A 57,671-nucleotide genomic window follows, 5' to 3' on the forward strand; every position below is an offset into this window, starting at 1 on the left:
CCCCTCGGAGCCGCCGCTCCCCAGGGAGGATCCAGGGAGCGAGGAGGGCTCAGGGAGCGTCCAGGGAGCGAGAAATTCACAACTCAAGTGAAGTCACAGGAAGTGAAGGGGATTCAAAGTCAGCAGGTCAGAGCCCTGTTACGGCCATGGATCTTCAAAATCCCAGGTCCCAAAAAGTGCAGCAGGCAGTTCGAGAACATCTGGCTGCGCACCAAGCGGTACAACGCCTCCGGCAAGGTCGTCTCCGGCACCGGCGGCGTCTGCTACCTGTACTTCCCGGCCCGGCCGACCCCGCGGCAGCGGGCGGCGCTGGCGGCGGTGGGCGTGCGCTGAGGCTCCTCCGGCGGCCCCTGGGGAGCGCTGGGGGAGCGCTCGGGGCCGCCGCTGTGACCAACCTCTCCGCCACGGCGGGGCCCGAAGGTGGCATCGTGGACGGTCGGCGGGGGAAGCCACTTCACGGACGAATACAGCGAGACGACACCATGACCGCACACTCGGCATCCGCCCCCCGTATCGGCACCGGTGGCCCGAAGGACGACGGCCCCGCTCTCCTGGAGCACGTGATGGGCTGGGTGCTCGTCGCCGTCGTCGCGATGCTCGTCACCCAACTCGGCCTGCTCTGAGGCGAAAGCCCCCCCAACCCGGAGCGGCGTTCCGGCGTACGGACCACTGTGACGTGAGGCACGCCCGGCCTGCCATACTGCGGACGTCCCGCCGCCCGTAGGAACCAGGGTCGACCGTGAACCTCAGCCCCCAGCCCGCCGCCGTCGCCGCTGCCCGGCCCCGCGGCACGGAGCGCTCGCTGGCGCGTCGCGCCGAACTGCTCGCCATCGGGCGCCGGCTGTTCGCCGACACCTCGTACGACGCCCTGTCGATGGACGACATCGCCCGCCACGCGCACGTCGCCAAGGGGCTGATCTACTACTACTTCCGGTCCAAGCGCGGCTACTACCTGGCCATCGTCCAGGACTCCGTCGCCGACCTGGTCGCCTTCGCCGCGAGCGGCGCCGACCTGCCCGCCGTGGACCGCGTGCACCGCACGATCGACGGCTATCTGCGCTACGCCGAGCAGAACCAGGCCGCCTACCGCACCATCGTCAGCGGCGGCGTCGGCTTCGACACCGAGGTGCACGCGATCCGCGACTCGGTGCGCGAGGCGATCATCGCCACCATCGCCGAGGGCGCCTACGGCCACGGGGACATCGCACCGGTGGCCCGCATGGGCCTGCTGGCGTGGGTGTGCGGGGTCGAGGGCGCCACGCTCGACTGGGTGGACCGCCCGGAGCTGTCCCGCGACACCATGCGGGATCTGCTGGTCAAGACGCTCGGCGGGGCCCTGCGCGCCGTCGAGGAGCTGGACCCGGCCCATCCGGCGCCGCAGGCCGCCCGCCGGGACGGCTGACGCCACGAGCGGGACGACTGATGCCCGCGAGGGGGACGCCCGATGCCCGCGAGGGGGCGGCGGGCACCGGGCCCGCCGCCCCCTCGCGCCGCGCACCGGGCGCTAGTTGATCGCCTTGATCAGCTCACCGTTCGCGGTGTCGCCGCTCAGCTCCCAGAAGAAGGTGCCGCCCAGGCCCTGCTGGTTCTTGTACGTCATCTTCGTCGCGATGGTCGCCGGGGTGTCGTAACTCCACCAGTTGCTGCCGCACTTGGCGTACGCCGTGCCGCCGACGGTGCCGGTGGCCGGGCACTTGGTCTTGAGCACCTTGTAGTCGTCGATGCCCTGCTCGTACGTCCCGGCCGCCGGGCCGGTCGCCGTGCCGCCGGGTGCCGCCTGGGTGACGCCGGTCCAGCCGCGGCCGTAGAAGCCGATGCCGAGCAGCAGTTTGTTCGCCGGGATGCCGAGCCCCTTGAGCTTGGCGATGGTGGCCGAGGTCGTGTAGTTCGCCTTCGGGATGCCGGCGTAGGAGGTCAGCGGCGAGTGCGGGGCGGTGGGGCCGGTGGCGTCCCAGGCGCCGAAGTAGTCGTACGTCATCGGGTTGTACCAGTCGACGGAGGCGGCCGCCCCCGCGTAGTCCGCGGCGTCGATCTTGCCGCCCGAGGTGGCGTCCGCGGTGATCGCGGCGGTGACCAGCGAGGAGCCGCCGAACTTGGCGCGCAGCGCCGCCATCAGCTTGCGGAAGGCGTCCCGGCCGCTGGAGTCGCAGGTGTTGCCGCAGGCGTTGGGGTACTCCCAGTCGATGTCGATGCCGTCGAAGACGCCCGCCCACTTGGGGTTCTTCACCAGGTCGTAGCAGGACTGCGCGAAGGCGGCCGGGTTCTTCGCGGCCTCGCCGAAGCCGCCGGACCAGGTCCAGCCGCCGAAGGACCACAGCACCTTCAGGCCCGGGTGCTTCTTCTTCAGTTTCAGCAGCTGGTTCAAGTTCCCGCGCAGCGGCTGGTCCCAGGTGTCGGCGACGCCGTCCACGGACTCGGCGGCGGTGTAGGCGCGGTCGGTCGCGGCGTAGGCGTCGCCCATGGCGCACTTGCCGCCGGTGACGTTGCCGAAGGCGTAGTTGATGTGGGTGAGCCGGGCGGCGGAGCCGGAGGTCTCGATGTTCTTGACGTAGTACTTGCGGTCGTAGGTGCCCCATTCGGTGAAGTAGCCGACGACCTTGGAGCCGGCCGCCTCCCGCGCGGAGGGCGAGGCGGTCGCGGTGGTGGTGCCCGTGCCGGCCAGCAGCCCGGCGCCGAGCAGGGCGGTACACGCGGCCGAGACCAGCGCCCGCAGGGCGCGGCGGCGGTGGGGGGTGTGCATCGGGTGGTGCCTCCTCGTGGGGGAGAGGGGGAGCGCCGATTGGCATGAACGCGATGACGCGAGCGGTGCGGGAGAGCGTAGGAGGACTAGACCAGTGCGTCAATGGTGCGGACCAATCTCGGGTCCGCTCGGGGGTCCCGGATTTTTCTTGAAGTAAGCGGTCGTTAACTGGTGACGCGGCCCCTCGGATCGGGCATACTCACAGCGCAGCCGCTGGTCAGCCGCGCTCCGAGACCCGGAAAACGCCCGACCGGACCGGCATCAGGAAGACCCGGCGGAGCCGCCCCCAACCCCAGGCGCACGTCCGCCGATGTGCCCGACAGGGAGGAGAGCGTCGCCATGCCCGACCGCGCCCCGCAGCCGGTGGACCGTCTACTGCCCACGGACGAGGCCCGGGATCTGATCTCGCTCGTCCGTGACATCGCGCAGCGCGAGATCGCCCCTCGGGCGGCCGAGGAGGAGGACGCCGGGCACTTCCCGCGCGAGGTCTTCACCCTCCTGTCCGAGTCCGGGCTGCTCGGTCTGCCCTACGACTCCGAGTACGGCGGCGGCGACCAGCCGTACGAGGTCTACCTCCAGGTGCTGGAGGAGCTGGCCACGGCCCGCCTCACCGTGGGCCTCGGTGTCAGCGTGCACACCCTCGCCTCCCACGCGCTCGCCACCTTCGGCAGCAAGCAGCAGCAGGTCGAGCACCTGCCGGCGATGCTCGGCGGCGGGCTCCTCGGCGCGTACTGCCTGTCCGAGCCGGCCTCCGGGTCCGACGCCGCCTCCCTGCGCACGAAGGCCGTCCGGGACGGCGACGCCTGGGTGATCACCGGCACGAAGGCCTGGATCACGCACGGCGGCATCGCCGACTTCTACACGGTCATGGCCCGCACCGGCGAGGAGGGCCCCCGCGGGATCACCGCCTTCCTGGTGCCGGGGGACGCCGAGGGGCTGAGCGCCGCGGCACCCGAGAAGAAGATGGGCATGAAGGGCTCGCCCACCGCCCAGGTCCACTTCGACGGCGTCCGGGTCTTGGACGACCGGCGCATCGGCGAGGAGGGCCAGGGCTTCGCCATCGCCCTGTCCGCGCTGGACTCCGGGCGGCTCGGCATCGCGGCCTGCGCGATCGGCCTGGCCCAGGCGGCCCTGAACGAGGCGGTGGCGTACGCGACGGAGCGGCGCCAGTTCGGCAGACCGATCGCCGACTTCCAGGGGCTGCGCTTCATGCTCGCCGACATGGCGACCCAGGTGGAGGCGGGCCGGGCGCTGTACCTCGCGGCCGCCCGCCTGAAGGACGCCGGCCGGCCGTTCGCCCAGCAGGCGGCCATGGCCAAGCTGCTGTGCACCGACGCGGCGATGAAGGTCACCACCGACGCCGTCCAGATCCTCGGCGGCTACGGCTACACCGCCGACTTCCCGGCCGAGCGCTTCATGCGCGAGGCCAAGGTGCTGCAGATCGTCGAGGGCACCAACCAGATCCAGCGGATGGTCATCGCCCGTCATCTCGCGGGCCCCGAGTCCCGCTGAACCCCGGCTCACCGAGTCCCCGGCCGACACCGGTGAACCTGGTCTCGGCCGGGGGCCGGCTGCCGGCAGATGCGGCCCGGGCCGGGGCTCGGGTGCCGGCGGATGCGGCCTGGGCCGGGGCTCGGGTGCCGGCGGATGCGGCCTGGGCCGGGGCTCGGGTGCCGGCGGATGCGGCCTGGGCCGGGGCTCGGGTGCCGTCGTGCGCGGTCCCGGCCGGGGCGCGGCTGCCGCTACAGGCGGTCTCGCCCGCGCCTCGGGTGCCGTCGTACGCGGCCGCGCCCGCGGGCCGGATTCCGGTGTAGGCGGTCCCGGCCGTGGCCCGGGTGGTGCCGAACCGGGGCTCGGCCGGACCGCGTGCGCTGCCGAGGCCCGCGTCACCGGTGTACCCGGCCCCGCCGACCCCCGCCTCGCCGGTGTACCCGGCCCCGCCGAGGCTTGCCTCGCCGGTGTACCCGGCCTGACCGCGGTCCCGGGTCCCGCCGTACCCGGTTTCGCCGCGGTGCCGGACCCCGCCGCGCCCCGCTTCGCCGCGCTCGCGGGCCTCGCCGTACCCGTCCTCGCCCGGGCCGCGGAAGCCGCCGAACTGGCCCGGCCGGACCGGCGGGGCCGCGAGCCTGGTCCACTCCGGGTCGTGGCGTCCGGGCAGGGTCCGGCCACCCTCCGCCCACACGCGCAGCACCGCGCGGTAGATGGGCGGGTCGGGGTGCACCGGCGGCGGCAGGGGAACCGATCCTGCGGGCGGCGGCACGAAGAGACGGTGCTCCCGCCCGGTCGTCGCGTACGTACGGGTCATACCCGGGCAACGCGAAGGCGGTCCGTCAGGACACCGGCCCGCGGAATCGGGCGTGCGTTCGCGCGCCGGGTGCCGCTGCCCTCACACAGCCTGATGGGCCATCAAGTCGTATGCGGTGAACGGCGTTTCGACGCACGACGGCACGCTGATCCTGCACCACGGCGACCTCGGCCGCGGTGCAGGGCAGTTGCTCGTGCTTCAGGCGGCCTGCGCCCGGCGCATCGACGGCACGCGCATCGGGCGCGAGCCCGGGCCACCGACGTGCGAGAACGGCTGTGTCCGCCAGTCCAGCCCCTGAGGGAGCGTCAACAGCAGCGCGGTGTCCTGCTCTTGGGGCGTGAACGTCTCGTCCGCGGGCTTGGCGTCGGAGGCCTTGCGGCCCGTACCGGCACACACCGTCAGCCCGAACGGGTTCCACGGCGAGGCGCACAGCGCGTGCTCCGGCAGGACTTCCTCGTCCGCCAGCAGCGCGATGGGCTGCGCGCAGTCCGGGCAGATCACCCGGTACATCTCGAAGGTGTCGTAGGCGTCGAACTCCTCGCCGTCGTCGAAGGCGTCGGGTTCGACGCCCTCCGGCTCGGGCTCGACCACCGGCTGCTGCCTCTTGGGCAGGGTACGACCAGGGCGCTTAAGACTCTGCATGGGATTCTCCCCCTCGGGCTGGGCCGTGAAGGCGCTGCGGCCTCGACCACAGCAAGCACTTCCCGTCCGCCCTCGGGGGTAATCACGAGACCATCACGGAGACTGTTCGAAGGGTGTGGCGTTCGTCACAAGCCGTGCGCGGGTGCCCCTCGCGGGCCGTCCGTCCCCCGGACGGCGTACGGGCGGCTCCCGGTGAGGTCACGAACCGGGCATGACCTGGGCCGGGAGGTATCCGAGGAGATCACCCGCCCTGTAGGTTCTGCGGCATGGAGGAGCTGGACCGTCAGATCGTGCAGCTGCTCGTCAAGGACGGGCGGATGAGCTACACCGACCTGGGCAAGGCCACGGGCCTGTCCACGTCGGCCGTGCACCAGCGAGTGCGCCGGCTGGAGCAGCGTGGCGTCATCCGCGGCTACGCGGCCGTCGTGGACCCCGAGGCGGTCGGGCTGCCGATGACCGCGTTCATCTCGGTCAAACCGTTCGACCCCAGCGCGCCCGACGACATCGCCGACCGGCTCTCCGGCGTCCCCGAGATCGAGGCCTGCCACAGCGTCGCCGGCGACGAGAACTACATCCTCAAGGTGCGCGTGGCCACCCCGCACGAGCTGGAGGAGCTGCTCGCCCGGGTCCGGTCGCTGGCCGGCGTGTCCACCCGCACCACGGTGGTGCTGTCCACGCCGTACGAGGCACGGCCGCCGCGCATCTGACGCGGTCGCGTTTCACCGGTCCGCCCGCGCCTCCGGCCCGGTCGCTTCTCTGCCCGGCCGGGCATCCCGCGTTCCCGGCCCGCCCGGTCGCGTATCCGCCCACCTGCGTGCGAGGCGGTCCGGGCCAGGCGCGACACTGTTCCCCATGAGTGAGCGCACCCCCGAGCCGCAGACCGTCCTGCTCCGCCGTGGCGAGGTCCACAGCCCCGCCGACCCCTTCGCCACCGCCATGGTCGTCGAACGCGGCCAGGTCGCCTGGGTCGGCTCCGAGGGCGCGGCCGACGCCTTCGCGGACGGGGTCGACGAGGTGATCGACCTCGACGGCGCCCTGGTCACCCCCGCGTTCACCGACGCGCATGTGCACACCACCGCCACCGGTCTGGCCCTCACCGGCCTGGACCTGAGCGGCGCGCCCTCGCTGGAGGCCGCCCTGGCGGCCGTCCGGGAGTTCGCCGCCGCGCGGCCCCACGACCGGGTGCTGCTCGGGCACGGCTGGGACGCCGCCCGCTGGGCCGGCGGCCGCCCGCCCACGCGCGCGGAGCTGGACGAGGCGACCGGCGGCCGCCCGCTGTACCTGTCCCGGATCGACGTGCACTCCGCCGTCGTCACCACGGCCCTGCTGGAGATGACCCCCGGGCTCGGTCTCGTGGACGGCCCGCTGACCGCCGACGCCCACCACGCCGTGCGCGCCACCGCCCTCGGCGCGATCACGCCCGCGCAGCGCGCCGAGGCCCAGCGCGCGGCCCTCGCCCACGCGGCCTCCCTCGGCATCGGCTCGGTGCACGAGTGCGCCGGCCCGGAGATCTCCTCCGAGGACGACTTCACCGGCCTGCTGCGCCTCGCCGCCGAGGAGCCCGGGCCGCGGGTCGTCGGCTACTGGGCCGAGCAGGACGTCGCCAAGGCCCGCGAGCTGGGCGCGATCGGCGCCGCGGGCGACCTCTTCGTCGACGGCGCCCTCGGCTCGCACACCGCGTGCCTGCACGAGCCCTACGCCGACGCCGCCCACACCGGCACCGCCTACCTCGACGCCGGCGCGGTCGCCGCGCACGTCGTCGCATGCACCGAGGCCGGACTGCAGGCCGGCTTTCACGCCATCGGCGACGCCGCCGTCACCGCCGTGGTCGAGGGCGTGCGCGCCGCCGCCGAGAAGGTCGGCCTCGCCCGGGTGCGGGCCGCCCGCCACCGCGTCGAACACGCCGAGATGCTCACCCCCGAGACCGTCGCCGCCTTCGCCGAACTGGGCCTGACGGCCTCCGTGCAGCCGGCCTTCGACGCGCTGTGGGGCGGCGAGGACGGCATGTACGCCCGGCGCCTCGGCGCCGAGCGGGCCCGCGGCCTCAACCCCTTCGCGGCGCTGCTGCGCGCCGGTGTTCCGCTGGCCTTCGGCTCCGACAGCCCGGTCACCCCGCTCGACCCGTGGGGCACGGTCCGCGCCGCCGCCTTCCACCGCACCCCCGAGCACCGCGTCTCCGTCCGCGCCGCGTTCACCGCGCACACGCGCGGCGGCTGGCGGGCCGTCGGACGCGACGACGCGGGCGTCCTGGTGCCGGGTGCGCCCGCCGACTACGCCGTCTGGCGCACCGGCGCCCTCGTCGTCCAGGCCCCCGACGACCGGGTCGCCCGCTGGTCGACCGACCCGCGCTCCGGCACCCCCGGCCTGCCCGACCTCACCCCCGGCCGTGAGCTGCCGCTCTGCCTGCGCACGGTGGTCGGCGGCCGCACGGTGTACGTACGGCCGGGCGAGTGATCCATGACGGCCGGGCGGCGGACCGGGCCGGCCGGCCCGCCGCCGCGCGCGCCGGGGCTGACCTGCGCGTTGAGGTCGTCGTCGCAGGTCAAGCGGCTGTTGACAGCCGACGGTCCGGGGCCGATAGGTTCGGCCCAGTCCACCACCGGACGCCCGGTGCGAGGAACGTTCAGCGCCGTGGCGCCGCTGGGTCAGGGACGGGGCACCGGGAGCCGGGGCACCGCCACTGGGAGCCAGGCTCAGCGCAGCGCCGGCGAGGGAACGTTTTGGCCGCGCCGGGGAGGTGTGACCCGGGTGGGGCCCGGGCGCTCAGTAGACAACGGCTCTCGGTCGATCCGCAGCCAGCGGGTCCCAGGTCGGCCCGAAGGGCGCCGGGCCCCCATCCGCCGCACCCGCGCGTGCGCACAACCGCCGAAAACTGACCTCATACCCCGAGTTTCCTCTTTGGACACCACCATACGAACGTCCTGTCACGTCATCGCAGGCTGCGGCCACTATGGTGGACCTCTGCGTACGGACATGAAGGGGCAGCAGTGAACGACGGCGACGGGACTTTCGAGGCCAAGGCCCAGGGGAGGAAGTTCGGTCCGCTCGGCACGGCCTTGGTGATCATTCCGACCTACAACGAGGCGGAGAACATCAAGAGCATCGTCGGCCGGGTGCGGCAGGCGGTTCCCGAGGCGCACGTTCTCGTGGCCGACGACAACAGCCCGGACGGCACCGGCAAGCTGGCGGACGAGCTCGCCGCCGGCGACGACCACGTGCAGGTGCTGCACCGCAAGGGCAAGGAAGGGCTCGGCGCCGCCTACCTGGCCGGCTTCCGCTGGGGCCTGGAGCACGGCTACGGCGTGCTGGTCGAGATGGACGCCGACGGCTCCCACCAGCCGGAGGAACTGCCCCGGCTGCTCACCGCGCTCAAGACCGCCGATCTGGTCCTCGGCTCGCGCTGGGTCCCGGGCGGCCGCGTGGTGAACTGGCCGAAGTCGCGCGAGTTCATCTCCCGCGGCGGCAGCCTGTACTCGCGGCTCGCGCTCGACCTGCCGCTGCGGGACATCACCGGCGGCTACCGCGCCTTCCGCCGCGAGACCCTGGAGGGCCTGGGCCTGGACGAGGTGGCCTCCCAGGGCTACTGCTTCCAGGTCGACCTGGCCCGCCGCGCGATCAAGGCCGGGTACCACGTCGTCGAGGTGCCCATCACCTTCGTCGAACGCGAACTGGGCGACTCCAAGATGAGCCGCGACATCCTCGTCGAGGCGCTGTGGCGGGTCACGGCGTGGGGCGTGGGGGAGCGCGTGGAGAAGCTGACGGGCAAGGGCAAGCAGGGACAGCGGGGCGCCTGACCGCGGGCGGGCTCGTGGGGGCTCGGGCTCGGGGCCGGCGCGGACCGATCTCCGGGGAGCCGGCGCGGACCGACTTCCGGGGAGCCGGCTGGGCTCGTTCGGTTGCCGGGGGCCCGGCGATCCCCGGTCGGATCGGTCCCCGGTTGGGTCGGTCCCAGGTCGGATCGGTCCCCGGTCGGATCGGTCCCCGGCCCGGCTCGGCCCTCGGCCGGCTCGGTCCCTCCCTCAAGGCTCCGGTCTCCGGTCCGGCCCGGTCCCTCCCTCGTGCTCCGGCCTCGGCCCTGATCAGCTCTTGTCCGGTCAGCTCTTATCCGGAGCTGAGCCGGATCCAGGCACACTGGAGGCATGACGACAGGCGTTCCGACCTCTTCCTCCTCCGCTCGCCCCGCCGGCCGCCGGCGCTCGCGGCTGCGCACCGCCCTGCCGCTGGGGGTCGCCGCCTGGCTGGTGCTGGAGATCTGGCTGCTGACCGTGGTCGCCGGCGCGTCGAGCGGGTTCGTGGCCTTCCTGCTGCTGGTCGCCGGCTTCATCGGCGGCGCCGCGGTGGTGAAGAGGGCGGGGCGGCGGGCCTTCCGGAACCTCAACGAGGCGCTGCAGCGGGGCGACTCCCCGTCGGCGCAGCGCGGTGGCAACGGCTTTCTGATGCTGGCCGGCCTGCTGCTGATGATCCCGGGACTGATCTCGGACGCCGTCGGCCTGCTCCTGCTGCTCCCGCCGGTCCAGAAGGCCGCCGGCCGCCTGGCGGAACGCACCGTGGACCGCACGCTGCGCGCCGGCGCACCGGGCGGTTTCGGTGACGCGTTCCAGCAGGTCCGCATCCACCGCCCCGACGGCAAGGTCGTCCAGGGTGAGGTCGTCCACCACGACGAGCCCGCCGACACCCCCGACGACCGGCGCCCCCCGCTGACGCGCTGACCGCGCCGGCCCGCGAGGGAGCCACGCGCCCGCCTCGGACGCGTGGCTTTTCCGCGGGCCCGCCGACGCCGACGCCGGCGGACGGCGGGCGCCCAGGCAAAAGACCGCGGGTGCCTTGCGTACGCAAAAGACCGCGGGCGCCGTACGTGAGATACGTACGGCGCCCGCGGTCAGTTACGCGCGCTGTGTCCGGCCGAGCCCGCAGGGACTAAGCGGACTTGCGGCTGTCCCGAGGATGAACCGCGAGGTTCATCGCCCCGGACCGCAGAACGGCCAGCCGCTCCTCGAGGACCTCTTCGAGTTCCTCGCGGGTACGCCGCTCCATCAGCATGTCCCAATGCGTACGCGCGGGCTTGGCCTTCTTCTCCTCAGGGCCGTCGCCATCCACGAGGAGTGCCTGGGCTCCGCAGACCTTGCACTCCCACTCCGGCGGGATCTCCGCCTCGACCGAGAAGGGCATCTCGAACCGGTGCCCCTTCTCGCATGCGTACTCCACGGCCTGGCGCGGGGCCAGGTCGATGCCGCGGTCCGTCTCGTAGCTGGTCACCACGAGGCGCGTGCCGCGAAGAGCTCGCTCACTCATGAATCGTGCCTCCCGGGCTTGTCGCCCACAGGACAGGTGTCGCTGTCGTCGTCATCCGGTCAACGTCCGGTCGGCGGTAAAGATTCCCGTTCCGATGTGCCCGTTCCGGGTCATGCGTCGCCGTCGTGCCGCAGCCTTGTCAACCAGTGCAGTACCCACCGACGCCCGGTTTGTCACGTCTGCTCGGAGATGTCACCTAGCGCTTCGTCGCCTTTGACGCGCAGTAACGGTACGCCTGGCAGGCCAAACGCGTACACTACCGCCCTTTCACCCCGAGTGCTAAATCCTCTCCGGAACCGGGTTGCCCGCGTCGCCGATCGCCCGCCGCACCGGCACCCGCGCGAGGAGCACGAAACCGATCGCGAAGAACGCCACCAGCGAGATGATCGCGGAGCGATAGCTGCCGGTCAGCTGGTAGGTGACGCCGAACAGCAGCGGGCCCAGCCAGCTCATCCCGCGGTCGCTCAGCTCGTACGCCGAGAAGTACTCGGCCTCCTTGCCCGGCGGGACGAGATGGGAGAACAGGGAGCGCGACAGCGCCTGGCTGCCCCCGAGGACCAGCCCGATCCCGGCCGCCAGCACGAAGAACCACACCGGAGCCCCGGCGGGCAGGAAGTACCCGGCGCCGAGCGTGAGCGTCCACGCCACGAGCGAGCCGAGGATCGTCCGCTTCGCGCCGTACGTGCGGGCCAGCCGGCCCATCCCGAGCGCGCCGGCCACGGCCAGCACCTGCACCAGCAGCACCGCGCCGATGAGCGTGGACTGGCCGAGGCCCAGTTCCTCCGAGCCGTACACCGACGCCTGGGAGATCACCGTCTGGATGCCGTCGTTGTAGACGAGGTAGGCCAGCAGGAAGGCGAGGGTCAGCGGGTGGCGGCGCATGTCGCGGATCGTCGCCGCGAGCTGCCGCATCCCCGGCAGGGCGGCCTCGCGGTGCGTGGAGCGCCGGTCGCGCAACCGCCGCAGCGGGACGAGGGTGAAGGCCCCCCACCACAGCCCGGCCGAGGCCAGGCAGATGCGCACCGCCATGGTCTGCGACAGGCCGAAGCCGTCGTGGGCGAGATAGAGGACCAGATTGGCGATCAGCACCAGCGAGCCGGCCGCGTAGCCGAACGCCCAGCCGCGGGAGGAGACCGCGTCCCGCTCCTCGGGCGGGGCGATCTGTGGCAGATAGGAGTTGTAGAGCATCATCGCCACCGACTGGGCCGCGTTCGCGACCACCAGCAGCACCCCGCCGAGCAGATAGCGGTCGCCGGCCAGGAAGAACATCCCCGTCGTCGCCGCGGCCCCCAGGTACGCGGCGGCCGCGAGCAGCGGCTTCTTGCGGCCGGTGCGGTCGGCGGCGGCCCCCACCAGGGGCATCACCAGCACCGCCACGATCACCGACAGGGACACCGTGTAGGCGAAGAAGGAACCGGCGCGGACCGGGACGCCCAGGGGATGCACATATCCGTCGGCGTCGGCGGCGGCCTTCGCGACCGAGGTCAGGTAGGGGCCCAGGAACACGGTGAGCACGCTCGTCGAGTAGACGGAGCACGCCCAGTCGTAGAAATACCAGCCGCGCTGCTCGCGCCTGCGGCCGGCGGCGTCGTCCGCCTCGGCCGTGCGCACGGTGTCGATGTCCACCCGCGCCCTCGCTTCCCCGCTGAAGGAGCCGCGCGCGGGCCGGGCGGGCGCCGGGCGGTCAGACCCAGACGCCGCGTTCCTCCATCACCTTGCGCAGCGTGTCGATGTGATCGGTCATGATGCCATCGACGCCGAGGTCCAGGAGCCGGTGCATGCGCTCGGGTTCGTTGACCGTCCACACGTGCACCTGCAGCCCGTGCGCGTGGGCGAACCGCACGAAGCGCCGGTCCACCACCTGGATGCCCGACTGCACCTCGGGCACCTGTGCCGCGACGGCCGAGCGGCGCAGCGCCGCCGGCACACCCCAGGAGCGCAGTCGCAGGTTGAGCACGCCCCGGGTGCCGTAGGAGGTGGCGAGCTTGGGGCCCGCCAGCCGCTGGGCGCGCACCACGCGCGCCTCCGAGAACGAGCCCAGGCAGATCCGGTCCCAGGCGTTCGCCCGGGCGATCAGGTTGAGGAAGGGGTGCAGCGCCGCCTCGGCCTTCACGTCCACGTTCCAGCGCACGTCGGGGAAGACGTCGAGCAGGTCGTCGAAGAGCGGCACCGGCTCCGTGCCCGCCACGCGCGCGTCGCGCACCTGGCTCCACGGCAGGTCCGCGATCCTGCCCGCGCCGTCCGTCACCCGGTCCAGCGTGGCGTCGTGGAAGGCGACGAGCCGGCCGTCCTTGGTGGCGTGCACATCGGTCTCGATGTACCGGTAGCCGGCCTCCACCGCCCGCCGGAACTGCGCCATGGTGTTCTCCAGGCCCTCGGCGGCGCCGCCGCGGTGCGCGAAGGCGATCGGGCCCGGATGGTCGAGGTAGGGGTGGCGTAGGGGGGTGCTCACGGACGCAGTATCGCCCGAGCGGGTGACCCCGTGGCAACGACCGTGCTGCCCTCGGATGCCCGGGGAACGGCGAACACCCGCAGGAAGAACTGCGCGAGCGGGCCGATGGACACCGCATAGAGCACCGTCCCGGCGCCGACCGTGCCGCCCAGCGCGAACCCGGTGATCACCACCGCCACCTCCACCACCGTGCGCATCAGCCGGATCGAGCGGCCCGTGCGCCGGTGCAGCCCGGTCATCAGCCCGTCGCGCGGCCCCGGCCCGAAGGAGGCGGCGATGTACAGCCCGGTCGCGACGCCGTTCAGCGCGATCGCGCCGACCAGCAGCGGAACGCGCACGGCCAGGGCGTGCGCCGCCGGGACGGCCGCGAGGGTCGCGTCCATCGCGAGGCCGATGACGAAGACGTTGGACACCGTGCCCAGCCCGGGGCGCTGGCGCAGCGGGATCCACAGCAGCAGCACCGCCGCACCCACGATGATCGACACCACGCCGATGCTCAGCCCGGTCAGCTCGGCGAGCCCCTGATGGAGCACGCCCCACGGCTCCAGCCCGAGACCCGCGCGCACCAGGAGCGCGGAGCTGGCGCCGTACAGGACGAGCCCGACGTAGAGCTGGAGCAGCCGCCGGGGCAGGTGGCGTGGTGGTGTGGACACGAGAGTCCCCCCTGGGTGGTGGTAGTGGCCTGATACATGACACCCTGTGGCGTGGAAGCACTCGCTCTCCATGGCCAATTCGGGGAAGGTGGACTGATCGGCATGGCCCAGTGGACCTCTGCGGTGGGTGCCGCACAGCTCGCCCGGCTGCTGAAGTCGCAGCAGGACCGCCCGGCGGGCCCCGGCACCCGTCGGCCGCCGGCCTACCGCTCGCTCGCGGACGGCATCCGGCTGCTGGTCCTGGAGGGCCGCGTCCCGGTGGCCGCGCGTCTGCCCGCCGAACGCGAGCTGGCCCTCGCCCTGTCCGTCAGCCGTACGACGGTGGCGGCGGCCTACGAGGCCCTGCGCACCGAGGGCTTCCTGGAGTCCCGGCGCGGCGCCGGCAGCTGGACCGCCGTCCCGGCCGGGAACCCCGTTCCGGCCCGCGGCCTGGAGCCGCTGCCGCCGGAGGCGCTGGGCTCGATGATCGACCTGGGCTGCGCCGCGCTGCCCGCCCCCGAGCCGTGGCTGACCCGTGCCGTCCAGGGCGCCCTGGAGGAGCTGCCGCCGTACGCGCACACGCACGGCGACTATCCGGCCGGGCTGCCCGCGCTGCGGGCGATGATCGCCGAGCGGTACACCGCGCGCGGCATCCCGACGATGCCCGAGCAGATCATGGTGACGACCGGCGCGATGGGCGCCATCGACGCCATCTGCCACCTCTTCGGCGGGCGGGGCGAGCGCATCGCCGTGGAGTCCCCGTCGTACGCCAACATCCTGCAGCTGATGCGGGAGGCGGGCGCGCGGCTGGTGCCGGTCGCGATGGCCGAGGGGCTGTCCGGCTGGGACCTGGACCGCTGGCGGCAGGTGCTGCGGGAGGCCGCGCCGCGCATCGCCTACGTCGTCGCCGACTTCCACAACCCCACCGGGGCGCTCGCCGACGAGGACCAGCGGCGGCGGCTGGTGGAGGCGGCCCGCTCGGCGGGGACCGTGCTGGTGGCCGACGAGACGATGAGCGAGCTCTGGCTCGACGACGACCTCGAGGGCGCGATGCCGCGGCCCGTGTGCGGCTTCGACCCGGCGGGCTCGACCGTGATCACCGTCGGCTCGGCCAGCAAGGCGTTCTGGGCCGGCATGCGCATCGGCTGGGTGCGGGCCGCACCGGACGTGATCCGCAGCCTGGTCGCCGCCCGCGCCTACGCCGACCTCGGCACCCCGGTGCTGGAGCAGCTGGCGGTCAACTGGCTGTTCAGCACGGGCGGCTGGGAGGAGGCCGTGCGGCTGCGGCGGGCCCAGGCCCGGGACAACCGCGACGCGCTTGTGGCCGCGGTCCGGCGCGAGCTGCCGGACTGGGAGTTCGAAGTGCCCGAGGGCGGGCTGACGCTGTGGGTGCGGGCCGGCGGGCTGTCCGGTTCGCGGCTTGCCGAGGCGGGGGAGCGGGTCGGCGTGCGGGTGCCGTCGGGGCCGCGCTTCGGTGTCGACGGGGCCTTCGAGGGGTTCGTCCGGCTGCCGTTCACCGTGGGCGGTGCGGTCGCCGACGAGGCGGCGTCCCGGCTGGCGGCGGCGGCCCGCCTGGTGGCCGACGGCGGCACGGCGGGCACGGAGGCGCCGCGCACCTTCGTGGCGTGAGGCGCGGGCGACCGCATGGCGCGGCCTCGCACGCGCGCGTGGCGTGACGCGCGGTGGCCGAGCGGTGCCGCGCGGCGGTGAGGGCTCACGCATGCGTGGCGTGACGCGGGGCGGTGAGGGCTCACGCGTGCGTGGGGCGTGACGGGGGGCAGGCGCCAGGCGCCGACTGGGTGCCGTACGACGGAGGCGCCGCACACGCGTGGGGCGTGGGCGGCGCCTCGGTGAAGACGCGGGGGCGGAGGCTAGGCCTGTTCCACCACCGCGGCCTCCGTGGTGAGCGGCTCCCCGGGGACGTCCTTGTCCAGGGGGACCTTCTCACCGTCCGCGGGCGTCGTGCGCGGCGGCAGCAGCTCCAGGACGGCCTGCCGGTGCGCGTCGCTCGTCGCGTCGTCGTAGGGGTCGGGCGTCGCCGGGACCTGTAGCCGGTGCACCGGGCCGCTGCCCAGGCGGGCGTACCCGCGGCCGGGCGGGACATGGGCGACCGGGGTGCTGCACGGCGGCGCGCCCAGCACGGCCTCCAGCTGCGCGGGCGTCGCCGGTCCGAGGGCGACCCGCGCGCGGGTGTGCTGCCGTACCGGCTCCGTCAGGGCCTCCAGGCTGTCGAACTGCTCGGCGATCACCACGGTGACGTGCGCCGCGCGGCCGTGCCGGAGCGGCACCTGGAGCAGGGCCTGCGGGTCCTTGCGGCCGTCGGCGGCGGCCAGCGGGGCGAACGCGGTCGGCCGGTCGAGCAGGATCCACAGCGGGCGCCGGGTGTCGTCCGGCGGCGGATGGCCCTCCTGACGCGCCCGGTTCGCGGCGATCAGCCGGCGCTCGGTCTCGGTGGCCGCCCATTCCAGGCTGGCCAGCACCCCGCTCAGCCCGCACTCCACGGCCAGGACCCCGTCCCGGCCGGTCAGGCAGGCGTACTCGCCGGTGGCGCCGCCGTCGACGATCAGCACGTCGCCGTGTTGCAGGGCCTGGAGCGCGATCGAGCGCAGCAGGGTCGAGGTGCCGCTGCCGGGCTGGCCCATGACCAGCAGGTGCGGCTCGGTGGAGCGGATGCCGGTGCGCCACACGACGGGCGGCATGTCGCGCTCCTCCTCGCCGAAGGACAGCGGCAGGGTGCGCTGCACCTGGAGGGCGTCGGTGAAGCCGAGGACCGTCTCGCCGGGCGTGGTGACGAACCGCTGCGCGGCGATGTCGGTGGGCAGCGGGTCGAGGACGCTCACGGTCAGCTCGTTGCCCTCCTCGTCCCAGACGAAGTGGTACTCGCGGCCGCGGCCCGACTTGGCGGTCAGCAGCTGCTCGACCCGCGCGCGTGCCTCGGCCCGGCCGTCCGGGAAGTACGCCGGGTAGCGGATCTGCAGATGGGTGACGCGGCCCGAGTCGTCGAACTCGTGCGCGGGGAAGGCCTTCTCCCACTCACCGCCGTGCGCGTACAGCGGCGCCGGGTCCTCGGGGGTGGAGAAGTAGGGCACCAGCGCCTCGTAGAGCGCCTTGAGGCGTTGCGTCTGCGACTCGTCGGGACCTTCGGGCGCCGGGGGCGTGCGGTCGCGGCCCTGCCAGGCTGCCGCCGCCATCAGACTGATGACGGCGAGCAGCAGGCCATACGGCACCAGGGCCACGGCCAGGATCACCGCGGCGACCATGAACAGCACCTGGCCGCGCTTGTCCTTGGGGGTCTCGGACCATCTGCGCCGCCCGGCCGAGGCCAGCCGGCGCAGACCGCGGGTGATCGTGATCAGCGGATGGAGGACGTCGGTGGCGCTGTCCGCCGCCGTCCGGGCCAGCTCCCGGCTCCGGGCGATCTGCGCGCTGCCTGTGCTCAGGATGCGGGGGAGGGGGCGCCGGGCCACTGCTGCCTCCTTGCGGTGCGTACGGACGGGGAGGACGGCGTCAGAACCTGATGCCGCCGAGGAGACTCGCCAGGCTCTCGCCGCCGGCCTTGATGCTCGGCGCGATCGCCGTGCTGGCCAGGTAGAAGCCGAACAGCGCCGAGATCAGCGCGTGCGACGCCTTGAGGCCGTCCTTGCGGAAGAAGATGAACACGACGATGCCGAGCAGGACGACACCTGAGATGGACAGGATCATTTGGGCTCTCCTGGTGTTCGGTGGGGACAGTCACCATGAGTACTTCCAGGATCACAGGATGTATCCATACGATTAAAGGTGCAAATGGGGGAAATTCGCGCGATTTCCCCTGCTCGGCGCAGCGTCGGCTGCGCTGTCCGGGCAGGACAATTGGCGTCGAACGGGACTGTCAGTGATCTTTGCCGCCGACGACGCCCGACATGTGCCCGACGAGCCAGTACCCTGGCGATTCACTCGTACGGCCGCACCGCTCGCGGTCGTACGCTGCTCCCCGCGGCGGCGGGCGCACCGCCCCGCACGCACAGTCCCCAACGCAGTGAGAGGCGGTCCGGCCGATGACTGAAGCCCCCGACCCCGAGGTCGTGGAGCTGGCGACCAAGATCTTCGATCTGGCCCGGCAGGGGCAGACGGAGGCGCTCGTGGCCTATGTCGACGCGGGCGTTCCGGCCGACCTCACCAACGACCGCGGCGACACCCTCGTGATGCTCGCCGCCTACCACGGCCACGCCGAGACCGTGCGCGCGCTGCTCGCCCGCGGCGCCGAGGCCGACCGCGCCAACGACCGCGGGCAGACCCCGCTCGCCGGTGCCGTCTTCAAGGGCGAGGAAGCCGTGATCAGGGCCCTGCTGGAGGGCGGCGCCGACCCCGCCGCGGGGACCCCCTCGGCCGTCGACACGGCGCGCATGTTCGGCAAGAGCGAACTGCTCCAGCTGTTCGGCGCGGCCTGAGCGCACCCCGCTGCGACCAGCGGGAACACGGAATTTGACCAGATAAGCAACCGACCACGGGGGAGGCGGTGACAGGCCGCCGGAAATTTCGGTCGCGGTGGGCAGAACCGCCGGGTCATCATGACGTCGTGATTCACGGACGCGATGGCTGGGCAGGTGTTGCCGCACCGCGCGGGCCGTGATGCGGCCCGCATGGGCCACCGACGAGAGGCAGAGAGAGATGGTCTACAGCAAGCAGGAAACGGCGGGCGCCCCGACGTGTTGTCACGCGGCCAGGTAGTGCACGTCCCCGGTTGCGTCGACGCTTGATGTGAGGCTGTTTCCCATGTTCGATCCGGTCATAGCGCCCAGCGGTACGCTGCTCGGCCTGCTCCAGCGGGGCCGCGGCGACGGAACACTGCACGCGCTCACCGCCCCCCGCGCCGAGGCGCTCGCGGCACTCAACCACTGTGTCCTGCGCGACCCCCGCCACGACTGGCAGGTGGAGAACCGCTCCCTGTACTACGCCCGGCTCTTCCTCGACCTGAACGGCGAGCTGGACGCCATCGAGGCCCACCTCTTCGACGTCGAAGACGCCTTCGACAGCGACGAGTCCCGCACCGGCCTCGCCCTGGCCGTGCTCGGCCACCTCGCCTCCTACGGCAGGCGCGACGCCCTGCACCTGCTGCGGCGCTACGCCGCCACGGGCACCAACTGGGCCTGGGCGCTCGACGAGCTCGCCCTGCGCGACGACGACGCCGGGCTGCGCGCCCTGGCCGCCCCCGTCCTCGCCCGCTTCACCACCGACGCCGAGGGCGAGGCCGCCCTGGCCGCCGCCGTACGCGACGCCTTCGAGCCCCGGCCGTGGCGGCTGTGGGCCGAGGACCCCCGCGAGGACATCGCCGCACGCGTGCGTGCCGCCCACGAAACCGGTTGCTTCGACCGCTGGCAGCGGCAGATGCGCCCCACCGGCCCCCGCCCCGGGTGGAGTGTGCGCGCGGTGTTCGAATGGGCCCAGCAGGGCGTCGAACGCGGCGCCGCCCTCCACGTTCCCGCCGCCCGCTGCCTCACCGCCGTGGCCGGCCCCGAGGACCGTCCCGAGATCGTGCGGGCCGCGCAGGACGGCACCGAGGGAGCCCGGTGCACCGCCCTGCGCTACCTCGCCGACCGCGACGACCCCGACGCCCTCGACCTCATCGAGGCGGCCGTCGCCGACGGCACCACCCCCGTGGTCGAGGCCGCCGTCGACGCCTTCGAACGCATGCGCGGCCACGCCGCCGTCGACCGGGCCCGAGGCTGGGCCCGCCGGCCCGACGCCCTCGGCGCCGCCGCCGGACGCGTCCTGGCCTGCCGGGGCGAGGCCCAGGACAGCGACCTCGTCCTCGGCGCCCTGCGCGAGGCCGTCCGGGGTGAGGGCTGCGACGCGCCCACCCTGTGGACCCTCGTCGACGGCGCCGGACGCCTCGGCATCGCCTGCGCCGCACCCGTGCTGCGCCACGTCTACCGGGAGACGGCCTCCTCCCATCTGCGCGGCCGCTGCGCCCGTGCGCTCGCCGCCACCGACCCCTCCTTCGCCACCGGATTCGCCGTCGAATGCCTGTGGGACTGCGAGGAGACCACCCGCGAGATCGCCGCACGGCACGCCGAGACCGGCGACACCCGCGTGGTGGAACGACTGCGCCGGCTGGCCGCGGACCCCGCCGAGGAGGACGAGGTCCAGACGGCGGTACGCAGCCGCATCGGGCCGGACGCGTCGGCCGTGTGAGCCCGCACGCCCTGTGAGTCCTGCGGCGGGGCCGGCGCGGGCGTGACGGACGGGGTCCGGACCGCGCGCGCCGGCCGCGCGGACCCGACCGCCTGCCCCGGGACGGCGCAGGCATCCGCCGGCCTCCCCGGTGAACGCCGGATGACCCCGGCACCAGGAGGGCGTGGCCGGTCTTCGACCCGCGCGGGTGCGCAGCGCAACGCTCACAGGACGTTCCTCGGCCGGAAAGATCCACGTTGACGCGGCCACGTCCGGCGCGGCGACAACACCCGTATGCGTGTCGTCATCGTGACCGAATCCTTTCCCCCCGACGTGAACGGCGTGGCCCACTGCGCGCTCCAGACCGCCCAGCACCTCGTCGACCGCGGTCACGCCCCGCTCGTCGTCGCGCCCGCCCCCGCCCCGGGGAACAAGCCCGACGCGTCGGCCCCCTGCCCGGTCGTCCACGTCCCCTCCCTCCCGCTCCCCGGCTACCCCCAGGTCCGCGTCGCCCTCCCCAGCCGGCGCCTGGCCGCGGCGCTCGTCCAGCACCGCCCCGACCTGGTCCACCTCGCCAGCCCCTTCGTCCTCGGCGTGCGCGGCATGGCCGCCGCCGCCCGGCTCGGCCTCCCCGCCGTCGCCGTCTACCAGACCGACCTGGCCGGATACGCCCGCACCTACATGGGCGCCGGCGAGGCCGCCGCCTGGCGGCGCATCCGCTCCGTGCACGCCGCCGCAGACCTCACCCTCGCCCCGTCCACGGCCGCCCTGCGCGACCTGCAGGAGCACGGCGTGCCCCGCCTCAGGCTGTGGCCCCGCGGCGTGGACACCGCCCGCTTCCGCCCCGACCGCCGCGACGAGGCCCTGCGCCGCGAACTCGCCCCCGACGGCGAGGTGATCGTCGGCTACGTCGGCCGGCTCGCCCCCGAGAAGCAGGTCGAGCTCCTCGCCGGCGCGTGCGGCCTGGACGGCGTGCGCGTCGTCATCGTCGGCGACGGGCCCAGCCGTCCCGGCCTGGAGGAGGCGCTGCCCGGCGCCCGCTTCCTGGGCCGTCGCACCGGCGACGACCTCGCGCGGATCTTCGCCTCCTTCGACGTCTTCGCCCACACCGGGCCCTTCGAGACCTTCTGCCAGACCGTGCAGGAGGCCATGGCCAGCGGCGTGCCCGTGCTCGCGCCCGCCGCCGGCGGCCCGCTGGACCTCGTGGCCCACGGCCACACCGGACTGCTCTTCCCGGCCGGCGACGCCACCGCCGTGACGGAGGGCGTGCGTGCCCTGGCGGCCGATCCGGCGCTGCGCTCGGCCTTCGGCACCGCAGGGCGGGCCATGGTCGAGGACCGCACCTGGGCGGCCGTAGGCGACCGCCTGATAGGCCACTACGCCGAGGTGCTGACCGCGCGCAGGCCGGTGGTGGCGGCATGACGCGGATCGAGCGCGGCGAGGCGTCGCCGGAGGGACGCGGCATGACGGGGATCGAAGGCGACGCGGCGCCGGATGGACACGGCATGACGCGGGCCGGCGGTGGCGACGCGGCGGGCGATGGCCGTCCGGGCGGACTGCGCATCGTCCGCCTCGCCAACTTCGTCACCCCTGCCTCGGGAGGCCTGCGCACCGCCCTGCGCGAACTGGGCAAGGGCTACCGGGCCGCCGGCCACGACCCCGTCCTCGTCGTCCCCGGCGAGCACGAGAGCGACGAGGAGACCGAGCAGGGACGCGTCCTCACCCTGCCCGGGCCCGTGCTGCCCGGCAGCGGCGGCTACCGCGTCCTCACCGACAGGCGGCGCGTGGCCCGCCTGCTGGAGGAGCTGACCCCCGACCGCCTGGAGGTCTCCGACCGTACGACCCTGAGGTGGACCGGGAAATGGGCGCGCCGCGCGCGTGTGCCGGCCGTGATGGTCTCCCACGAGTCCGCCGACGGGGTGCTGCGCACCTGGGGCCTGCCCGAGGGCGCCGCCCGGCGCGCCGCGGACGCGCTCAACGTCCGTACCGCGCACACGTACGCGCGTGTGGTGTGCACCACCGAGTACGCCGAGCGGGAGTTCGTGCGGATCGGCGCCCGCAACGTTGTCCGCGCCCCGCTCGGAGTCGACCTGGCCGAACGCCACCCCGGGTTGCGGGACGCCGGCGTACGGGCCGTCCAGGCACGGCCGGACGAGACGCTGCTGCTGATGTGCTCCCGGCTGTCCGTCGAGAAGCGGCCCGGCACCGCCCTGGACGCCCTGGAGGCGCTGCTGGCGCGGGGACGCCGGGCGGTGCTCGTGGTGGCCGGGGACGGCCCGCTGCGGGCCCGGCTCGAACAGCGCGCGCGGGAGCGGCGGCTGCCGGTCGCCTTCCTCGGACACGTCGCCGACCGCCGCGACCTGGGCGCCCTGCAGGCGTCCGCGGACGTGTGCCTGGCGCCGGGGCCCGCGGAGACGTTCGGGCTGGCCGCCCTGGAGGCCATGGCCTGCGGCACCACCGTGGCGGTGAGCGCCTCCTCCGCGCTGCCCGAGGTCGTCGGAGCCGCCGGGGTGAGCGCGGCCGACCACGGCGACGCCTTCGCGGACGCCGTGGAGCTGCTGCTGGCCCGGCCCGAGCGGGAGCGGCGCGCGGCGGCACGCGCGCGTGCGGAGTGCTTCGGCTGGCAGCAGGCCGTCGACGCCTTCCTCGCCGCCCACGACGCCCCGACCGCCCCCCGTCCCAGCGTGCCGGAGGGTGTGGCATGAGACCCGTGCGGTTCGTCGCGCTCGGCGACTCGCTGACCGAGGGCGTGGGCGACCCGGTCGAGGGCGGCCGGCGCGGCTGGGCGGCGCTGCTCGCCCCCTCCCTGGCCGAGTCCGTGGACTTCACCAATCTCGCGGTCAGCGGGGCGCAGACGCGCGACGTGCTGGAGAAACAGCTGCCGGCGGCACTCGCCCTGCGCCCCGACCTGGTGTCCGTCGTGATCGGGGTGAACGACACCCTGCGCTGTACCTTCGACCTCCACGCCGTGGCCGCCCGCCTCGACACGGTGTACGGCGACCTCACCGGGCAGGGCGCGGCGGTGCTCACCGCCTGCCTGCCCGACCCGGGCGCCATGCTCGGCCTTCCGGGCCCACTGGCACGCCCCCTGGCCCGGCGGCAGCGGGCGGTCAACGACGTAGTGCACGCCCTGTCGGAGCGGTACGGCACGCTGCACCTGCACGCCGCCACCGGGGCGTGGATCACCGACCGCGCGATGTGGAGCGCGGACCGTCTGCACCCGGGCGAGCGCGGTCACCGGCAGCTCGCCGTCCGCTGCCACGCCCTGCTGGCCGAGGCGGGCCTGGCGACCGGACCCGCGCCCTCACCGCAGCCACGGTGTCCGGCACCCACCCGCACGGCGAGCCTGTGGTGGCTGGCGACGGCCGGCACCGGCTGGGTGGCCCGCCGCTGCACCGATCTGCTGCCCCAGCTGCTCAGCCTCGCCGCCGACGAACTGCACCACCGGGCCCGGGGCACGAGCGCCCGCCTCGACCTGCGCACCTCTGCGGCGGTCTCGGCGGCCCTGACGGCCCTGTCGGTGGGGGAGGCGGAGGCGGCGTAGACCCGGCGGCGGCGGGCTGAGCGCGGTGGACGCGGCGTGGACCACCGCCGCGCGCGGCGGCCCGACGGCGAGCGGCCCGGAACCGGCCACCGGCTCCGGGCCGCCGGCTGGGTGTCCGCGGTCCGCCGCCGGCGCGGGGTCGCCGGCTGGGTGTCCGCGGTCCGTCACTGGCTCTGGGCCGCCGGCTGGGTGTCTGCGGTCCGTCACTGGCTCTGGGCCGCCGGCCGGGTGTCCGCGGTCCGCCACCGGCTCCGGGCCGCCGGCCGGGTGTCCGCGGTCCGCCGCCGTGCCCGTGTCCTACCGGCGGCGCACCGCGACGAACCGCACCGGCGTGCCCGGCACCGCCTGCGCCGCGGCCGCGAGGTCCGCGGCGCGCACCACGCCGATCACCGGGTAACCCCCGGTGGTCGGGTGGTCGTTGAGGAAGACCACGGGGCGACCGTCGGGCGGCACCTGGACGGCGCCCAGCACCATGCCCTCGCTCGGCAGTTCACCCGGCCGGGCCCGCTCCAGCGCCGGCCCCTCGGTGCGCAGGCCGATGCGGTTGCTCGCGGCCGACACCCGGTACGCGCGCGTGGTGAGGACACCCACCGCACGCGGTGTGAACCAGTCGTCGCGCGGGCCGAGGACGACCCGCAGCACCAGTTCGTCCGGCGGGCACGGCTGCGGGGCCACGTCCACGCGCGCGTACGGCACCGTCTCCGGGCCGAGCGGAAGCACCGCGCCGTCGGCGAGCGGGGCCGGCCCGAGCCCCGAGAGCAGATCGGTGGAGCGGCTTCCGAGCACCGGATCGACGGCGATGCCACCGGAGACGGCGACATAAGCGCGCACGCCCCGCACCGCCGGGCCCACGTCCAGCACCGCCCCGGCGGGCACCCGCACGGGCGCTCCCCACGCGGCGGGCCGCCCGTCCACGGTGACCCGGCAGGGGGCGCCGCCCACGGCCACGGTGACCGCGGACCGCGGCCGCAGCGCGCACCCGGTCAGCGTCGTCTCCAGGACGGCCGCCTCCGGCGGATTGCCGGCCAGCCGGTTGACCAGGGCAGCGGCGGGCGCGTCGAGCGCCCCGGAGCGGGGCACCCCGAGATGCGCGTGCCCGGGCCGCCCCCGGTCCTGCACGGTGGTCAGCGCCCCGGCCCGCACGACGACGAGCGCACGATCAGTCATACGGCACCCGCCTCGCCGACGGGCACGAACCGCACGCGCGTGCCCGGCGCCAGCAGCGCGGCCGGTACGCGCGTGTGGTCCCACAGCACGGCGTCCGTGGTGCCGATCAGCTGCCAGCCGCCGGGGGAGGAGCGCGGATAGATCCCCGTGTACGGCCCGGCCAGCGCCACGGAACCGGCCGGCACGGCCGTGCGCGGCGTCGCCCGGCGCGGCACGTCGTAGCGGGCCGGCAGGCCCGTCAGATAGCCGAAGCCGGGGGCGAAGCCGCAGAACGCCACCCGGAACTCGGTCGCCGCGTGGATCCGGGCCGCCTCGGCGCTGCCGACGCCCCAGTGCGCCGCGACGTCGGCGAGGTCCGGGCCGTCGTAGCGCACCGGGATCTCCACCACGTCACGCGCGCGTGCGGGCGTGGGCGCGAGGTCGGCCCGGCTCAGCTCGGCGGCCACCCGCTCCGGCTCGGACAGCCCGTCGAGGAGGACCGTGCGGGCGGCGGGGACGATCTCCCGTACGGTGAGCAGTCCCTCGGCGCGGCGGCGGACCAGCTCGGCGTGCACCGCCTCGGCCTGCTCACCGGAGGCCACCTCGATCAGCAGGGCGTCGTCGCCCACGGGCAGCGCCCTCACGCGAAGGCCTCCACCCGCACGCCCGACTCCTCCAGCCGCCGGCGCACCCGGCGCGCGAGCTCCACCGCGCCCGGCGTGTCGCCATGCAGGCACAGCGAACGCGCGCGTACCTCGATGCGGGCTCCCGAGTGCGCGGCGACCGTGCCGGAGGCGGCCAGGCTCAGCGACCGCTCCACCACCGTCTCCGCGTCCGTGATCACGGCACCGTCCCGGCCGCGCGGCACGAGGGTGGCCTCGTCGGTGTACGCCCGGTCCGCGAACGCCTCCGTGACGACCGGCAGCCCGGCCTTCTCCGCGCGTTCCAGCAGCCGCGAGCCGGGCAGTCCCAGCACCGGCAGCGCGGGGTCGGCGAGGAGCACGCCGTCGACGACCGCCTGGGCCTGCTCCTCGTCGCCCACCACCCGGTTGTAGAGCGCGCCGTGCGGCTTGACGTAGGCCACGCGCGACCCGGCCGCCCGCGCGAACACCTCCAGCGCGCCGATCTGGTAGGCCACCTCGGCGGCCAGTTCGGCGGGCGGCACGTCCATCGCGCGCCGCCCGAAGCCGGCCAGGTCCCGGTAGGAGACCTGCGCGCCGATCCGCACCCCGCGCTCGGCCGCCAGTTCGCACACCCGGCGCATGGTGGCCGCGTCCCCGGCATGGAAGCCGCAGGCCACGTTGGCGCTGGTGACGACGGACAGCAGCCGTTCGTCGTCGGTCAGCTGCCAGCGGCCGAAGCCCTCGCCGAGGTCGGCGTTCAGATCGATGGCGGTCATGGATCCTTCCTGGCTGTTCAGGCCACGCGGTACTGCTCGTCGCGGGCGTCGGTGAGGAACATCTGTCCCGGTGCGTGGGTGAGGGCGAAGGGCGGCCGGGAGGCCGTCACCGCGGCCTGCGGGGTCACCCCGCACGCCCAGAACACCGGGATGTCGTCCGGTTCGAGGTCCACCGGATCGCCGAAGTCGGGCCGGCCGAGGTCGTCGATGCCGAGCGCCGAAGGATCGCCGCAGTGGACGGGGCCGCCGTGCACGGCCGGGAGCAGCCCGCTCTCCCGGATCGCCGCCGCCAGATGCCCCGGCGGGACCGGGCGCATCGACACCACCAGCGGGCCGTGCAGCCGGCCCGCCGGACGGCATTTCCAACTCGTCGTGTACATCGGCACGTTGCGTCCCTGCTCGATGTGACGCAGCGGCACCCCTGCGGCGGTCAGCGCCCATTCGAAGGTGAAGCTGCACCCGATGAGGAACGACACCAGGTCGTCGCGCCAGTACGCCCGTACGTCCGTCGGCTCGTCCACCAGCCGGCCGTGTTCCCACACCCGGTAGCGCGGCAGATCGGTGCGCAGGTCGGCGCCGTCGGCGAGCGCGGTCGTCCAGGAGCCCGCGTCGGTGACGTCGAGCACCGGGCAGGGCTTGGGATTGCGGGTGCAGAACAGCAGCGTCTCGTACGCCCAGTCGGCCGGGACCGAGATGAGGTTCACCTGGGTGTGACTCGCCGCGACGCCCGCGGTCGGCCCGGCCAGCCCCGCCCGGAAGCGGGCCCGCGCGGCGGCGGGGCTCCACGCGTGCGCGTGCGGGTCGACGAGGGTGACGGGACGGTCGCCGGTGACGGCGCGCACGGCCGCACCGCCGTCCGTACCCGAGGGCAGGACTTGGCCGCCGTCGGGACCGGCGCCGAGGATCGTGGTGTCGTCCATGCGGTTCACACCAGCTCCTTCCCACGCGTCTCGGGAAGCCCCAGCAGGGCGACGGCGGCCAGGCCGTAGCCGATCGCGCCGAAGACCAGCGCGCCGCCCACGCCCCAGCTGTCCGCCAGGAAGCCCACCGTGGTGGGGAAGACGGCGCCCACGGCCCGCCCGGTGTTGTACGTGAAGCCCTGGCCGGTGCCGCGCACGGCCGTCGGGTACAGCTCGCTCAGATAGGAGCCGAAGCCGCTGAAGATGGCCGACATGCAGAACCCGAGCGGGAAGCCGAGCACCAGCAGCAGGGAGTCGGCGCCGCTCGGGATGTTCGCGTACGCCGCGATGCAGATCGCCGACAGCAGGGCGAACAGCCAGATGTTGCGCCGGCGGCCCAGCCGGTCGGTCAGATAGCCGCCGGTGAGGTAGCCGAGGAACGCGCCCGAGATCAGGAAGGTGAGGTAGCCGCCGGTGCCGACGACGGACAGGCCGCGCTCGGACTTCAGGTACGTCGGCACCCAGGTCGCCAGCGTGTAGTACCCGCCCTGGACGCCGGTCGACAGCAGGCCGGCGAAGACGGTGGTGCGCAGCAGACCCGGCTTGAAGATGGCCGTGAACGAGCCCTTCTCCGCGCTGTGTTCCCGGGCGGCGGCGGCCTGCGGCGCGTCGTGCACCCGGCGCCGTACCCAGACCACGAGCAGGGCGGGCAGCGCGCCGGTCCAGAACATCACGCGCCAGGCGAGGGCGTCGTCGACGAACGAGAACACCAGCGTGTACACGACCACGGCCAGTGCCCAGCCGGCCGCCCAGGCGCTCTGCACGGCGCCGAGTGTGCGGCCGCGGTGCCGGGCGCCCGCGTACTCGGCGACCAGGATGGCGCCGACCGCCCACTCGCCGCCGAAGCCGAGGCCCTGCAGGGCCCGGAACACCAGCAGCGTCTCGAAGTTGGGCGCGAAGCCGCAGGCGACCGTGAAGACCGCGTAGGTGACGACGGTGAGGAGCAGGGCCCGCACCCGGCCCACGCGGTCCGCGAGGACGCCCGCGAGGGCGCCGCCGACCGCGGAGACGACCAGGGTGACGGTGGTGAACAGGCCGGTCTGGCCGCTGTTCAGGCCGAAGTACGCGGCCAGCGCGACCATGCTCAACGGGAGCGTGAAGTAGTCGTACGAGTCCAGCGCATAGCCGCCGAACGCGCCCGCGAAGGCGCGCCGGCCACGCGGACCGAGGTCGCGCAGCCAGCCGAACGCGCCGTCGGCGGCGTCGGGCCGGGCTGCGCCGGTGTGGGCGTCGGGAGTTGCTGCCTGCGGTGGAGGGGTCGTGCTCATGGACACCTCGCAGAGAGGGGGACGGGGGAGCGTCGGGAAGAGCCGTGCGCAGCACCGTAGAGGATCGTTCAACGATCCTTCAATACCCACGTTGTTTCGTCCTTGTATCTGCGATTGAATTCCGGGCATGGCAGACCAGCTGGCGTCACTCGCCGACGACCGCGCTCTCCTGGGCCGCACCAGCACGGCAGAGCGGGTCTCGGACATCCTCAGGAGCCGTATCGCCGACGGCTTCTTCCCGCCGGGCACCCGGCTGGCCGAGGACAGCATCGGCGGCGCGCTCGGTGTGTCCCGCAACACACTGCGCGAGGCGTTCCGGCTGCTCACCCACGAACGGCTGCTCGTCCACGAACTCAACCGGGGCGTGTTCGTCCGGGTCCTGACCGTCGAGGACGTGGAGGACATCTACCGCACGCGCGCGTTGGTGGAGTGCGCCGTCGTACGGGGCCTCGGAGAGCCGCCCTACGCCCTCGACGGACTCGCCGCGGCGGTGGCCGAGGGCGAGCGGGCGATGGCCGAGAACGACTGGAAATCGCTGGGCACCGCCAACATCCACTTCCACCGTGAACTCGTCGCCCTGGCCGGCAGCGAACGCACCAACGAGGTCATGCGCAGCGTCTTCGCCGAACTGCGCCTGGCCTTCCACGTGGTGGACGACCCCCGCCGGCTCCACGAGCCGTACCTGACCCGCAACCGGCAGCTCCTGCAGACCCTGCGCGACGGGAACCGCGACGGAGCGGAGCGGCTGCTGGCGGTGTACCTGAACGACTCCCTCGAAAGAGTGGTCGAGGTCTACCGGCGGCGAGTGGGGGACGAGGGGCCCCTTCCCGGCTGACGGGCGAGCACCGCACCCGCACGAGGCCCGCACCCGACAGGCGCCCCTCACCCCGGGGAACCCTCCCGGCCAAACCGGCGGAGCCGCCCGTTTGGGTCGTTGTCAGACCGAGGACCTACTCTGTGCACCGTGACTTCGCCTGCATCGACGGACACCGCTCCGCCCCAGCTCAGCGCCGCGCAGCGCCCCGCACCGGGCCCCGCCGCCGACGAGGGACTGGCGCGGCGGCTGCGTGCGCTCGCCTGCACCGCGCCGATCCACGACCTCGACGCGCGCAAGGCCAACCTCGCCGGTGAGTACTCGGTCTACGGCATGGCGGAGATCGCCCTCGCCGCCATCGACCTCGTCACGCTGAACATGGACTTCGACACGGGCGCCGACCACGACCAGATCGTCGCCCGCCTGATCCCGCGCATCGCCGCCCAGGCCCCCCGGCGGCCCACCGCCGAGCACGAGCGCGTCGCCCGCTGGGTCCTGGAGAACCTGATCAACGTGGGCAGCGTCGACCGGGGCTTCCGCGCCGTCTACGGCACGTTCGCCTCCGACGGCTCCTACGTCCGCCGCGACTACGACTTCAAGCTGATCGAGGAGGTCCCCGGCCCCGGCGGCACCGTCTACCTGCGCACCACCGACGAGGCCGTCAACGTCCTGGTCGGCGCCCTCGACACCGACGTCACCAGCGCCCAGATCGCCGCCGAGGTCAAGCTGGAGGTGCTGATCAGCCGCGGCCGGCTGGCCGACGCCCAGCTCGCCGCCGAGCAGGCCCGCTACCGCACCGTGCAGTACTCCGAGACCCTGCGCCGCGCCCTGGACGCCACCCGGCGCAACGTCCGCGCGGTCGACTGGCTCAACGCCGTCCCCGACATGATCGCCGAGGCCCTCGACCACGTCGCCGAGCGTTACCGCCACGAGAACGCGATCCTCACCAACATCCGCAAGGCCCGCGACGAGTCCGAGGACCCCGAGCACAAGCGGCGCGCCGCCGAACTCGTCGACATCGTCAAGGACTGCATCCGCCGCCACACCCAGCTGCAGTCCCGGCTGCTGGAGGCCGGCCCCCTCTTCCGCGCCGAGCAGGACCGGCAGGCGTTCGCCACACCGCTGACGACGTCCGGCCTCGACCTGTACGGCCACCTGCTCGCGCCGCTGCTGCCCCTGCCGCTGGAGCAGGCCACGCGCGTGACGGACGCCTTCTTCCGGCGCGGCACCGGTCTGCGCACCCCGGTGGCCGTGCGCGTCGGCGACCTCGTCGACATCCTGCTGACCCCGCCCGTGGAGCGCGAGCACCTCGGCGCCGAGATGCCCGAGCCCGACCTCGTCGCCACCCCGGACGACAGCCGGTTCAGCGAGGAGCAGATGGCCGCCGCGCAGGAGCTGCTCGACCTGCCCCACGACGCCCCGCGCCGGCTGTCCGGACTGCTCGCCGAGGCCCGCACCAAGGACCCCGACCTGCCCTACCTGGTCGCCCTGCTGGCCGTCCACGCGGCCAGCCCGCCCGTCGGCACCGCCTACCGGCAGGGCGAGCAGAAACTGCTGTTCGCCGTCGACGACGGCACCGAACTGGACGACCCGGAGTTCGGCGGCGCCGACCTCATCGTCGGCACCGCCCTGCTGGACGCGGCGGGCATGGCCGCGGACCGGACCGAAGCAGCATGAGTGACCACCAGCGCGACAAGGAGCGACAGCCGTGACCGAGCACGTCGAGTGGAGTGAGCCGGAAGCCGGACCCGCGCCGGCGACCGCCGCCGTCACCCCCGCCGACGCCGCCGACGCGGCCCGGCTCGTCGCCTTCGGGCTCCAGCCCAAACTGCAGCCCGCCCGCGACCAGGAGTACGCCGACCTGCTGCGCCGCTACCGCGAGGACCCGCCGTTCGCCCGGCTCGCGGACGCCGTCGCCGCCGGACTCGGCCTGGTCGTCCTGGAGGTGTCCCCGCGCGCCGGCATGGCCGTCACCGCCGCCGAGGACTCCGTCTTCGCCGTCCGCATGGGCGACTACGCGCGTCGCGCCTCCGCCGACTCCGGCGACCGCTTCCTGCACGGCCTCGCCCACCTCGCCGTCGCCGCCCTCGCCTTCCCGCGCCCCGAGGACCTCGCCGACGACGGCTACATCGGCCGCGTCACCGTCAACGGCGTCGACGCCTTCGTCCGCCAGGCCTGCCGCCGGCTGGAGGAGCGGGCCGCCGAACAGGGCGAGAACACCGACCCGGTCACCGACGCGCCCGGTCTGGAGGCCGCCTGGCGGATCTGGGCCAGACGCAGCGCCACCGGCGCCACCAAGGACGCCCGCCGGCTCGCCGGCTCCACCACCGGCATCGTCGCCAAGGCCGTCACCTTCCTCACCGACTCCGGGTTCCTGCAGCGCACCGGCGACGACAACGGCGGCACCTACCGCACCACGGCCCGCTACCAGCTCCAGGTCCGCGACATGGCCGGCAGCGCCGCCATGGCCGAACTGCTGGAACTGGGCGTCGTCCCGGTCACCGACGGATCGCCCACCCTGTTGCCCGCCGAGGACACCGACGACCTGGACCTGGTGGCCGACGCCGGGCTGCCCTTCCACTCCTGAGCCGCCCGGCCGCGCACCGCCGAACCACCGCACCTTTTCGAAGACTTAACGAGAGTCCGCCATGTACGAGCTGTCCCGGGTCCGCCTCTACTCCATCGGTCCCGCCGGTGCCCGCTACGCCGACACCGTGCTTGACCTGCGAGGCGTGGGCGAGCCGGTGCCCGACCCCGCCCCCACCCAGGCGGAGTTCTTCGAGGAGGAGCCCGTCGGGCCGCCGCGCCGCCCCGCACCCGCCGGCGTGCTCTTCCTGGAGAACGGCGGCGGCAAGTCCGTCCTGCTCAAGCTGATCTTCTCGGTGATGCTGCCGGGCCACCGCAACACCCTGGGCGGCGCCAGCTCCGGCGTGCTGCGCAAATTCCTGCTCGCCGACGACTGCGGGCACGTGGCGCTGGAGTGGCAGCACGTGCAGACCGGCGAGTGCGTCGTCGTCGGCAAGGTCAGCGAGTGGCGCGGCCGCCAGGTCTCCAACGACCCGCGCAAGTTCGCCGAGGCCTGGTACTCCTTCCGGCCCGGACCCGGCCTCACCCTGGACAACCTCCCCGTCGCCGAGTCCACCGCCGTACGCCCGCCCGTCGAGGGGCAGTCCGGCGCCCAGGGCCGCCGCCGCACCATGAAGGGCTTCCGCGACGCGATCACCGAGGCCGGCAAGGCCTACCCGCACCTCGAGGTGCACTGGGAGGAGATCCACGAGCGCTGGACCGAGCACCTCGGCGACCTCGGCCTCGACCCCGAACTCTTCCGCTACCAGCGGGAGATGAACGCCGACGAGGGCGAGGCCGCCGGCCTGTTCGCGGTGAAGAAGGACTCCGACTTCACCGACCTGCTGCTGCGCGCCGTCACCGACACCCGCGACACCGACGGGCTCGCCGACCTCGTCGGCGGCTTCGGCAACAAGCTCGGCCGGCGCGCCGAACTGATCGCCGAACGCGACTTCACCGCCGGCTCCGTCGACCTGCTCGGCCGGATCGTCGAGGCCGCCGACGCCCGCGCACGCGCGCGTGACATCCACGCCGGCGCCGAGCGCCGCACCCGCACCCTGGCCCGCCGGCTGTCCGCACGGGCCGTGCAGGAGCGCGCCCGCGCCACCGACCTCGCCCAGCGCGTCACCGCCGCCGCCTACGCCGTCACCCACGCCGAGAGCGCCCGCGAGCACAGCGCCCTCATCGCCGCCGAACTCGCCTACCGCCACGCCTCTCTGGCGCTCGCCGCCGCCGAGAAGGCCGCCGCCGCGCAGAAGCGGGAGCTGGCCGACGCCCGGACCCTGCACGCCGCCTGGCAGGCCGCCGAGGCCGTGCTGCGCCACCGCGCCGCCGCCGACCGGGTCGCCCGTGTCTCCGCCGCCATCCAGGAAGCCGAACGGGACGCCGCTCCCGCCCTCGCCGCCCGCACCAAGGCCGCCGTCGACCTCGTCCGCGCCCTGCACGCCGCCGCCGGGAGCGCCGAGGACCTCGCCAACGAGGAGGAGGAGCGCTCCGCCCGGCTCCAGGAGGTCAGCGACGCCGCCTACGGCGACTCCACGGCCGCCGCGACCGAGGCGCAGCGCGCCCGCAGCGAGGCCGGCCACCTGCGCCAGCGCCTCGCCGAGGTCGAGCAGGAGACCGCCGAGGCCGTCCGCGCCGGCTGGCTCGACGACAGCACGCCGGACGCCGACCCGGCCCGCGCCGCCCTCGCCGCCAGCGACGCCGAGAAGAGCGCGGTCGCCGCCTGGGACACCGCCCGCGAGGCGGCCCGCCGGGCCACCGAGCACGCGCGGGAGGCGGCCGCCGCCGAGACCCGCGCCGAACTCACCGCGGCCCGCGCCGCCGACGCCGCCACCGCCGCCGAGCGCTCCTACGACGGCGAGCGCCGCACCGCCGAGGCCCTCGCCCGCGAGGAACGCCTCGCCGAGCTGCTCGGCCTGACCGATGCGCGCTCCGCGATCCCGCAGCCCCGGCAGGGCGACGACGACGGCAGCCGCGGCATCCTCACCCCCGAGGAGCTGGACCGCTGCGCCGACGAGCTGCGCGAACTCCTCGACGACGCCGTCTCCTCCGCCGAACGCCAGCTGTTCGACCTGCGCACCGCCGCCGCCGACGACGCCCGTATCCTCGGCGCGCTCGGCGACGGGGGTCTGCTGCCGCCCGGCCCGGACGTGCTCGCCACCGTCGAGTTCCTCGGCGAGCACGGCATCCCCGCCCTGCCCGGCTGGCGCTACCTCGCCCAGGCCGTCGACCCCGCCGACCACGCGCGCGTGCTCGCCGCCCGCCCCGAGCTGGTCGACGGCGTGATCATCACCGACCCCGACTCGCACGCCCGCGCCCGCCAGGCCCTCGGCGACGCGGCCCTGCTGCCCCGCTCGGCCGTCGCCGTCGGCACGGCCGCCGCCCTGCTCGCCCCCACCCCGGCCGAAGGCGCCGACACGGGCGACGTGTTCCTCGTCCCGCCGAACCCGGCCATGCACGACGAGCACGCCGCCGACGAGGAACGGCAGGCCCTGCGCGCCCGGGCCACCGAGCGCGACGAGGAGATCCGCGCGCTCGCCGCCCGCCTCGGCAAGGACCGCGAGCTGGCCGCCCGGCTCGCCTCCTGGCGCACCGGCTGCCCGCCCGGCCGGCTGGTCGAACTCGCCGAAGCCGCCCGGGAGGCCCGCGCGTTCGCCGAGGAGAGCGAGGCGGAACTGGCCGAGGCCCGCACCGCCCGCGCCGAGGCCGAGGAAGCCGCCGCCGAGGCGGTCCGGGTCCGCGACGAACGGCAGGAGGCCGCACAGAAGGCCCGCCGGGCCGCCGACGCCCTCGCCGGACTCGCCTTCCGGCTGCGCGAACGCGCCGGCTGGCAGGCCCGCCTGCGGGAACTCGCCGACGAGGCCACCGAGTCCGAGGCCCGCGCCCAGGCCTGCCTGGAGCGGGCCCGCGCCGCCGACGAGGACCGCCGCGCCGCCCAGCGCGCCGCCGACGACGCCCGCCGCACCGCCCGTGCCCTGCGCGCCGAGCGCTCCGAGATCGCCGGCGCCCCCGACGACGTACCCGAGAGCGACGGGGACGCCCCGAAGGCGTCGCTGCCCGCCCTGCGCGAGGCCTACCGGGCCGCCTCCCAGGTGTACGAGAAGGTCGGCGTCGGCGCCGACCTGCGCGCCGAGCAGGCCCGCGCCGAGAGCGACGAGAGCGCCGCCCGCGCCGAACTGGACCGGCTCAGCAACAAGGTCCGCACCCGCGCCGAGCAGCTGCTCGAATCCCCCGACGGCTCCGACGGGCCGTCCCGGCAGGCCGCCGCCGCCCGCGCCGAGGAGCTGGTGCAGCTCCTGGAGACCCGCATGTCGCACGCCAGCGAACAGCTCGGCCGGCTGCGCGGCGAGGCCGAACGCCACGCCCCCGGGGACGGCGAGGCGCACACCGAGCTCCCCGAGGAGCTTCTCCCGCGCGACGCCGACCACGCGCAGGCCCTGCTGCGCACGGCCACCGCCGAACTCGCCTCCCGCACCGAGGCGCTGGCCCAGGCCCGCGACGCGCACGCCGAACTGCTCCAGGCCCACCGCGCCGCCGAGGACGCCGTCGGCGGCTTCGAGGAGCTCGCCGCGATGCTCCGCGACCTGCTGCGCGAGCACGCCGGCGAGGAGGAGCAGGAGGAGCCCGAGCCCTACCCCGGCACCCTGGAGGAGGCCCGCCAGGCCGCCGCCGAGACCCGCCGCTCCCTGCGCGGCTGCGCCGCCGACCTGTCCGCCGCAGAGTCCGCCGTGCGCGAGGCCTGCGACGTCCTCGTCCGGCACGCCAACTCCACCCGCTACGAGCAGGTCCGCACCCCGGCCCGGCAGCAGATCCGCGAGCTGCCCGCCTCCGCCCTGCCGGAGCACGCCCAGAAGTGGGCCGACGCCTTCGCGCCCCGCCTGCGCGTCCTCACCGACGAGCTGGCCCAGCTGGAACGCAACCGCGACTCGATCGTGGACCGGCTGCGCGGCCTGGTGGAGTCCGCGCTGGCCACCCTCCGCTCCGCCCAGCGGCTGTCCCGGCTGCCCGAGGGACTCGGCGAGTGGTCGGGCCAGGAGTTCCTGCGCATCCGCTTCGAGGAACCCGACCAGGCCACCCTCACCGAGCGCCTCGGCGAGGTCATCGACGAGGCCACCCGCGCGGCCGTGAAGAAGAACTCCGACCTGCGCCGCGACGGCATGTCCCTGCTGCTGCGCGGCGTGGCGGCCGCACTGCAGCCCAAGGGCGTCGCCGTGGAGATCCTCAAGCCGGACGCCGTCCTGCGCGCCGAGCGGGTGCCCGTCGGGCAGATGGGCGACGTGTTCTCCGGCGGTCAGCTGCTCACCGCCGCCATCGCGCTGTACTGCACGATGGCCGCGCTGCGGTCCAACGACCGGGGCCGCGACAAGCACCGGCACGCCGGCACGCTGTTCCTCGACAACCCCATCGGCCGCGCCAACGCGACCTACCTGTTGGAGCTCCAGCGGGCCGTGTCGGATGCGCTCGGGGTGCAGCTGCTGTACACCACCGGCCTGTTCGACACCACCGCTCTCGCGGAGTTCCCCCTGGTCATCCGGCTGCGCAACGACGCCGACCTCAGGGCGGGCCTGAAGTACATCAGCGTCGAGGAACACCTGCGGCCGGGGCTTCCCCAGCAGATCCCCGCGGGGGAGGCGGCGCACAGCGAGATCACCGCGACCCGGATGTACAAGCGGCCGGCCCCGACCGCGTCGTAGCGGCCACGGGGGTGGGTGCCGGCGTCAGGGAGGCGTCAGGGGTGGGTCAGCTGCCCGGCGCCACCGCGGCGCCGTATTCGCCCCCGGCCCCGCTCGGCCGCCCGGGCCTCACGGCGGGCCCGGCGCCGCTCCCGGCGCAGCGCCCGCGCGGTGCTGCTCGGCGCCGACACCACGCCGTTGCGCTGGTTCCACACCTGACGGGTCACCCACACGTCCAGGACGCCCCACGTGGCCACCACCGTGCTCGCGACGCTGCTGAGCACCATGGGAAAGGCCAGCCAGGACCCGGCCATCGTGCACAGGAACGCCACCACCGCCTGTATCAGCGTCACGGCGATGATCAGAACCGCCCGTACGGCCGCGGTGCGCACCGGGTCGGGCAGCCGCCGCCGGCGTGCGGGCTCCTCGACCCACAACGGCCGGTACGCCGCCCTCGCTTGGGCCACCGGGTCCATGGCCGGTGCCTCGGCGGCCGATTCCTCCCGAGCCGGGATGCCGAGCACCGGCTTCCGCGCTCCCCGCTCTGCCGTCGAGTCTGCCGTCGAGCGTTCCGCCGCGCCGCCACCGGGCGCCTGGCGCCGCTCCGCCGTCCCCATCAACGTGCCCCTCCCCACCGCCGGTCGGCTCCCCGATACCGGAAGACTCCGGCTCTCCACTGGCTGCCCGGCTTGCTCTGCTTTATGCCCCCCGGAGACGGGATGTGGCTCCTGTGGCCCGTTCCGCCCCCCATGTCCTGTAGAGAAGGACGATCAGAACCGCCGGAAGATTCCCGCGCAGCGAAAAGAACAAGCCAGTTCGTGAACTTCGGTTCGCCGGTCCACGGCGGCCGCTCCCACCGTAGCCCGGAGACAATCTCCCGCAATGCCCGGACACCTCCCCATGTCCCGCGACCGGTACGGAAGTTCAGGTTCCGGACGGCTCTTCGAGATACCTGTGCGTCGGTAGTAGGCTCGCGCCGTTTGTTGACGCACATGTGTACCCCCGGCCGGTGGGGGTCGAGCTGGGGGAGGCCATGCGCTTTCGCGGGAAGTCGATCCGCCGGAAGATCGTGGCGCTGCTCCTCGTGCCGCTGGTGGCCCTGACCGCGATCTGGGCCTTCGCCACCGTGCTCACGGGACGGGAGGCCGGCCGCCTGTTCAGCGTGTCCTCCGTCATGGAGCACATCGGCTACCCCGTCGAGGACACCGTCCGCGTCCTGCAACAGGAGCGCCGCCAGACCCTCGTCTACCTCGCCGACCCGCGGGCCGCCGACGCGCTGTCCGCGCTCCAGCGCACCCGCGGCGCCACCGACCGGGCCGTCGCCGAGGTCCGCCGCAACGCCGCCGACCCCGATGTACGCGAGGACCTCGACCAGGACGACACCGAGGGCGTCACCGCGATCCTGGACGCCTTCGACGGCATCGGCTCGCTGCGCCACGGCGTCGAGCAGGGCACCCTCACCCGCGCCCAGGCCCTCGACCTCTACAACCGGCTGGTCGACCCGTGCTTCACCCTGCTGTCGAAGCTCGACGTCGTCGACAGCGTGGAGATGGACAAGGAGTACCGGGCCCTGGTCAACACCGCCCGGGCCCGCGAGCTGCTCTCCCGCGAGGACGCGCTCCTCGGGTCCGCCCTGGTGGTCGGGGAGCTCAGCCGCGAGGAGATGCGGGAGGTCTCCGACCTCGTCGCCCAGCGGGAGGCGCTGTACGAGGTCAGCCTGCCGCAGCTGCCCGCCTCGGAGCGCGAACGCTACGAAGGCTTCTGGAAGAACGCCACCAGCGCCCCGCTGCGCAGCGCGGAAGAGGACGTCGTCTCCGCGGCCCCCGGCGGCATGCCCCGTGAGGTGACCGCCCGGAACTGGGACGCCACCGCCGGGACCGTGCTGCGTGAACTCGGTGCCCTCGACGACCAGGCGAGCGACCGCTACCAGGACCGGGTCCGCCCCGTCGCGATGAACGTCATCGTCAAGGCGGTCTTCGCCGCCGCGCTCGGCCTGGTCGCCCTGCTGCTGTCCCTGCTGCTGTCCGTGCGCATCGGCCGCGGCCTCGTCCGCGATCTGCGCCAGCTGCGCCTGGAGGCGCACGAGGCGTCCGGCGTCCGGCTGCCCAGCGTGATGCGGCGCCTGTCCGCGGGCGAACAGGTCGACGTGGAGACCGAGGTTCCGCGCCTGGAGTACGACAAGAACGAGATCGGCGAGGTCGGCCAGGCCCTCAACACCCTCCAGCGCGCCGCCGTCGAGGCCGCCGTCAAACAGGCCGAACTGCGCGCCGGCGTCTCCGAGGTGTTCGTCAACCTCGCCCGCCGCAGCCAGGTCCTGCTGCACAAGCAGCTGACCCTGCTCGACACCATGGAGCGCAGGACCGAGGACACCGAGGAACTCGCCGACCTCTTCCGCCTCGACCACCTGACGACCCGTATGCGCCGGCACGCCGAGGGCCTGGTGATCCTCTCCGGCGCCGCCCCCTCCCGGCAGTGGCGCAAACCCGTCCAGCTGATGGACGTGGTCCGGGCCGCCGTCGCCGAGGTGGAGGACTACGAACGCATCGAGGTGCGCCGCCTGCCGCGGGTCGCCGTCACCGGCCCCGCCGTCGCCGACATCACCCACCTCGTCGCCGAACTCCTCGAGAACGCCACCGTCTTCTCACCGCCCCACACCGCCGTGCAGGTCATCGGCGAGCGGGTCGCCAACGGCTTCACCCTGGAGATCCACGACCGCGGCCTGGGCATGACCGCCGAAGCCCTGCTGGACGCCAACCTGCGCCTCGCCGAGACACCGGAGTTCGAGCTGTCGGACACCGACCGGCTCGGCCTGTTCGTGGTCAGCCGCCTCGCCCAGCGCCAGAACGTCCGGGTCTCCCTGCAGCCGTCCCCCTACGGCGGCACCACCGCGGTCGTCTTCCTCCCCGACGCACTGCTGAGCGACGACGTCCCCGACACCAACGGCATCGGCTTCCGTCTCGACCGGCCGCACACCGCCAAGGAGGTCAAGGCGGCCGGCCGGCGCCGGGCCACCCTCACCAAGAGCCCCGTCCAGCTGTCCGGCCTGCCCCCGTCCCTGCTGGACGGGCCGGTCGAGCTCGACGCCCCCGTCGACCTGGGCGCCCTCGGCGATCTGCCCGACGTCCTCGACGACGACACCGACAGCGGCGGCCTGTTCCGGCCGCGCCGCTCCCTCACCGGGCCGGTCGAGGCAGCCGGCGGCGAGCCGCGCGGTTCGCTCCGCGACGCCCTCGGCCCCCACGGCGACCCGGACGCCTCCGAGGAGAAGGACCGGACCGGAGTCCCCGGCGGCCCCGTTCCGCTGCCGCGGCGCCACACCCCGAAGCTCGTCAGCTCCCACGGCCGCCCCGTGGGCGAGCGACGGGCCCGGCGCGACGACACCGACGCGGAACCCACGGCCCGGTGGGAGCGGCGCACGCCGTCCGACACCGAGAACCTGGCACCCCTTCCCACCCGGCGCCGCGGCGGTCCGGCACCGCACCATCGCGGCACGGCCGACCGCCGCGCCGTCGAACCGCTGACCGCCGAGGCCGGCGCCGGCGCCGACGACCCGGCGGACCCGCCCGCCCTGCCCCGGCGGGTGCGCGGCGACGCCTCGCCGTCGGACCCACGGGACCTCACGCCCCTGGACCCGAGCGCCGCAGCGTCGCGCCGGGCAGAGCCGGGGCACACCACCGGGCCCGACGAGGACGCGCCCGACGGAGGGGAAGCCGACTCGAGGGACACGACCTCCGGCGCCCGCGACGGGGCCCCGCTTCCCGCCCTCGGCCCGGGCGCCACCCGCTCCCGGCTCGCTCCGTCGAGCGGCCCGGACGACCCGCACGCCACCCCGCCCGCCGCACCCGGAGCGGGCGGTCCCGGCCGGGGAGCGCTGCCCCGCAGGGTCCGCCAGGCCAGCCTGGCCCCGCAGCTCAAGCAGGCACCCACCCGCGATTCCCGGCCCACGGCGGCCGGCTCCGCGGAGCGGGACGCCGACGAAGTACGCAGCCGTATGGCTTCGCTCCAGCGCGGCTGGCAGCGCGGCCGCGAGGAGAACGCCGCGGGCGACGACGCCGAGCGCGGCACAGCACCACAGGGAACGACTAAGGGGGACGGTCGATGACCGCACCGAAGGCGACCGGCCGCACGACCACCAACGGGGAGCTCAACTGGCTGCTCGACGACCTGGTGGACCGCGTCGGGAGCATCCGCAAGGCCGTCGTCCTGTCCGGCGACGGCCTGCCGACCGGCGTGTCCAAGGACCTGTCCCGGGAGGACAGCGAGCACCTCGCCGCCGTCGCCTCGGGCTTCCACAGCCTCGCCAAGGGCGTCGGCCGCCACTTCGAGGCGGGCAGCGTCCGCCAGACGGTCGTCGAGCTCGACGACGCCTTCCTCTTCGTGACCGCCGCCGGCGACGGCAGCTGTCTCGCCGTGCTCTCGGACGCCGACTCGGACGTCGGCCAGGTGGCCTACGAGATGACCCTCCTCGTCAAGCGCGTCGGGGTGCATCTGGGCACCGCTCCGCGCACCGATCTGCCCTCCGGCGGGTAGTGAGAGGTCATGAGCGCAGACGGTCAGGCAAGCAGCCGCTGGTTCGACGAGGACGCCGGACCCGTCGTCCGCCCGTACGCCATGACGCGGGGCCGCACCACCAGTGCGGCCCAGCACCGCCTCGACCTGATCGCGGTGGTCGTCACGGAGCCCGGCGTGGACGACCCGGAAGCCGATCCCACGCTCTCCCCGGAGCACGTGGACATCGTCGAGCTGTGCCGCACCACCGGGCAGTCGGTGGCCGAGCTCGCCGCGGAACTCGACCTGCCCATCGGCGTGGTCCGGGTCCTGGTCGGTGATCTCGTGGACGCCGAGCTCGTCCACGTGAACCGGCCCATCCCTCCGGCCGAACTGCCGGACGAGAGCATTCTGCGCGATGTGATCAACGGCCTGCGTGCGCTGTGAACGGCGCGGAAGCGGGGTGAGGACGTGACCGGCTGGCAGTTCTGGGTGGACCGGGGCGGCACCTTCACCGACATCGTCGCGCGCCGCCCGGACGGCCGCCTGCTCACGCACAAGCTGCTCTCCGACACCCCCGCGGATCACGGGGACGCGGCTGTCGCCGGTGTCCAGGCGCTGCTCGCCGGCTCCACCGAGCCGGTGGACGCCGTGCGCATGGGCACCACGGTCGCCACCAACGCCCTGCTGGAACGCAAGGGCGAGCGGACCCTGCTCGTGATCACCCGCGGCTTCCGCGACGCCCTGCGCATCGCCTACCAGAACCGCCCCCGGATCTTCGCCCGCCGCATCGAGCTGCCCGAACTGCTCTACGAGCGGGTGCTGGAGGTGGACGAACGCATCACCGCCGACGGCACCGTGCTGCGCGCGCCCGACCTGGACGCCCTCGCCGGACCCCTGCGGCAGGCCCACGACGACGGTATCCGCGCCGTCGCGGTGGTCTGCATGCACAGCCACCTGCACCCCGCGCACGAGCGGGCCGTCGGAGAGCTGGCCGAACGCATCGGCTTCCCGCAGATCTCGCTGTCCAGCGAGGTCAGTCCCCTGATGAAGCTCGTCCCGCGCGGGGACACCGCCGTCGTCGACGCCTACCTCTCGCCCGTGCTGCGCCGCTACGTCCAGCAGGTCGCCGGCGAGCTGACGGGTGTGCGCCTGATGTTCATGCAGTCCAACGGCGGCCTCACCGAGGCCGGGCAGTTCCGCGGCAAGGACGCCATCCTGTCCGGCCCCGCCGGCGGCATCGTCGGCATGGCCCGGATGTCGCAGCTGGCCGGGTTCGACCGCGTCATCGGCTTCGACATGGGCGGCACCTCCACCGACGTCTCCCACTTCGCCGGCGCCTACGAGCGCGTCTTCACCACACAGATCGCCGGTGTGCGGCTGCGCGCCCCCATGCTCGACATCCACACGGTCGCGGCCGGCGGCGGCTCGGTGCTGCACTTCGACGGATCCCGCTACCGCGTGGGGCCTGACTCCGCGGGCGCGGACCCCGGCCCCGCCTGCTACCGCGCCGGGGGACCGCTCGCGGTGACCGACGCCAACGTCATGCTCGGCCGCATCCAGCCCGCGCACTTCCCCGCGGTCTTCGGCCCGGACGGCGACCAGCCCCTGGACGCCGATGTCGTCCGGGACCGCTTCACCGCGCTCGCCCGGGAGATCCGCGACCACACCGGCGACGACCGCACCCCCGAGCAGGTCGCCGAGGGCTATCTGCAGATCGCCGTCGCCAACATCGCCAACGCGGTGAAGCGGATCTCCGTGCAGAAGGGCCACGACGTCACTCGCTACACCCTCACCACGTTCGGCGGCGCGGGCGGTCAGCACGCGTGCATGGTCGCCGACTCCCTCGGCATCCGCACCGTCCTCGTCCCCCCGATGGCGGGCGTCCTGTCCGCCCTCGGCATCGGCCTCGCCGACACCACGGCCATGCGGGAGCAGTCCGTCGAGGCCCCGCTGGACCCCTCCGCCCTGCCCGGCGTGCACCGCACGGCCGACGAACTGGAGGCCGCCGCCCGCGCCGAACTCCTCGCCGAGGACGTGCCCGAGGACCGCATCCGCGTCAGCCGCCGCGCCCAGCTGCGCTACGACGGCACCGACACCACCCTCACCGTCGAGCTGACCGAGCCGGACGCCATGCGGCAGGCGTTCGAGGAACGTCATCGCGCCACGTACTCCTTCACCCTCGACCGCCCGATCGTCGTCGAAGCCCTCTCCGTCGAAGCCACCGGCCTCACCGAACCCCCCGATCTGTCGGCCCTCGCCCCGTACGAAGGCCGCCCCGCCGCGCCCGGGTCCGCCCGCCTCCACACGGGCGGCGCCTGGCGCGACGTACCCCTGCACCGCCGCGAGACCCTGCCCCCCGGCCGTACCGTCACCGGCCCCGCGATCATCACCGAGGCCAGTGCCACCACCGTCGTCGACGACGGCTGGCAGGCCGTCGCCCGCGACGACGGGCATCTGGTCATGGAACGCGTCGCGGTCACGCAGAGTTCCCAGACGGACACGGAAGCGGATCCCGTCCTGCTGGAGATCTTCAACAACCTCTTCATGTCGATCGCCGAGCAGATGGGCGCCCGCCTGGAGTCAACGGCCCAGTCGGTCAACATCAAGGAGCGCCTGGACTTCTCCTGCGCCCTGTTCGACCCCGACGGGAACCTGGTGGCCAACGCCCCGCACATCCCCGTGCACCTGGGCTCGATGGGCACCAGCGTCAAGGAGGTCATCCGCCGCCGCGGTGCCCGGATGAGGCCGGGGGACACTTACGCCGTCAACGACCCGTACCACGGCGGCACCCACCTGCCCGACGTCACCGTCATCACCCCCGTCTTCGACACGGAGGGTGAGCGCGTCCTGTTCCACGTCGCCTCCCGGGGCCACCACGCGGAGATCGGCGGCATCGCCCCGGGCTCCATGCCCGCGCACAGCCGGACCATCGAGGAGGAAGGGGTCCTCTTCGACAACTGGCTGCTCGTCGACGGCGGCCGCTTCCGCGAACAGGAGACGCTCCGACTGCTCACCGAGGCGCCCCACCCCTCCCGCAACCCCCGCACCAACCTCGCCGACCTGCGGGCGCAGATCGCCGCCAACCACAAAGGCGTCGAGGAGGTCGGCCGCATGATCGACACCTTCGGCCTCGACGTCGTCCAGGCGTACATGCGCCACGTGCAGGACAACGCGGAAGAAGCCGTCCGCCGGGTCGTCGACGCCCTGGACGACGGGGAGTACGCCTACGAGACCGATGCCGGCGCCGTCATCCGGGTACGCGTGCGCGTGGACCGCGCGCAGCGCTCCGCCACCATCGACTTCACCGGCACCTCCGCCCAGCTCGGCTCCAACTTCAACGCGCCCTACTCGGTCGTCAACGCCGCCGTGCTGTACGTCTTCCGCACCCTGGTCGCCGACGACATCCCGCTCAACGACGGCTGCCTGCGCCCCCTGCGCATCGTCGTGCCGCCCGGCTCGATGCTCGCGCCCGAGCCCCCCGCCGCCGTCGTCGCGGGCAACGTGGAGACCTCCCAGGCCATCACGGGCGCGCTGTACGCGGCGCTCGGCGTGCAGGCCGAGGGCTCGGGGACCATGAACAACGTCACCTTCGGCAACGACCGGCACCAGTACTACGAGACCGTGGCCTCGGGTTCCGGCGCCGGGGACGGCTTCCCCGGGGCGAGCGTCGTGCAGACCCACATGACCAACTCCCGCCTCACCGACCCCGAGGTGCTGGAGTGGCGCCTGCCCGTCCTGCTCGAGGAGTTCGCCGTCCGCCGCGGCAGCGGGGGCGCCGGAAGGTGGCCCGGCGGCGACGGGGCGGTGCGGCGCATCCGCTTCCGGGCGCCCATGACGGTCTCCACCCTCTCCCAGCACCGCCGGGTGCCCCCGTACGGCATGGCGGGAGGCGACCCCGGAGCCCTGGGCGCGAACCGGGTCGAGCGGGCGGACGGCACCGTCACCGCGCTCGGCGGCAGCGACTCCACCGACGTCGCACCCGGCGACGTCCTCGTCATCGAAACCCCCGGCGGAGGAGGCTACGGCCCCCCGCCGGCCGACCCCAGCGAGCAGGAGAAGGAAACCGATGATCTTCGGGCGCTCTGAACGCGGCAAGCCCCCGGTCGAGCCCGTCACGCTCAAGATCCTCGTGGCCGGCGGCTTCGGCGTGGGCAAGACCACCCTCGTCGGCGCGGTCAGCGAGATCAGACCGCTGCGCACCGAGGAACTGCTCACCGAGGCGGGGCGACCCGTCGACGACACGCGCGGGGTGGAGACCAAGCACACCACCACCGTCGCGATGGACTTCGGGCGCATCACCCTGCGCGAGGACCTGGTGCTCTACCTGTTCGGCACGCCCGGCCAGGAACGCTTCTGGTTCATGTGGGACGAGCTGTCGGAGGGCGCGCTCGGCGCGGTCGTCCTCGCCGACACCCGCCGCCTGGAGGACTCCTTCGCCGCCATCGACTACTTCGAGCGGCGTGCGATCCCGTTCGTGGTCGGGGTGAACTGCTTCGAGGGCGCCGCGCGCTATCCCGCCGAGGACGTTCGCGGGGCCCTCGACCTGGACGACGACGTCCCGCTCGTGATGTGCGACGCGCGGGACCGCGCGTCGGTCAAGGACGTGCTGATCGGCGTGGTCCAGCACGCCATGGCCTACGCGGCCGAACACCGCCCGGCCGTCACCACCTGACGCGCCGGCACGGGTGCGGTTCGTACCCCGGACGCGCCGGCACGGGTGCGGCTCGTACCCCCGCCGACCGGGGTACGAGCCGCGGCCCGCGCACACGCACGCGTGCCCGCGTGTGCCTCACGCGCCGGTTGCGCGTGGCCGTCGTGTGCCGGTGCCTCCCCGCGCCTGCCCCCGATCGGCGCGCGTACGCGCGTGCCTAGGCGTCACCGTCCTCCAGCCAGCCGAAGCTCTTCTCCACCGCCTTGCGCCAGTTGCGGTACTCGCGCTCGCGCACCGGCTCGTCCATGGACGGCGTCCACTGGGCGTCCTCCTTCCAGTGCGCCTTCAGCTCGTCGAGGTCGTTCCACACCCCGGTGGCCAGTCCGGCGGCGTAGGCGGCGCCCAGGCAGGTGGTCTCGGAGACCTTGGGCCGGATCACCGGGACCCCGAGGACGTCGGCCTGGTGCTGCATGAGCAGGTTGTTCTTGGTCATGCCGCCGTCGACCTTCAGGCTGGTGATCTCCACGCCCGAGTCCTGGTACATGGCGTCCACGACCTCACGCGTCTGCCAGCTCGTGGCCTCCAGCACGGCCCGCGCGAGGTGTGCCTTGGTGACGTACCGGGTGAGCCCGGTGACCACACCGCGGGCGTCGGAGCGCCAGTACGGCGCGAACAGGCCCGAGAAGGCGGGCACGATGTACGCGCCGCCGTTGTCCTCGACGCTCGCCGCGAGCGGCTCGATGTCGTCGGCCGTGCGGATGATGCCGAGCTGGTCGCGGAACCACTGCACCAGCGCTCCCGTGATGGCGATGGCGCCCTCCAGGCAGTAGACCGGCGCCTCTTCGCCGATCTTGTAGCCCATCGTCGTCAGCAGTCCGCTCTTGGACGGCACCGGCCGGGTGCCGGTGTTGAGCAGCAGGAAGCTGCCCGTGCCGTAGGTGTTCTTCGCGGTGCCCACGTCGTAGCAGCACTGCCCGAACACGGCCGCCTGCTGGTCTCCCAGCGCCGAGGCCACCGGCACCCCGGCGAGCTGGCCGACGGCCGTGCCGTAGACCTCCGAGGAGGAGCGGATCTCGGGCAGCACGGCTTCCGGCACGTTCATCGCGGACAGGATGGAGGAGTCCCACTGGAGGGTCTCGAGGTTCATCAGCATGGTGCGTCCGGCGTTGGTCACGTCGGTGACGTGCCGTCCGCCGTCGGTGCCGCCGGTGAGGTTCCAGATCAGCCAGGAGTCGATGGTGCCGAAGGCGATCTCGCCCCGCTCGGCGCGGGCCCTGAGGTCGGGCACGTTGTCGAGCAGCCAGGCGGCCTTCGGCCCGGAGAAGTAGCTGGCGAGCGGCAGTCCGGTCTGCTCCCGGAAGCGGTCCTGGCCGTCGGAGCCGCCGAGTTCCCGGCAGAGCGCGGCGGTGCGCGTGTCCTGCCAGACGATGGCGTTGTGCACCGGCTTGCCGGTGGCGCGATCCCACAGGACGGTCGTCTCGCGCTGGTTGGTGATGCCGAGGGCACTCAGCTGGTCGGCGCGCAGCCCGGCCTTGGCGACCGCGCCGGCGACCACCGCCTGCACCTTGGACCAGATCTCGGTGGCGTCGTGCTCGACCCATCCGGGCTTGGGGAAGATCTGGCGGTGCTCGCGCTGGTCGACGGCGACGATCTCACCGGCGTGGTTGAAGATGATGCAGCGGCTCGACGTGGTGCCCTGGTCGATGGCGGCGACGTACTTCTCGGCGTTGTCCGTCATGGCTACCCCTTGGGCTTCGGCTCAGCAGGCTGGGTGGTGGGACAGGGGCCCGCGCGCGGGAGCGCGTCAGCGGGCCGGCAGCCGGGTTCCCGGTGACGATCCGATCGGAGAGGCGATGCTTGTGGTGCTCATGGCGGCTCCCGGGGTCCGGCCGATGATCAACCTCGGTGCTCCGTGCAGGGTGCGCTTTCCATGGCGGCTGGGGCCGGCGGGGAACCCGCGGCGCCCCGGCGGCGTCCGCCCGTGACGAGCGTGCCGTCGCAGCCGACCCGCCCCGAGACAGGCCATGTACGCAGAGAGCCCACGCGGCACGGTGCGTGATACGCCGAGAATGTCGGCGATGTCGGCTGACATGGGAAGTCTTCCCCGGCGCCCAGGGGCCGTCAAGGCGAGCGACTGTACGGGTTGGAAGGCTCACGCACCGCGATCACTCACCTGTTCGAAAGTCCGCCGATGACCGTGGGATTCCGAGCCTCCCCGCCGCCCGACGCCTTTCCGGCGCATGCGCCCGCATCCAACTCGGCCGCGAGAGGGTGACGTTCCTCCGGACCCTCCTTCGAGGACCGGCCGCCGGAGGTCCTCTGCGGCGCTCTGCGGGCCGTGGAGCGGTCAGCGGGCGGGGAACCCTCAGTCTCGCCTCATGGCGTCTCAGGAGGCCACCGGAGCCCCTTCCGAGCCGCGCAGGATCTCATGCCCCGGCAGTCCCGCCCGGCCCAGCACCCAGCTGGCGCCCCGCAGCGCCTTCGCGGCCTTCTTCAGCGGTGCCAGCACCGCGGCTGCCTGCCGGTGGTCGCCGACGCTCCCCGGCGCGCACACCACGGTGGCGAGCGACAGCGTGACCGGCCGGCCGCCCGCGGCCCACGGCGCGTCCAGTACGGCCGCCGCCAGCGGGTCGAGCCCGTCCGGATCGGTGAGCACCAGGAAGTCGTCCCCGCCGATGTGCCCCACGCGCGTGGCGCCGCTCGCCGCGCGCTGCAGCGCCTGTCCCACCGAGCGGATCAGCTCGTCGCCCGCGGCGAAACCCGCCCCGTCGTTGACCTGCTTGAAGTGGTCCACGTCCAGCCAGCTCAGCGCGAACGCCCGCCCGGCCGCGATGCGGCGGTCCACCTCACCGGTGATGGCGTCCGACCCCGGCAGCCGGGTCAGCGGATTGAGCCCGGCGGCCTCCTCCACCCGGCTCTCGGCGAGCGCCCGCACCAGGTCGGCGAGGCGTACGACCCCCACGCAGCGCCCGCGGCCGTCGACCACCGCGACGTCGTCCGAGGTCCGGTCGCGCCCTCCGACAGCTACCACGTCCAGCACCTCCCAGGCGGTGGCGTCGATCCCCACCGTCCGCGGCGGATCGCCGAGCTTGGCCGCGGGACGGTCGGCGTACAGCGCGTGGCCGTACCGCCCGGACATGGTCAGCAGGAACCGCGAGCGGTGCACCGAGCGCACCGGCACCCCGGCCGGGTCCACCAGCAGCACGCCGGACACGTCGGGCGACCCGGTCAGCAGCGCCCGCACCTGGCCCGCGGAGGCGTGGGCGGGCAGCAGCGCGGCCGGCCGCACGAACTGCCGCACCGGCGGGCCCGAGCGGGGTGCCGGGACGATGCCGGGGGAGCGGGGCGGGACGTACACGTCCGCCGCGGGCAGCCGGGCCGGCGGCGCGAACAGCTCACCCTGGGCCAGCTGGGCCCCGGCCGTCAGCGCGGCCGTGCACTGGGACTCGGTCTCCACCCCCTCGACGGCCAGCAGCGCGCCAAGTTCGTCGCACAGGGTCCGCATCGCCCGTACCGCGGCGGGCCGGACCAGCAGGGACGCGTCCAGCTTGACCAGCTCCGGCGAGAGGTCCGTCAGGAGCCGCAGCGGCACGTCCCCGTCGCCGACGCCGTCGGCGCTGATGCGGAAGCCCTGGCGGCGCAGCGCGGCCACGGCCTCCAGCAGGGCGCGCTGCGGCACGTGCGTGTACGGCGGGCCGATGTCGACGGTGATCTCCCAGGGCAGCCGTCCCGCCTCGCGCACCGCGTCGTGCAGTGCGGCCAGCCCGCCGAGGTCGGCCAGGGTGCCGGCGAAGACGTTCACGTGCAGCGGCAGCAACGTCTCCTTGCGCACCGCCGCGCGGAAGGCCAGCACCGCGAGGTCGCCGTCCAGTTCGGGATCGCGGCGGGCCTCGGCCAGGATGTCGCCGGCCTCCGGTCGGGCGAGGATCTCCAGTGCCGCGACCCCGCCCGTGGTGAGGTTGACCACCGGTTGGAAGGCGAAGCGGAGAGTATCCGTCCAGGAGTGCACGGGAGCATGATGGCGCCGCCGAAGCGTGCCCGGGCCCGGTTCATGCACCGTTCACGCAGGATTCCCACGCGATCACACAGCGTAGGAACCCGCGTTCGGGTATTCGCCGTCGGCGTGCGATGCGGGTGTTCGGTTCCCTTCGGCCCTCACCACCTGGTAGATGCAAGGGACATGACACGACTGCCCCGTCTGGCGCGAGCGCTGATCACCGCGCTCACCGCCCTGCTGACCGTGCCCCTCGCCTCCGCCACCGCCCGGGCGTCCACGGACCCGAAGGCGCCCGCGGACTTCGTGGCCCTCAGAGCCGTGGACCCCACGATCCTCCAGGAGATCCGCTACTTCACCCCGCACAACTTCGTCGGCGAGCGCATCGACGGCTACGAGCAGCCGATGTGCATCCTCACCCGGCCCGCCGCCGAAGCCCTCCACACCGCACAGCAGAGGCTGCTGCGCGAGGGCTACAGCCTCAAGGTGTACGACTGCTACCGGCCGCAGCGCGCCGTCGACCACTTCGTCCGCTGGGCGAAGGACCTCGACGACCAGCGCATGAAGGCCGAGTTCTACCCGGACGTCGACAAGACCCGGCTGTTCGCCGACGGGTACATCGCCGAGAAGTCCGGTCACAGCCGCGGCTCCACCATGGACCTCACGATCGTCCGGCTGCCCGCCCGGCCGACCCACCCGTACGTCCCGGGGCAACCGCTCGTGCCCTGTTACGCCCCCAAGAAGGATCGCTTTCCGGACAACTCCCTCGACATGGGGACCGGGTTCGACTGTTTCGACACCCTCTCGCACACCCTCGATCCGCGCATCCAGGGCGAACAGCGCGCCAACCGGCTGCTCCTGAAGAGCACCCTGGAGCGCCTCGGCTTCGTGAACCTCGCCGAGGAGTGGTGGCACTACACCTACAAGCCGGAGCCCTACCCGGACACCTACTTCGACTTCCCCGTCTCCGCCAAGTCGCTCACGAAGCAACGGCCGACGGACTGAAGTCGACGCCCTCTCCGATCGGATACAGTCCGCGCGTGTCCGAAATCCAGCACTCCACTTCCAACTCCGGTCCCGGCTCCCACTGTTCGAGCTGTGGCACGCCCTATGGAGAGGGCATCACCGGCTGGCCGCGCACCTGCCCCGGCTGCGGCGCCGTCGCCTACCGCAACCCGCTGCCGGTGGCGATCGCCCTCCAGCCCGTGTACGACACCGAAGGCACCGCCCTGGTCGTCATCACGCGGGCCGTCGACCCCGCGCGCGGGGGCATCGCCCTGCCGGGCGGCTACGTCGACGACCGCGAGGACTGGCGGCAGGCCGTCGTCCGCGAGCTCAAGGAGGAGACCGGCATCGACGCGGCGAGCCGCGACGTCCGCCTCGTCGACGCCATGAGCTCCCCCGACGGCCACCTGCTGCTCTTCGGACTGCTGCCGGAACGCCCCGCCGACGGTCTGCCCCCGTCGGCGGCCACGGACGAGACAGAGGGCCGGCAGCTGCTGCGCCGCCCCGAGCAGCTCGCCTTCCCGCTGCACACGGCGGCCGTGCGGGCGTGGTTCGAGGGCCGCTACATCTGACCCCGTCCCGCCCGCCGAGCCCCCTCGCGGGTCATGGTCCTCAGCGCTCGTCGAGCCCCCGCACCCTGACCGGCAGGGAGGGCTCGCGCAGGCCGTCCGGGCCCTCCAGCCCGACGACCAGGCGCGAGCCCTCCCAGCGGGTGACATAGCGCTCGATCTCCGGCTCCTCCCCGCCCTCGCCCGGGTCCGCCACCACCAGACCGCCCCCGGTGCGGCCCGGGGCCGGCGCCCACACCTCCAGCGCCCGCCCGCCGTCGTCCCCCCGCACGGCCATTACCGCACCCGCGCGTGCCAGCACCGGGATCCGGGACAGGGGCGCGTCGAGCAGCACCTGCCCGGGCCCGTCGTACGTGCGGCCCGTGGCCGTGTCGTACCAGCGGCCGCGGGGCAGCCGCACCGTCCGCTGCACCGCCCCGGGTTCGAGCACCGGCGCCACCAGCAGACAGTCACCCAGCAGGAAGGCGTCCTCGCCGGCGCGCAGCGCCCGGTCCTCCGGGGCGCCCCACCACAGGGGCCGCACATAGGGGGCTCCGGTGCGCCGGGCCAGATGCGCCAGCGTCATGAAGTACGGCAGCAGCCGCCGGCGTTCGCCGAGTGCCACGCGCGCGTGCGCGAGCACGTCGGCGCCGAACTCCCACGGCTCCCTGCGCCCGGCGTCCTTGCTCGCGTGCGTGCGGAACAACGGCAGGTAGGCGCCCAGCTGGAACCACCGCAGAAACAGCTCGGGCGACGGGCTGCCGTCGAACCCGCCGATGTCCGGACCCGAGTACGGCACCCCGCACAGCCCCAGGCCGATCACCAGCGACAGCGACGCCCGCAGCCCCGGCCAGCCGGTGGCGACGTCCCCGGACCAGGTGCCCCCGTACCGCTGCATGCCCGCCCACCCGGAGCGGGAGAACAGGAAGGGGCACTCCCGCGGCGACAGCTCGCGCAGGCCCTCGTAGGCGGCGCGCGTCATGCACAGGCCGTAGACGTTGTGCGCCTCCCGGTGGTCGCCGCCGCGCCCCTCCAGGCAGTGCCGGGCCGAGCGGGGCAGGGTCGACTCACCGAACGCGGTGAACGAGGTCGGCTCGTTCATGTCGTGCCAGAAGCCGGAGAAGCCCTGGGCCAGCCGCTCCGCGTACAGGCCGCCCCACCACTTGCGCACGCGCGCGTGCGTGAAGTCGGGGAACACCGCGTCCCCCGGCCACACCACCCCCTCCACCAGCCGGCCGGAGGAGTCCCGCACGAACGCGTCCAGGGCCGCGCCGTCGTCGTACACGGCGTTGCCCGGCACGGCCTTGACCGCCGGGTCCACGATCGACACCAGCCGGATCCCGTCCCGGCGCAGTTCCTCGGCGAGCCTCGGCAGCGCCGGGAAGCGCTCCCTGTCGACGGTGAACACCTGGTGCGCGTCGTAGTGGTCGATGTCGAGGTGGACGGCGTCGAGCGGCAGGCCGCGCCGCCGGTAGCCCGCCACGATCCGCCGTACCTCCTCCTCGCTGCCGAAGCCCCAGCGCGCGTGCTGGTGGCCCAGCGCCCAGGCCGGCGGCAGCGCGGGCGCACCCGTCAGCGACGCCCACGCGAGCAGCACGCGCGCGGGGGTGCCCACCATCACCCAGCAGCGCAGCGGACCGCCCTGCATGCGCAGCTCGCAGGTGCCGGGCCGGTCGTGTCCCGAGCCGGCGCCCTCCTCGCCCTCCCGCAGGGTGACCGTGCCGTCCCAGGAGTTGTCGTGGAACAGCAGATGCGTGCCCGCGTCGGCCACCACCATCTGCACCGGCATGGTGATGTACAGCGGGTCGTCGCCGGGGGAGAAGGCGTGGCCGGGGTCGGTGTTCCACAGCCGGTACGCGCCGTCGCGCAGACGGGGACCGCCCGCCCGTCCGCCGAGGCCGAAGAACCGCGCGTCCGGTGCCACCTCGGAGCGCACCGTCCAGCGTCCCGGGCCGCCGTCGGCCGGCTCCCACCACCGAGGCGGCAGCTCCCGGCGCAGCGTCACCCCGCCGGGCGTGCGGATCTCCACGGCGCCGTGCCGGGAGACGGCGACCGTCACCCGCTCGGCCACCACCCGCCAGCCGCCGTCCTTGTCCGGCTCCAGCGAGGCCCGCGGGTCCGGCTCCGGTCCGTGCCCGGCCACGGCGTACGACGGTTCCACGCCGGCCCCGTCCCAGCCCCAGAAGGCCGCGCCGTTGCCCGCGACGAGAATGCGCAGCTCCGAGCGGCTGAACCGGATCACACCGCCGCCGGGACCGGGCTCCACCTCCCGGATGACGCCGGGCACCCGCGCCCGCTCGGCACCCCGCCGCGGCAGCCCGGTGGCGTCGGTCCGGCGCCGGCGCCACGCCGCCCGCACACTGCGCACGCCCTGGGCCGTCCCCACCGAGCCGAGCAGCTTCACCGAACGCACCAGGTCACGACCGTCCATGCTGCTCAGCCTGCCATCGACCGGCCCCCGCGCGGGTGTCGTTCAACTGCCGTTCACCCGTGACCGGACCACATCTTCACGACACGAACTATGTGCGGTGAACCCTGGTGCGGAAGACGATCACGTGGCATCGTCCGTTTCAGCCGCGTCACGCGCACACCCCAGCCCGTGCGCGGACGACGCACACGACGCGCACAGCCCGGGAGCCGCCCCAATGACGACCGTGAACCCGCAACCGCTCTGGCAGCCGGATCCGGAGCGCATCGCACAGGCCCAGGTGACCAGGTTCCAGGCCTGGGCGGCCGAGCACCACGGCGCACCGGCCGAGGGAGGCTACCCGGCGCTGCAGCGCTGGTCCGTCGAGGACCTGGAGGCCTTCTGGAAGGCCGTCACCGAGTGGTTCGACGTGCGCTTCACGACGCCCTACGCGCGCGTGCTCGGCGACCGCGCGATGCCGGGCGCCCAGTGGTTCCCCGGTGCGACCCTCAACTACGCCGAGCACGCCCTGCGCGCCGCCGCCGACCGCCCCGACGCGCCGGCCCTGCTGTGCGTCGACGAGACGCACGAGGCGCGCCCGGTCACCTGGGCCGAGCTGCGCCGCCAGGTCGGCTCGCTCGCCGCCGAACTGCGCGCCCTCGGCGTGCGGCCGGGCGACCGCGTCAGCGGCTACCTGCCGAACATCCCGCAGGCCGTGGTCGCCCTCCTCGCCACCGCCGCCGTCGGCGCGGTGTGGACCTCCTGCGCCCCCGACTTCGGCGCCCGCAGCGTCCTCGACCGATTCCAGCAGGTCGAACCGGTCGTCCTGTTCACGGTCGACGGCTACCGCTACGGCGGCAAGGAGCACGACCGCCGCGAGGTCGTCGCCGAACTGCGCCGCGAGCTGCCCACGCTGCGCGCGGTGGTGCACATCCCGCTGCTGGGCACCGACGCCCCCGAGGGCGCCCTTGAGTGGTCCGCCCTGACCGCGGCCGACACGGAGCCGGTCTTCGAGCAGGTGCCCTTCGACTACCCGCTGTGGGTGCTGTACTCCTCCGGCACGACCGGCCTGCCCAAGGCCATCGTCCAGTCCCAGGGCGGCATCCTGGTCGAGCACCTCAAGCAGCTCGGCCTGCACTGCGACCTCGGCCCCGAGGACCGTTTCTTCTGGTACACCTCGACCGGCTGGATGATGTGGAACTTCCTCGTCTCCGGTCTGCTGACCGGCACCACGATCGTCCTGTACGACGGCAGCCCCGGCTATCCCGACACCGGCGCCCAGTGGCGGGTCGCCGAACGCACCGGCGCCACTCTCTACGGCACCTCCGCCGCCTACGTCATGGCCTGCCGCAAGGCGGGCGTGCACCCCGGTCGCGACCACGACCTGTCGGCGGTGCGCTGCGTCGCCACCACCGGCTCGCCGCTGCCGCCGGACGGCTTCCGCTGGCTGCACGACGAGGTGCGCGAGGACCTGTGGATCGCCTCCGTCAGCGGCGGCACGGACGTGTGCTCCTGCTTCGCGGGCGCCGTCCCCACCCTGCCGGTGTACATCGGCGAGCTCCAGGCGCCCTGCCTCGGCACCGACCTGCAGTCCTGGGACCCCAGCGGCAAGCCCCTGACGGACGAGGTCGGCGAACTCGTCGTCACCAACCCCATGCCCTCGATGCCGATCCGCTTCTGGAACGACCCCGACGGCAGCCGCTACCACGACAGCTACTTCGACACCTATCCCGGCGTGTGGCGTCACGGCGACTGGATCACCGTCACCTCCCGCGGCTCGGTGATCATCCACGGCCGCTCGGACTCCACCCTGAACCGCCAGGGCGTGCGCATGGGGTCGGCCGACATCTACGAGGCCGTCGAGCGCCTGCCGGAGATCCGGGAGTCCCTCGTCATCGGCATCGAGCAGCCCGACGGCGGCTACTGGATGCCGCTGTTCGTCCACCTGGCGCCGGGGGCGGTGCTCGACGACGCCCTCGTCGACCGGATCCGGCGGACCATCCGCGAACAGCTCTCCCCGCGCCACCTCCCGGACGAGATCATCGAGGTGCCGGGCGTCCCGCACACCCTCACCGGCAAGCGCATCGAGGTCCCGGTCAAGCGCCTCCTGCAGGGCACCCCCCTGGAGAAGGCCGTCAACCCCGGCTCCATCGACAACCTCGACCTGCTGCACTTCTACGAGGACCTCGCCCGCAAGCGCGCCTGACCCGGGGCGTCAGCCCCCGTAGGTGGCCTCGGACTCGCCCAGGACGGCGGCGAAGTCCGAGGCCAGCCGCACCGCGTCGGCGCTCTCCAGCTCGGCCACGGAGATCCGCACCCCCGGCGGCGCCGCCAGCCGGAACCGTGCGCCGGCCGCGACCCACCAGCCGTGCGAACGCAGCCCGTTCACCACCGCGGACTCGTCCCGCACGGGCACCCACAGGTTGAGCCCGCTCGCGCCGTGCGCGGCGACGCCCCGCTCCGCGAGCGCGTCCCGCAGGGCCCGCCGGCGCTGTGCGTACGCCTCACGCGCGCGTGCCACCAACGCGCGCGTGCCGTCGTCGGTCATCAGGCCGTGAACGGTGTCCTGCAGCAGGTGGCTCACCCACCCCGAGGTCAGCAGCAGCCGCCCGTCGTGCCGGCCCAGCGTGACCGGATCGCAGGCCGCCGCCGCCCAGCGCAGATCCGTCCCCAGGAACTTGCTCACCGTGCGCACATGCACCCAGCGCGCGAGCCCCGAGGCGCTGAGCGTCCACAGCGGAGCGTCGGCCACGGCGGAGGCGTGGTCGTTCTCCACCACCAGCACCTCACCGGCCCCGCGCAGCACCTCCGCGAGCGCGTCCCGGCGCGCCGCCGAGAAGCAGCCGCCATATGGATTCTGCGCCCGCGGGCTGTACACCACGGCCCGCACACCCGCCCGCAGCGCCTCGCGCAGGGCGTCGGGGCGCATCCCCTCGTCGTCCACCGCCACCGGCACGATCCGCAGCCCCAGCGCGGCGACCAGGTCCAGCAGGTGGTGATAGCCGGGGTCCTCCATCGCCACGGCGTCCCCCGGGCGCAGCTCCACCGACAGCAGCCGGCCGATCAGATCCAGCGCCCCGTGCGCGAACGTCACGTGCTCCACGGGCACCCCGTCGGGCCGCAGCCAGTCCCGCACCGCCTCCTCCAGGTGCGCCAGCCGAGGCGTCGAGCGGTGCGAACGGGCGCCGGGGGAGAGCCGGGACGGCGGCACGAGAGCCGGCAGCAGCCGGGGATCGGGGTGCCCGCCCGCCAGGTCACGCAGGCCCTCCGGCACCTTCGGGGGCCGGCGTGAGGCGACCGCGGGAGCCGGCGCGATCACCGTGCCGCCCCGGCCGCGCGTGACCACGATGCCCCGCTGCCGCAGCTCCTTGTACGCCGTCGCGACGGTCCCCGGGCTCACCCCGAGGTCGTCCGCCAGCCGGCGCACCGGCGGCAGCGCCGCGCCCGGAGCCAACGCCCCCTCGGCGACGCCGCGTTCGACCGACGCGGCAATTCCCTTGGCCGTCGTCCCACTGAAGCCGTATTGTGTTGCCACGTTGGCAATTATGTACCAATACATAATTTCATGCAAGGGGGAACCGTGCGACGGACGCAGCGGACAGACACGAGGAAGACCACGAGGAAGACCCGCATACCCGGAGGACGGGCCGGGCGGACCATGCTCCTCATCGCCCTCGTCGACCGCATAGGCAGCGGACTGTGGGCCTCCGTCTCCGTCCTGTACTTCACCTACGTCACCCACCTCTCCGTCGCCCAGATCGGCACCCTCGCCGCGGCCGCCGGAGCCGTCGGCATCGCCGGCTCACCCCTCGGCGGACGCCTCGCCGACCGGTTCCCGGTCACCCGCATCCTCGTCACCGTCCAGCTCCTGCGCGCCGCGGCCTCCCTCGCCCTGCTCACCACCGACCGCTTCGCGCTCCTGCTCCTCTTCTCCGCCGTCGGCAGCCTCGGCGACCGCGCCTCCAGCGTCCTCACCAAGCTCTACGCC

Annotated in this window: 44 protein-coding genes and 1 pseudogene (1 of these 45 only partly in view); 27 read left to right on the top strand and 18 right to left on the bottom strand. The window is 74.0% G+C overall.

Features of this window, described 5'->3' with window-relative positions; genetic code table 11:
* Positions 1 to 183 precede the first annotated feature (183 nt).
* From ACF1AL_RS15035 to ACF1AL_RS15045, 3 genes and pseudogenes are all read left to right on the top strand, one after another.
* Positions 184 to 333: pseudogene (locus ACF1AL_RS15035) on the top strand (peptidase C39 family protein); the annotation flags it as partial.
* A gap of 149 nt (positions 334 to 482) precedes the next feature.
* Positions 483 to 623, top strand: a complete 141-nt coding sequence (locus ACF1AL_RS15040; RefSeq protein WP_384213229.1) for an SCO1431 family membrane protein — start codon at positions 483 to 485, stop codon at positions 621 to 623.
* Between the two features lie 116 nt (positions 624 to 739).
* Positions 740 to 1,402 carry a TetR/AcrR family transcriptional regulator gene (locus ACF1AL_RS15045; RefSeq protein WP_391705143.1) on the top strand — a complete coding sequence of 221 codons (663 nt, stop codon included), beginning with the start codon at positions 740 to 742 and terminating at the stop codon, positions 1,400 to 1,402.
* A gap of 102 nt (positions 1,403 to 1,504) precedes the next feature.
* Here ACF1AL_RS15045 and ACF1AL_RS15050 read toward each other — a convergent pair whose 3' ends face one another.
* Complete coding sequence (locus tag ACF1AL_RS15050; RefSeq protein ID WP_391705140.1) at positions 1,505 to 2,740, bottom strand: glycoside hydrolase family 18 protein; 1,236 nt, start codon at positions 2,738 to 2,740, stop codon at positions 1,505 to 1,507.
* A gap of 339 nt (positions 2,741 to 3,079) precedes the next feature.
* On the opposite strand from ACF1AL_RS15050, the gene ACF1AL_RS15055 reads away from it, so the two are divergent.
* A complete protein-coding gene (locus ACF1AL_RS15055) occupies positions 3,080 to 4,252 on the top strand; it encodes an acyl-CoA dehydrogenase family protein (RefSeq protein ID WP_384213236.1) in 1,173 nt (390 codons plus the stop codon).
* Positions 4,253 to 5,243: 991 nt separating this feature from the next.
* Here the strand turns inward: ACF1AL_RS15055 and ACF1AL_RS15060 are convergent.
* On the bottom strand, positions 5,244 to 5,687 hold the full coding sequence (locus ACF1AL_RS15060; protein ID WP_366838252.1) for a hypothetical protein: 444 nt from the start codon (positions 5,685 to 5,687) through the stop codon (positions 5,244 to 5,246).
* A 266-nt stretch (positions 5,688 to 5,953) separates the two neighbouring features.
* Here ACF1AL_RS15060 and ACF1AL_RS15065 point away from each other — a divergent pair, with 266 nt between their 5' ends.
* The 4 genes from ACF1AL_RS15065 (at position 5,954) to fxsA (ending at position 10,396) form a co-directional block, all read left to right on the top strand.
* Positions 5,954 to 6,394, top strand: coding sequence for an Lrp/AsnC family transcriptional regulator (locus ACF1AL_RS15065; RefSeq protein ID WP_366838251.1), 441 nt, complete (start codon positions 5,954 to 5,956; stop codon positions 6,392 to 6,394).
* Positions 6,395 to 6,539: 145 nt separating this feature from the next.
* Complete coding sequence (locus ACF1AL_RS15070; RefSeq protein ID WP_391780195.1) at positions 6,540 to 8,141, top strand: amidohydrolase; 1,602 nt, start codon at positions 6,540 to 6,542, stop codon at positions 8,139 to 8,141.
* A gap of 533 nt (positions 8,142 to 8,674) precedes the next feature.
* Positions 8,675 to 9,481 carry a polyprenol monophosphomannose synthase gene (locus ACF1AL_RS15075; protein WP_384213245.1) on the top strand — a complete coding sequence of 269 codons (807 nt, stop codon included), beginning with the start codon at positions 8,675 to 8,677 and terminating at the stop codon, positions 9,479 to 9,481.
* Positions 9,482 to 9,826: 345 nt separating this feature from the next.
* Entirely contained in the window at positions 9,827 to 10,396 is a 570-nt protein-coding gene (fxsA, locus tag ACF1AL_RS15080) for an FxsA family membrane protein (protein ID WP_391780194.1), read from the top strand.
* 208 nt (positions 10,397 to 10,604) lie between these two features.
* Here the strand turns inward: fxsA and ACF1AL_RS15085 are convergent, their stop codons facing one another.
* From ACF1AL_RS15085 to ACF1AL_RS15100, 4 genes are all read right to left on the bottom strand, one after another.
* Entirely contained in the window at positions 10,605 to 10,979 is a 375-nt protein-coding gene (locus tag ACF1AL_RS15085; protein ID WP_010357981.1) for an RNA polymerase-binding protein RbpA, read from the bottom strand.
* 279 nt (positions 10,980 to 11,258) lie between these two features.
* Positions 11,259 to 12,605 carry an MFS transporter gene (locus ACF1AL_RS15090; protein WP_391780193.1) on the bottom strand — a complete coding sequence of 449 codons (1,347 nt, stop codon included), beginning with the start codon at positions 12,603 to 12,605 and terminating at the stop codon, positions 11,259 to 11,261.
* Between the two features lie 58 nt (positions 12,606 to 12,663).
* Entirely contained in the window at positions 12,664 to 13,431 is a 768-nt protein-coding gene (locus tag ACF1AL_RS15095; protein ID WP_391705122.1) for a glycerophosphodiester phosphodiesterase, read from the bottom strand.
* Positions 13,428 to 14,084: a YitT family protein gene (locus ACF1AL_RS15100; protein WP_391780192.1), complete on the bottom strand. Its 657-nt coding sequence runs from the start codon at positions 14,082 to 14,084 to the stop codon at positions 13,428 to 13,430. The genes ACF1AL_RS15095 and ACF1AL_RS15100 overlap by 4 nt, the downstream gene beginning before the upstream one ends.
* Before the next feature lie 102 nt (positions 14,085 to 14,186).
* Between ACF1AL_RS15100 and ACF1AL_RS15105 the strand changes: the two genes are divergently transcribed.
* Positions 14,187 to 15,692 carry a PLP-dependent aminotransferase family protein gene (locus tag ACF1AL_RS15105; protein WP_391780191.1) on the top strand — a complete coding sequence of 502 codons (1,506 nt, stop codon included), beginning with the start codon at positions 14,187 to 14,189 and terminating at the stop codon, positions 15,690 to 15,692.
* Positions 15,693 to 15,934: 242 nt separating this feature from the next.
* Here the strand turns inward: ACF1AL_RS15105 and ACF1AL_RS15110 are convergent, their stop codons facing one another.
* Together ACF1AL_RS15110 and ACF1AL_RS15115 are read right to left on the bottom strand one after the other, a co-directional pair.
* Entirely contained in the window at positions 15,935 to 17,530 is a 1,596-nt protein-coding gene (locus tag ACF1AL_RS15110; RefSeq protein WP_366838243.1) for a hypothetical protein, read from the bottom strand.
* Between the two features lie 40 nt (positions 17,531 to 17,570).
* Complete coding sequence (locus tag ACF1AL_RS15115; protein WP_123759446.1) at positions 17,571 to 17,765, bottom strand: hypothetical protein; 195 nt, start codon at positions 17,763 to 17,765, stop codon at positions 17,571 to 17,573.
* Positions 17,766 to 18,100: 335 nt separating this feature from the next.
* On the opposite strand from ACF1AL_RS15115, the gene ACF1AL_RS15120 reads away from it, so the two are divergent.
* From ACF1AL_RS15120 to ACF1AL_RS15140, 5 genes are all read left to right on the top strand, one after another.
* Complete coding sequence (locus ACF1AL_RS15120) at positions 18,101 to 18,493, top strand: ankyrin repeat domain-containing protein (RefSeq protein WP_391780190.1); 393 nt, start codon at positions 18,101 to 18,103, stop codon at positions 18,491 to 18,493.
* 325 nt (positions 18,494 to 18,818) lie between these two features.
* A complete protein-coding gene (locus ACF1AL_RS15125) occupies positions 18,819 to 20,237 on the top strand; it encodes a HEAT repeat domain-containing protein (protein WP_391780189.1) in 1,419 nt (472 codons plus the stop codon).
* 273 nt (positions 20,238 to 20,510) lie between these two features.
* Positions 20,511 to 21,638 carry a glycosyltransferase family 4 protein gene (locus tag ACF1AL_RS15130; protein WP_391780188.1) on the top strand — a complete coding sequence of 376 codons (1,128 nt, stop codon included), beginning with the start codon at positions 20,511 to 20,513 and terminating at the stop codon, positions 21,636 to 21,638.
* Positions 21,639 to 21,721: 83 nt separating this feature from the next.
* Positions 21,722 to 22,921 carry a glycosyltransferase gene (locus ACF1AL_RS15135; protein ID WP_391780271.1) on the top strand — a complete coding sequence of 400 codons (1,200 nt, stop codon included), beginning with the start codon at positions 21,722 to 21,724 and terminating at the stop codon, positions 22,919 to 22,921.
* On the top strand, positions 22,918 to 23,760 hold the full coding sequence (locus tag ACF1AL_RS15140) for an SGNH/GDSL hydrolase family protein (protein WP_391780187.1): 843 nt from the start codon (positions 22,918 to 22,920) through the stop codon (positions 23,758 to 23,760). Before ACF1AL_RS15135 ends, ACF1AL_RS15140 begins: the two co-directional genes overlap by 4 nt.
* Positions 23,761 to 24,057: 297 nt before the next feature.
* On the opposite strand, the gene ACF1AL_RS15145 is transcribed toward ACF1AL_RS15140, so the two are convergent.
* From ACF1AL_RS15145 to ACF1AL_RS15165, 5 genes are all read right to left on the bottom strand, one after another.
* Entirely contained in the window at positions 24,058 to 24,927 is an 870-nt protein-coding gene (locus ACF1AL_RS15145; RefSeq protein ID WP_391705103.1) for a biotin-dependent carboxyltransferase family protein, read from the bottom strand.
* Positions 24,924 to 25,550 carry an allophanate hydrolase subunit 1 gene (locus tag ACF1AL_RS15150; RefSeq protein WP_391780186.1) on the bottom strand — a complete coding sequence of 209 codons (627 nt, stop codon included), beginning with the start codon at positions 25,548 to 25,550 and terminating at the stop codon, positions 24,924 to 24,926. Before ACF1AL_RS15150 ends, ACF1AL_RS15145 begins: the two co-directional genes overlap by 4 nt.
* Positions 25,547 to 26,305 carry a 5-oxoprolinase subunit PxpA gene (locus ACF1AL_RS15155; protein WP_366838233.1) on the bottom strand — a complete coding sequence of 253 codons (759 nt, stop codon included), beginning with the start codon at positions 26,303 to 26,305 and terminating at the stop codon, positions 25,547 to 25,549. Before ACF1AL_RS15155 ends, ACF1AL_RS15150 begins: the two co-directional genes overlap by 4 nt.
* 17 nt (positions 26,306 to 26,322) lie before the next feature.
* Positions 26,323 to 27,147 (bottom strand): putative hydro-lyase, encoded by an 825-nt coding sequence (locus tag ACF1AL_RS15160; protein WP_391780270.1) that lies wholly within the window; start codon positions 27,145 to 27,147, stop codon positions 26,323 to 26,325.
* Between the two features lie 83 nt (positions 27,148 to 27,230).
* Positions 27,231 to 28,532, bottom strand: coding sequence for an MFS transporter (locus ACF1AL_RS15165; RefSeq protein ID WP_366838232.1), 1,302 nt, complete (start codon positions 28,530 to 28,532; stop codon positions 27,231 to 27,233).
* A 127-nt stretch (positions 28,533 to 28,659) separates the two neighbouring features.
* On the opposite strand from ACF1AL_RS15165, the gene ACF1AL_RS15170 reads away from it, so the two are divergent.
* The 4 genes from ACF1AL_RS15170 to ACF1AL_RS15185 all read left to right on the top strand — a co-directional run bounded on the left by ACF1AL_RS15170 (position 28,660) and on the right by ACF1AL_RS15185 (position 36,608).
* Positions 28,660 to 29,367, top strand: a complete 708-nt coding sequence (locus ACF1AL_RS15170; protein ID WP_391780185.1) for a GntR family transcriptional regulator — start codon at positions 28,660 to 28,662, stop codon at positions 29,365 to 29,367.
* Between the two features lie 129 nt (positions 29,368 to 29,496).
* Positions 29,497 to 31,023, top strand: a complete 1,527-nt coding sequence (locus ACF1AL_RS15175; RefSeq protein ID WP_366838230.1) for a hypothetical protein — start codon at positions 29,497 to 29,499, stop codon at positions 31,021 to 31,023.
* A gap of 31 nt (positions 31,024 to 31,054) precedes the next feature.
* A complete protein-coding gene (locus tag ACF1AL_RS15180; protein WP_366838229.1) occupies positions 31,055 to 31,933 on the top strand; it encodes a hypothetical protein in 879 nt (292 codons plus the stop codon).
* A 61-nt stretch (positions 31,934 to 31,994) separates the two neighbouring features.
* On the top strand, positions 31,995 to 36,608 hold the full coding sequence (locus ACF1AL_RS15185) for a hypothetical protein (RefSeq protein WP_391780184.1): 4,614 nt from the start codon (positions 31,995 to 31,997) through the stop codon (positions 36,606 to 36,608).
* 35 nt (positions 36,609 to 36,643) lie between these two features.
* Here ACF1AL_RS15185 and ACF1AL_RS15190 read toward each other — a convergent pair whose 3' ends face one another.
* Positions 36,644 to 37,204 carry a hypothetical protein gene (locus ACF1AL_RS15190; RefSeq protein WP_391657844.1) on the bottom strand — a complete coding sequence of 187 codons (561 nt, stop codon included), beginning with the start codon at positions 37,202 to 37,204 and terminating at the stop codon, positions 36,644 to 36,646.
* A 416-nt stretch (positions 37,205 to 37,620) separates the two neighbouring features.
* On the opposite strand from ACF1AL_RS15190, the gene ACF1AL_RS15195 reads away from it, so the two are divergent.
* Genes ACF1AL_RS15195 through ACF1AL_RS15215 form a run of 5 tightly spaced genes read left to right on the top strand, consistent with a single transcriptional unit; the run spans position 37,621 to position 45,750 of the window.
* Positions 37,621 to 40,689 carry a nitrate- and nitrite sensing domain-containing protein gene (locus ACF1AL_RS15195; protein WP_391780183.1) on the top strand — a complete coding sequence of 1,023 codons (3,069 nt, stop codon included), beginning with the start codon at positions 37,621 to 37,623 and terminating at the stop codon, positions 40,687 to 40,689.
* Positions 40,686 to 41,117 (top strand): roadblock/LC7 domain-containing protein, encoded by a 432-nt coding sequence (locus ACF1AL_RS15200; RefSeq protein ID WP_391705083.1) that lies wholly within the window; start codon positions 40,686 to 40,688, stop codon positions 41,115 to 41,117. Before ACF1AL_RS15195 ends, ACF1AL_RS15200 begins: the two co-directional genes overlap by 4 nt.
* Positions 41,118 to 41,126: 9 nt before the next feature.
* Positions 41,127 to 41,522, top strand: a complete 396-nt coding sequence (locus ACF1AL_RS15205; protein ID WP_384213286.1) for a DUF742 domain-containing protein — start codon at positions 41,127 to 41,129, stop codon at positions 41,520 to 41,522.
* A 24-nt stretch (positions 41,523 to 41,546) separates the two neighbouring features.
* Positions 41,547 to 45,164 (top strand): hydantoinase B/oxoprolinase family protein, encoded by a 3,618-nt coding sequence (locus ACF1AL_RS15210; RefSeq protein WP_391780182.1) that lies wholly within the window; start codon positions 41,547 to 41,549, stop codon positions 45,162 to 45,164.
* The gene (locus tag ACF1AL_RS15215) at positions 45,145 to 45,750 is read left to right on the top strand and encodes an ATP/GTP-binding protein (RefSeq protein ID WP_391705078.1); all 606 of its coding nucleotides are present in this window, start codon (positions 45,145 to 45,147) and stop codon (positions 45,748 to 45,750) included. Before ACF1AL_RS15210 ends, ACF1AL_RS15215 begins: the two co-directional genes overlap by 20 nt.
* Before the next feature lie 196 nt (positions 45,751 to 45,946).
* Here the strand turns inward: ACF1AL_RS15215 and glpK are convergent, their stop codons facing one another.
* Entirely contained in the window at positions 45,947 to 47,467 is a 1,521-nt protein-coding gene (glpK, locus tag ACF1AL_RS15220; protein ID WP_391780181.1) for a glycerol kinase GlpK, read from the bottom strand.
* 648 nt (positions 47,468 to 48,115) lie between these two features.
* Complete coding sequence (locus ACF1AL_RS15225; RefSeq protein ID WP_391826111.1) at positions 48,116 to 49,738, bottom strand: EAL domain-containing protein; 1,623 nt, start codon at positions 49,736 to 49,738, stop codon at positions 48,116 to 48,118.
* A gap of 171 nt (positions 49,739 to 49,909) precedes the next feature.
* Here ACF1AL_RS15225 and ACF1AL_RS15230 point away from each other — a divergent pair, with 171 nt between their 5' ends.
* Together ACF1AL_RS15230 and ACF1AL_RS15235 are read left to right on the top strand one after the other, a co-directional pair.
* Positions 49,910 to 50,728: a M15 family metallopeptidase gene (locus ACF1AL_RS15230; protein WP_384213298.1), complete on the top strand. Its 819-nt coding sequence runs from the start codon at positions 49,910 to 49,912 to the stop codon at positions 50,726 to 50,728.
* 35 nt (positions 50,729 to 50,763) lie between these two features.
* Positions 50,764 to 51,300: an NUDIX domain-containing protein gene (locus tag ACF1AL_RS15235; protein ID WP_366838217.1), complete on the top strand. Its 537-nt coding sequence runs from the start codon at positions 50,764 to 50,766 to the stop codon at positions 51,298 to 51,300.
* A 40-nt stretch (positions 51,301 to 51,340) separates the two neighbouring features.
* On the opposite strand, the gene ACF1AL_RS15240 is transcribed toward ACF1AL_RS15235, so the two are convergent.
* Positions 51,341 to 53,707 carry a glycoside hydrolase family 31 protein gene (locus ACF1AL_RS15240; RefSeq protein WP_391780180.1) on the bottom strand — a complete coding sequence of 789 codons (2,367 nt, stop codon included), beginning with the start codon at positions 53,705 to 53,707 and terminating at the stop codon, positions 51,341 to 51,343.
* A gap of 214 nt (positions 53,708 to 53,921) precedes the next feature.
* Between ACF1AL_RS15240 and ACF1AL_RS15245 the strand changes: the two genes are divergently transcribed.
* Entirely contained in the window at positions 53,922 to 55,889 is a 1,968-nt protein-coding gene (locus ACF1AL_RS15245; protein ID WP_391780179.1) for an acetoacetate--CoA ligase, read from the top strand.
* Between the two features lie 9 nt (positions 55,890 to 55,898).
* Here ACF1AL_RS15245 and ACF1AL_RS15250 read toward each other — a convergent pair whose 3' ends face one another.
* Positions 55,899 to 57,218: an aminotransferase class I/II-fold pyridoxal phosphate-dependent enzyme gene (locus tag ACF1AL_RS15250; RefSeq protein WP_391780178.1), complete on the bottom strand. Its 1,320-nt coding sequence runs from the start codon at positions 57,216 to 57,218 to the stop codon at positions 55,899 to 55,901.
* A 123-nt stretch (positions 57,219 to 57,341) separates the two neighbouring features.
* Between ACF1AL_RS15250 and ACF1AL_RS15255 the strand changes: the two genes are divergently transcribed.
* Positions 57,342 to 57,671, top strand: partial view of an MFS transporter gene (locus tag ACF1AL_RS15255; protein WP_391780177.1) — the 5' end (the start) only. Its footprint extends 879 nt past the window's final position; the window shows 330 of its 1,209 coding nt (coding positions 1-330); its start codon is at positions 57,342 to 57,344; its stop codon lies beyond the right edge, outside the window.

The organism is Streptomyces sp. NPDC014801 (assembly GCF_043082085.1).
GTDB lineage: Bacteria > Actinomycetota > Actinomycetes > Streptomycetales > Streptomycetaceae > Streptomyces.

Bases quoted from the DNA above. Each gene is read 5' to 3' on its own strand.
- ACF1AL_RS15190 (WP_391657844.1), bottom strand. From the start codon at position 37,204: ATGGGGACGGCGGAGCGGCGCCAGGCGCCCGGTGGCGGCGCGGCGGAA.
- ACF1AL_RS15105 (WP_391780191.1), top strand. From the start codon at position 14,187: ATGGCCCAGTGGACCTCTGCGGTGGGTGCCGCACAGCTCGCCCGGCTG.
- ACF1AL_RS15145 (WP_391705103.1), bottom strand. From the start codon at position 24,927: ATGACTGATCGTGCGCTCGTCGTCGTGCGGGCCGGGGCGCTGACCACC.
- ACF1AL_RS15040 (WP_384213229.1), top strand. From the start codon at position 483: ATGACCGCACACTCGGCATCCGCCCCCCGTATCGGCACCGGTGGCCCG.
- ACF1AL_RS15240 (WP_391780180.1), bottom strand. From the start codon at position 53,707: ATGGACGGTCGTGACCTGGTGCGTTCGGTGAAGCTGCTCGGCTCGGTG.
- ACF1AL_RS15120 (WP_391780190.1), top strand. From the start codon at position 18,101: ATGACTGAAGCCCCCGACCCCGAGGTCGTGGAGCTGGCGACCAAGATC.
- ACF1AL_RS15060 (WP_366838252.1), bottom strand. From the start codon at position 5,687: ATGCAGAGTCTTAAGCGCCCTGGTCGTACCCTGCCCAAGAGGCAGCAG.
- ACF1AL_RS15170 (WP_391780185.1), top strand. From the start codon at position 28,660: ATGGCAGACCAGCTGGCGTCACTCGCCGACGACCGCGCTCTCCTGGGC.
- ACF1AL_RS15125 (WP_391780189.1), top strand. From the start codon at position 18,819: ATGTTCGATCCGGTCATAGCGCCCAGCGGTACGCTGCTCGGCCTGCTC.
- ACF1AL_RS15070 (WP_391780195.1), top strand. From the start codon at position 6,540: ATGAGTGAGCGCACCCCCGAGCCGCAGACCGTCCTGCTCCGCCGTGGC.
- ACF1AL_RS15185 (WP_391780184.1), top strand. From the start codon at position 31,995: ATGTACGAGCTGTCCCGGGTCCGCCTCTACTCCATCGGTCCCGCCGGT.
- ACF1AL_RS15195 (WP_391780183.1), top strand. From the start codon at position 37,621: ATGCGCTTTCGCGGGAAGTCGATCCGCCGGAAGATCGTGGCGCTGCTC.
- ACF1AL_RS15065 (WP_366838251.1), top strand. From the start codon at position 5,954: ATGGAGGAGCTGGACCGTCAGATCGTGCAGCTGCTCGTCAAGGACGGG.
- ACF1AL_RS15215 (WP_391705078.1), top strand. From the start codon at position 45,145: ATGATCTTCGGGCGCTCTGAACGCGGCAAGCCCCCGGTCGAGCCCGTC.
- ACF1AL_RS15205 (WP_384213286.1), top strand. From the start codon at position 41,127: ATGAGCGCAGACGGTCAGGCAAGCAGCCGCTGGTTCGACGAGGACGCC.
- ACF1AL_RS15155 (WP_366838233.1), bottom strand. From the start codon at position 26,305: ATGACCGCCATCGATCTGAACGCCGACCTCGGCGAGGGCTTCGGCCGC.
- ACF1AL_RS15140 (WP_391780187.1), top strand. From the start codon at position 22,918: ATGAGACCCGTGCGGTTCGTCGCGCTCGGCGACTCGCTGACCGAGGGC.
- ACF1AL_RS15050 (WP_391705140.1), bottom strand. From the start codon at position 2,740: ATGCACACCCCCCACCGCCGCCGCGCCCTGCGGGCGCTGGTCTCGGCC.
- ACF1AL_RS15200 (WP_391705083.1), top strand. From the start codon at position 40,686: ATGACCGCACCGAAGGCGACCGGCCGCACGACCACCAACGGGGAGCTC.
- ACF1AL_RS15130 (WP_391780188.1), top strand. From the start codon at position 20,511: ATGCGTGTCGTCATCGTGACCGAATCCTTTCCCCCCGACGTGAACGGC.
- ACF1AL_RS15230 (WP_384213298.1), top strand. From the start codon at position 49,910: ATGACACGACTGCCCCGTCTGGCGCGAGCGCTGATCACCGCGCTCACC.
- ACF1AL_RS15165 (WP_366838232.1), bottom strand. From the start codon at position 28,532: ATGAGCACGACCCCTCCACCGCAGGCAGCAACTCCCGACGCCCACACC.
- ACF1AL_RS15055 (WP_384213236.1), top strand. From the start codon at position 3,080: ATGCCCGACCGCGCCCCGCAGCCGGTGGACCGTCTACTGCCCACGGAC.
- fxsA (WP_391780194.1), top strand. From the start codon at position 9,827: ATGACGACAGGCGTTCCGACCTCTTCCTCCTCCGCTCGCCCCGCCGGC.
- ACF1AL_RS15245 (WP_391780179.1), top strand. From the start codon at position 53,922: ATGACGACCGTGAACCCGCAACCGCTCTGGCAGCCGGATCCGGAGCGC.
- glpK (WP_391780181.1), bottom strand. From the start codon at position 47,467: ATGACGGACAACGCCGAGAAGTACGTCGCCGCCATCGACCAGGGCACC.
- ACF1AL_RS15135 (WP_391780271.1), top strand. From the start codon at position 21,722: ATGACGCGGGCCGGCGGTGGCGACGCGGCGGGCGATGGCCGTCCGGGC.
- ACF1AL_RS15115 (WP_123759446.1), bottom strand. From the start codon at position 17,765: ATGATCCTGTCCATCTCAGGTGTCGTCCTGCTCGGCATCGTCGTGTTC.
- ACF1AL_RS15085 (WP_010357981.1), bottom strand. From the start codon at position 10,979: ATGAGTGAGCGAGCTCTTCGCGGCACGCGCCTCGTGGTGACCAGCTAC.